This window comes from Achromobacter sp. UMC46 (assembly GCF_014170335.1).
GTDB lineage: Bacteria > Pseudomonadota > Gammaproteobacteria > Burkholderiales > Burkholderiaceae_B > Achromobacter.
Map to the genome: position 1 here is coordinate 509,113 of NZ_LZZS01000003.1, position 44,213 is coordinate 553,325.

The 44,213-nt window shown below is 64.3% G+C and carries 38 protein-coding genes, 2 tRNA genes and 3 rRNA genes (1 of these 43 running past the window's edge); 25 read left to right on the forward strand and 18 right to left on the reverse strand.

Translation table 11 applies throughout. The annotated features are described in order from the left end of the window. Together A9973_RS02795 and A9973_RS02800 are read left to right on the forward strand one after the other, a co-directional pair. Positions 1-622 carry the 3' portion of a CaiB/BaiF CoA-transferase family protein gene (locus A9973_RS02795; protein ID WP_183012233.1) on the forward strand. Its footprint begins 548 nt before the window's first position, so the window shows 622 of its 1,170 coding nt (coding positions 549-1,170); the start codon falls outside the window, past its left edge; its stop codon occupies positions 620-622. Between the two features lie 68 nt (positions 623-690). Further along, entirely contained in the window at positions 691-1,686 is a 996-nt protein-coding gene (locus A9973_RS02800) for a tripartite tricarboxylate transporter substrate binding protein (RefSeq protein WP_183012234.1), read from the forward strand. Positions 1,687-1,729: 43 nt separating this feature from the next. Here the strand turns inward: A9973_RS02800 and A9973_RS02805 are convergent, their stop codons facing one another. The 5 genes from A9973_RS02805 to A9973_RS02825 form a co-directional block, all read right to left on the reverse strand. Continuing rightward, positions 1,730-2,104, reverse strand: a complete 375-nt coding sequence (locus tag A9973_RS02805) for a tautomerase family protein (protein WP_183012235.1) — start codon at positions 2,102-2,104, stop codon at positions 1,730-1,732. A 138-nt stretch (positions 2,105-2,242) separates the two neighbouring features. Further along, positions 2,243-3,499 carry a glycine betaine/L-proline ABC transporter ATP-binding protein gene (locus tag A9973_RS02810; protein ID WP_183012236.1) on the reverse strand — a complete coding sequence of 419 codons (1,257 nt, stop codon included), beginning with the start codon at positions 3,497-3,499 and terminating at the stop codon, positions 2,243-2,245. Beyond that, the gene (locus A9973_RS02815) at positions 3,496-4,353 is read right to left on the reverse strand and encodes a proline/glycine betaine ABC transporter permease (protein ID WP_183012237.1); all 858 of its coding nucleotides are present in this window, start codon (positions 4,351-4,353) and stop codon (positions 3,496-3,498) included. The genes A9973_RS02810 and A9973_RS02815 overlap by 4 nt, the downstream gene beginning before the upstream one ends. Positions 4,354-4,573: 220 nt before the next feature. Next, a complete protein-coding gene (locus tag A9973_RS02820; RefSeq protein ID WP_183012238.1) occupies positions 4,574-5,575 on the reverse strand; it encodes an ABC transporter substrate-binding protein in 1,002 nt (333 codons plus the stop codon). Between the two features lie 468 nt (positions 5,576-6,043). Then, positions 6,044-7,312 (reverse strand): class I SAM-dependent methyltransferase, encoded by a 1,269-nt coding sequence (locus tag A9973_RS02825; protein ID WP_183012239.1) that lies wholly within the window; start codon positions 7,310-7,312, stop codon positions 6,044-6,046. A gap of 206 nt (positions 7,313-7,518) precedes the next feature. Between A9973_RS02825 and A9973_RS02830 the strand changes: the two genes are divergently transcribed. From A9973_RS02830 to A9973_RS02855, 6 genes are all read left to right on the forward strand, one after another. Then, a complete protein-coding gene (locus A9973_RS02830; protein WP_183012296.1) occupies positions 7,519-8,667 on the forward strand; it encodes a Bcr/CflA family multidrug efflux MFS transporter in 1,149 nt (382 codons plus the stop codon). Between the two features lie 348 nt (positions 8,668-9,015). Further along, on the forward strand, positions 9,016-9,252 hold the full coding sequence (rpmB, locus tag A9973_RS02835; protein WP_183012240.1) for a 50S ribosomal protein L28: 237 nt from the start codon (positions 9,016-9,018) through the stop codon (positions 9,250-9,252). A 37-nt stretch (positions 9,253-9,289) separates the two neighbouring features. Next, positions 9,290-9,457 (forward strand): 50S ribosomal protein L33, encoded by a 168-nt coding sequence (gene rpmG / locus A9973_RS02840; protein ID WP_003810296.1) that lies wholly within the window; start codon positions 9,290-9,292, stop codon positions 9,455-9,457. A 201-nt stretch (positions 9,458-9,658) separates the two neighbouring features. Beyond that, positions 9,659-10,888, forward strand: a complete 1,230-nt coding sequence (locus tag A9973_RS02845; RefSeq protein ID WP_183012241.1) for an ABC transporter substrate-binding protein — start codon at positions 9,659-9,661, stop codon at positions 10,886-10,888. Beyond that, positions 10,888-12,765: an ABC transporter permease gene (locus A9973_RS02850; protein WP_183012242.1), complete on the forward strand. Its 1,878-nt coding sequence runs from the start codon at positions 10,888-10,890 to the stop codon at positions 12,763-12,765. Before A9973_RS02845 ends, A9973_RS02850 begins: the two co-directional genes overlap by 1 nt. Next, entirely contained in the window at positions 12,762-13,520 is a 759-nt protein-coding gene (locus A9973_RS02855; protein ID WP_183012243.1) for an ABC transporter ATP-binding protein, read from the forward strand. The genes A9973_RS02850 and A9973_RS02855 overlap by 4 nt, the downstream gene beginning before the upstream one ends. Before the next feature lie 19 nt (positions 13,521-13,539). On the opposite strand, the gene A9973_RS02860 is transcribed toward A9973_RS02855, so the two are convergent. The 4 genes from A9973_RS02860 to A9973_RS02875 all read right to left on the reverse strand — a co-directional run bounded on the left by A9973_RS02860 (position 13,540) and on the right by A9973_RS02875 (position 18,153). Beyond that, entirely contained in the window at positions 13,540-15,324 is a 1,785-nt protein-coding gene (locus A9973_RS02860) for a SulP family inorganic anion transporter (protein WP_370539431.1), read from the reverse strand. Between the two features lie 107 nt (positions 15,325-15,431). After that, the gene (locus tag A9973_RS02865) at positions 15,432-16,304 is read right to left on the reverse strand and encodes a phosphonopyruvate hydrolase (protein WP_183012245.1); all 873 of its coding nucleotides are present in this window, start codon (positions 16,302-16,304) and stop codon (positions 15,432-15,434) included. Positions 16,305-16,385: 81 nt separating this feature from the next. Beyond that, positions 16,386-16,934 (reverse strand): hemerythrin domain-containing protein, encoded by a 549-nt coding sequence (locus A9973_RS02870; RefSeq protein ID WP_183012246.1) that lies wholly within the window; start codon positions 16,932-16,934, stop codon positions 16,386-16,388. Between the two features lie 64 nt (positions 16,935-16,998). Beyond that, complete coding sequence (locus tag A9973_RS02875; RefSeq protein WP_370539432.1) at positions 16,999-18,153, reverse strand: D-alanyl-D-alanine carboxypeptidase family protein; 1,155 nt, start codon at positions 18,151-18,153, stop codon at positions 16,999-17,001. A gap of 359 nt (positions 18,154-18,512) precedes the next feature. Here A9973_RS02875 and A9973_RS02880 point away from each other — a divergent pair, with 359 nt between their 5' ends. The 10 genes from A9973_RS02880 to A9973_RS02925 all read left to right on the forward strand — a co-directional run bounded on the left by A9973_RS02880 (position 18,513) and on the right by A9973_RS02925 (position 28,727). Beyond that, a complete protein-coding gene (locus A9973_RS02880) occupies positions 18,513-18,971 on the forward strand; it encodes an HU family DNA-binding protein (protein WP_183012247.1) in 459 nt (152 codons plus the stop codon). A 151-nt stretch (positions 18,972-19,122) separates the two neighbouring features. Continuing rightward, positions 19,123-19,635 carry a MarR family winged helix-turn-helix transcriptional regulator gene (locus A9973_RS02885; protein ID WP_183012248.1) on the forward strand — a complete coding sequence of 171 codons (513 nt, stop codon included), beginning with the start codon at positions 19,123-19,125 and terminating at the stop codon, positions 19,633-19,635. A gap of 99 nt (positions 19,636-19,734) precedes the next feature. Then, a complete protein-coding gene (locus A9973_RS02890; protein ID WP_183012249.1) occupies positions 19,735-20,967 on the forward strand; it encodes an MFS transporter in 1,233 nt (410 codons plus the stop codon). A gap of 84 nt (positions 20,968-21,051) precedes the next feature. Then, complete coding sequence (gene leuS / locus A9973_RS02895; protein ID WP_183012250.1) at positions 21,052-23,709, forward strand: leucine--tRNA ligase; 2,658 nt, start codon at positions 21,052-21,054, stop codon at positions 23,707-23,709. Between the two features lie 11 nt (positions 23,710-23,720). Next, the gene (gene lptE, locus A9973_RS02900) at positions 23,721-24,383 is read left to right on the forward strand and encodes an LPS assembly lipoprotein LptE (RefSeq protein WP_183012251.1); all 663 of its coding nucleotides are present in this window, start codon (positions 23,721-23,723) and stop codon (positions 24,381-24,383) included. Between the two features lie 3 nt (positions 24,384-24,386). Next, positions 24,387-25,442, forward strand: a complete 1,056-nt coding sequence (holA, locus tag A9973_RS02905; protein WP_183012252.1) for a DNA polymerase III subunit delta — start codon at positions 24,387-24,389, stop codon at positions 25,440-25,442. Between the two features lie 104 nt (positions 25,443-25,546). Beyond that, positions 25,547-26,827: a glutamate-5-semialdehyde dehydrogenase gene (locus A9973_RS02910; RefSeq protein WP_183012253.1), complete on the forward strand. Its 1,281-nt coding sequence runs from the start codon at positions 25,547-25,549 to the stop codon at positions 26,825-26,827. 160 nt (positions 26,828-26,987) lie between these two features. Beyond that, positions 26,988-27,368, forward strand: coding sequence for a hypothetical protein (locus tag A9973_RS02915; RefSeq protein ID WP_183012254.1), 381 nt, complete (start codon positions 26,988-26,990; stop codon positions 27,366-27,368). A 4-nt stretch (positions 27,369-27,372) separates the two neighbouring features. Beyond that, positions 27,373-28,158: a 2-keto-4-pentenoate hydratase gene (locus tag A9973_RS02920; protein ID WP_183012255.1), complete on the forward strand. Its 786-nt coding sequence runs from the start codon at positions 27,373-27,375 to the stop codon at positions 28,156-28,158. 32 nt (positions 28,159-28,190) lie between these two features. Further along, positions 28,191-28,727: a GNAT family N-acetyltransferase gene (locus A9973_RS02925; RefSeq protein WP_183012256.1), complete on the forward strand. Its 537-nt coding sequence runs from the start codon at positions 28,191-28,193 to the stop codon at positions 28,725-28,727. Between the two features lies 1 nt (position 28,728). Here A9973_RS02925 and A9973_RS02930 read toward each other — a convergent pair whose 3' ends face one another. Next, positions 28,729-30,144: an amidase family protein gene (locus A9973_RS02930; protein ID WP_183012257.1), complete on the reverse strand. Its 1,416-nt coding sequence runs from the start codon at positions 30,142-30,144 to the stop codon at positions 28,729-28,731. 134 nt (positions 30,145-30,278) lie between these two features. Next, positions 30,279-31,148, reverse strand: coding sequence for a LysR family transcriptional regulator (locus A9973_RS02935; protein ID WP_183012258.1), 870 nt, complete (start codon positions 31,146-31,148; stop codon positions 30,279-30,281). 135 nt (positions 31,149-31,283) lie between these two features. Between A9973_RS02935 and A9973_RS02940 the strand changes: the two genes are divergently transcribed. Further along, positions 31,284-32,693, forward strand: a complete 1,410-nt coding sequence (locus A9973_RS02940; RefSeq protein ID WP_183012259.1) for an MFS transporter — start codon at positions 31,284-31,286, stop codon at positions 32,691-32,693. A gap of 4 nt (positions 32,694-32,697) precedes the next feature. On the opposite strand, the gene A9973_RS02945 is transcribed toward A9973_RS02940, so the two are convergent. After that, positions 32,698-33,360: a hypothetical protein gene (locus tag A9973_RS02945; RefSeq protein ID WP_183012260.1), complete on the reverse strand. Its 663-nt coding sequence runs from the start codon at positions 33,358-33,360 to the stop codon at positions 32,698-32,700. Positions 33,361-33,446: 86 nt separating this feature from the next. Between A9973_RS02945 and A9973_RS02950 the strand changes: the two genes are divergently transcribed. The 4 genes from A9973_RS02950 to A9973_RS02965 all read left to right on the forward strand — a co-directional run bounded on the left by A9973_RS02950 (position 33,447) and on the right by A9973_RS02965 (position 35,961). Then, a complete protein-coding gene (locus A9973_RS02950) occupies positions 33,447-34,394 on the forward strand; it encodes a 3-hydroxyacyl-CoA dehydrogenase NAD-binding domain-containing protein (protein ID WP_183012261.1) in 948 nt (315 codons plus the stop codon). Positions 34,395-34,408: 14 nt separating this feature from the next. Continuing rightward, positions 34,409-35,179 carry an efflux RND transporter permease subunit gene (locus tag A9973_RS02955; protein ID WP_183012262.1) on the forward strand — a complete coding sequence of 257 codons (771 nt, stop codon included), beginning with the start codon at positions 34,409-34,411 and terminating at the stop codon, positions 35,177-35,179. 90 nt (positions 35,180-35,269) lie between these two features. Next, positions 35,270-35,542, forward strand: a complete 273-nt coding sequence (locus A9973_RS02960) for a GNAT family N-acetyltransferase (RefSeq protein WP_183012263.1) — start codon at positions 35,270-35,272, stop codon at positions 35,540-35,542. A gap of 17 nt (positions 35,543-35,559) precedes the next feature. Next, positions 35,560-35,961 (forward strand): YchJ family metal-binding protein, encoded by a 402-nt coding sequence (locus A9973_RS02965; protein ID WP_183012264.1) that lies wholly within the window; start codon positions 35,560-35,562, stop codon positions 35,959-35,961. On the opposite strand, the gene A9973_RS02970 is transcribed toward A9973_RS02965, so the two are convergent. Then, positions 35,937-36,812: a LysR substrate-binding domain-containing protein gene (locus A9973_RS02970; protein ID WP_183012265.1), complete on the reverse strand. Its 876-nt coding sequence runs from the start codon at positions 36,810-36,812 to the stop codon at positions 35,937-35,939. The two genes, A9973_RS02965 and A9973_RS02970, sit on opposite strands and share 25 nt — an antisense overlap. 304 nt (positions 36,813-37,116) lie before the next feature. Between A9973_RS02970 and A9973_RS02975 the strand changes: the two genes are divergently transcribed. Together A9973_RS02975 and A9973_RS02980 are read left to right on the forward strand one after the other, a co-directional pair. Continuing rightward, on the forward strand, positions 37,117-37,821 hold the full coding sequence (locus A9973_RS02975; protein WP_183012266.1) for a haloacid dehalogenase type II: 705 nt from the start codon (positions 37,117-37,119) through the stop codon (positions 37,819-37,821). 40 nt (positions 37,822-37,861) lie between these two features. Beyond that, complete coding sequence (locus A9973_RS02980) at positions 37,862-38,602, forward strand: aldolase (RefSeq protein WP_183012267.1); 741 nt, start codon at positions 37,862-37,864, stop codon at positions 38,600-38,602. 119 nt (positions 38,603-38,721) lie between these two features. On the opposite strand, the gene rrf is transcribed toward A9973_RS02980, so the two are convergent. From rrf to A9973_RS03005, 5 genes are all read right to left on the reverse strand, one after another. Then, positions 38,722-38,834, reverse strand: a 5S ribosomal RNA gene (gene rrf / locus A9973_RS02985). 202 nt (positions 38,835-39,036) lie between these two features. Further along, positions 39,037-41,759 (reverse strand): 23S ribosomal RNA (locus A9973_RS02990). Positions 41,760-42,053: 294 nt separating this feature from the next. Next, positions 42,054-42,129: transfer RNA gene (locus A9973_RS02995), tRNA-Ala, on the reverse strand. 37 nt (positions 42,130-42,166) lie between these two features. After that, positions 42,167-42,243: transfer RNA gene (locus tag A9973_RS03000), tRNA-Ile, on the reverse strand. 132 nt (positions 42,244-42,375) lie between these two features. Further along, positions 42,376-43,906 (reverse strand): 16S ribosomal RNA (locus A9973_RS03005). Together the 16S, 23S and 5S rRNA genes with 2 tRNA genes alongside form the textbook arrangement of a ribosomal RNA operon. Positions 43,907-44,213: the final 307 nt, after the last annotated feature.

A 44,213-nucleotide genomic window follows, 5' to 3' on the forward strand; every position in this document is an offset into this window, starting at 1 on the left:
GCGCACCGGCCGCGGACGCTATGTGGACGTCGCCATCGCCGACGGCCTGCTGGCCGGGGCCGTCGTGCCACTGGCCACGCTCAACGCTGTGGGCGACACGCGTCCGGCGGGCGCCGACAGCCTCTCCGGCGCGCTGGCCTGCTATCACCCGTACCGCACGCAGGACGGGCGCTATCTGGCGGTGGCCGCGCTGGAATCGAAATTCTGGGACGCCTTGTGCCGGCGGCTGGAACGCCCCGACCTTCTGCCCCTGCATCGCGAAGGCGGGCCGGCGCAGCAGGCCTACGTCAAAGACGAACTGCAGCGCCTGTTCGGTGCTCGGCCGCTGGCGCATTGGCTGGCCTTGCTGGACGGCACCGACTGCTGCGTGTCGCCCGTGCTGAAACTGGCGGAAAGCCTGGCGCATCCGCACTTCACCGCGCGCGGCATGGTGCACCACGCCGTGCATCCGGCCTATGGGCCCGCGGCGCATATCGCCAGCCCCGTGAAGATGTCGGGGTTCACGTTCGCCATTCACCGCCAGGCGCCGCTGCCTGGCGAACACACCGATCAGATCCTGCGCGAGGCCGGTTACGACGATGCCGGCATCGCCAGCCTGACCGGACGCGGCATCGCGCGGTAGGCACATACGGCCGATGCGTCAGGTGCGGCGTCCACGCCGCGCCCATGAAAACCAGGACGGAGACAATCATGATCGATCCTCATCGCAGCACTGCCTTGCCCACCCGCCGCCGCCTGCTCCAGCTGGGGCTGGCCCTGCCCGCCGCCCTGGCGCTTGGCCGCACCGCGCGCGCGGCCACCTTTCCCGCGCGGCCGGTCACGCTGATCGTCCCCTTTCCCGCCGGCGGCGCGACGGATACGCAGATGCGCGCGCTGGCGGTGGCCGCCTCGCGCGAGCTGGGCCAGACCGTGATCATCGCCAACCGTCCCGGCGCGGGCGGCACCTTGGGGCCGGCCGCCATGGCCCAGACCGCCGCCCCCGACGGCTACACCGTGTCGGTGGTGGTGGGCACGCTGTTCCGCTATCCGTTCCTGCAGGCGGTGAACTACGACCCGCTCACGGATTTCACCTATGTGGCCTGCATGACGGCCTACTCCTACGGCATCGTCGTGCGCCAGGACGCGCCCTGGAAAACGCTGGATGAGTTGATCGCGCATGCGCGCGCGAATCCCGAGAAGATCAGCTACGGCGGCACCGGCACGGGCGGCTCCGGCCGCATCGCCATCGAGCGCCTGTCGCGGCTGACGGAAGTGAAGTTCAACTTCATCCCGTACAAGGGCGCCGCCGAAGAGACCACCGCGCTGCTGGGCGGCCATATCCAGATGGTGTCGGACGCGGGCTGGGGGCCGATGATCGATACCGGCAAGGCGCGCCTGCTGGCCGTCATGGGCGATGCGCGCGCCAAGCGCGTGCCCGACGTGCCCACGCTGACCGAGCTGGGCTATCCCATCGTCGCGTCCAATCCCGTCGGCATCGCCGGCCCCAAGGGCATGGATCCCAAGGTGGTGGCCGTGCTGCAACAGGCGTTCCACCGCGCCGCGCGCGATCCCGACTACAACCGTGCGCTAGAGAATGCGGACCAGCCGCACATGCTGATGGACAGCAACGCCTACACCGACTATGCGGTCCGTCAGGTCGCGGAGGAAAAACGGTTCGTGGCCGAGCTGGGCCTGAAGACGGAATAGAGCAAGCCGATGGCGGGCGGGGCCTTGGCCCCGCTGCCCCGGCTCAGCGGCCGGCCGCCTTGGCGCTGATGCCGTTGGCCACGCCCATGTCGACCTTGGGCACGTCGCGGATCAGCACGCGCACGTCTTCGCCCGAAATATCGATACTGGTGCATACCGCCTGGTTCACCGCGGCGATCAGCGCGGCCTTCTTGGCTTCGTCCCGGCCTTCGATCAGCGCCGCGTCCACGCGCACCATACGCTTGCCGATTTCGCCCGCCACGATCACGTTTTCAGCGGGTACTTCCTGCAGCACGATGCGCACGCTGGGCAGCGGCGCGGCGATACTTTCCACCACCGCGCTGGACACGGCCTTCAGCAGCGCGGCCTTCTGGGCGGCCGAGTGGCCTTGCAGGATCTGGACATTCAAAATTGGCATGACGGCTTCCGATTTTTCGAATAGCGGGAATCCGGCCGAAATGACCGGCCAGCCATCATATAGCGACTTTGCCCGCGTGCAAGCGATTGCAGGCGGGCAAAGTCCGGGTGCCGAACGCCCCAGGGGGCGCCGGCAGGGTCAGGCCGCTTCGCCCCGGTGTTCGGGCGCGGGCTGGGCTTCCAGTTCGCTGGCGGCGCTTTCGGGGGACGCCGCGGCTTCGGTCAGCGCCGGGGTCACCAGCTCCACGACCTTCTTGCGCGACAGCATGCCCAGGAACTCGTCGTCCTCGCCCGTGACGGCGACCGGCTGATCGCTGTGCACCAGTTGCGCCAGCACTTCGCCCAGTCCTGCCGTGGCGGGCACCGACGCCAGGTCTTCGACAAAGCGCGACACGTCGCGCGCGCCTTGCTCGATGGCCTGCTCGGCCGCCTTGGCCGTCAGCACGCCAGCCAGGCGCTTGCCGTCCAGCACGGGCGCGTACTGGTAGTCCATCGCCCGCATGCGGTCCAGGGCATGCGCGGGACGCGAACGCATCGTCAGCGTCAGGCGCGCCGGATTCACAGCGTGCGTCGCGTTCAGCACCTTGGTGCGGTTCACGTCCTGCAGGAACGACTGCACATAGTCGTTGGCCGGATTCAGCAGAATGTCCTCCGGCGTGCCTTCCTGCACCAGTTCGCCGTCTTTCAGGATGGCGATCCGATTGCCCAGGCGCAGGGCCTCGTCCAGATCATGCGTGATGAACACGATGGTCTTGTTCAGCTTGGCCTGCAGCTGCAGCAGCTGGTCCTGCATCTCGCGGCGGATCAACGGATCCAGCGCCGAGAACGCTTCGTCCATCAGCAGGATTTCGGCGTCGGTGGCCAGCGCGCGCGCCAGGCCCACGCGTTGCTGCATGCCGCCGGACAGTTGATGCGGATACTGGTTTTCAAAGCCGGCCAGGCCCACTTGCTCCAGCCAGTCGCGGGCACGCTTCTCGCGTTCCGCCTTGCCCACGCCCTGCACGGTCAGGCCGTACGCGGCGTTGTCCAGCACCGTGCGGTGCGGGAACAGGCCGAAGCGCTGGAACACCATGCTCATCTTCTTCTGGCGGAAGACTTCCAGGTCGCGCTTGTTCAGGCTGACCACGTCCACGCCGTCCACCAGGATGTGGCCCGCGCTGGGCTCGATCAGCCGGTTGAAGTGGCGGATCAACGTCGACTTGCCGGAACCCGACAAGCCCATGATGACGTAGATGCTGCCTTCCTCGATCGACAGGCTGATGTCGCGCAGGCCCAGCGTGTGGCCACTTTCGGCCAGCAGTTGTTCCTTGCTCATGCCGTTCTGGGCGGCTTGCAGCCATTTCTTCGGATGCGAACCGAAGACCTTGTAGATGTTCTTGACCTCGATCTTGCTCATCGCTGGCCTCCCATGCGCATGCGCTGTCCATACGATTGCGTGATCCGGTCGAACAGCACGGCCAGCACCACGATACCCAAGCCCGCCAGCAGGCCGCGGCCCACTTCCAGGCGGTTGATCCCCAGCAGCACTTCATAGCCCAGGCCGCGCGCGCCGATCATCGACGCGATCACCACCATCGACAGGGCCATCATCGTGGTCTGGTTGATGCCCGCCATGATGTTGGGCAATGCCAGCGGCAGTTGCACGCCGAACAGTTGCTGGCGCGGATTGGCACCGAAGGCGCGCGACGCTTCCAGCACTTCGCGGTCGACCAGGCGGATGCCCAGATCGGTCAGGCGGATCAGCGGCGGCACGGCGTAAATCACCGTGGCGATGATGGCGGGAATCTTGCCCAGGCCGAACAGCATCACGACCGGAATCAGGTACACGAAGCTGGGCATGGTCTGCATCACGTCCAGCACCGGCAGCATGATGGAGCGCAGCCAGTTCACCCGCGCCATCAGCACGCCCAGCGGGATGCCGATCACCACCGACAGGCCGGCGGCCATGATCATCAGCGCCAGCGTCTGCATGCCGGCGTCCCACAGGCCCAACACGCCGATCACGCACAGCAGCGCGCCCATCGCCAGGCTCAGGCCGATGCGGCGGCTCACGCCCCACGCGATGGCCACGGTCACGGCAACCACCGCCCACCAGGGCGAATTGCGCAGCACTTGCTCCAACCACACCAAGGCGTGCAGGACGGGCTGAGACAGGGTCTCGAGCGTGTCCGCGTAATTGGTGACGAGGTGATCGACAAACCCGTCGATCGCCGCCCTTACCTGACGGGCGGGAATAATTTCAGGAAACATTGTTTCGACTCCATTCTGGGGCGCTTACGGTGGCGTTGAGACCGCCAGCGGCTTGCATCCGGACGCGTGCGTCCGGCAAACAGCCATCCCAGGGGAAAAAGCCCAGGGCAACTTGCCCGCCACGGGGCTTTTTCCCTTGAGGCGGCCCGACAGGCCGGAAGACTTCCGGCAAGCCGGGCCGGCACGCGCCGAAGCGGCGCGAGGCCTGCACCACGATGTATTACAGCGCGCTTTGGACGCGCCCGGCGACGTCGGCGGGGACCCACTTGGTCCAGACGTCGGGCTTGTTCTTCAGGAACCACTTGGCCACGGTGCTGGAATCGTCGCCAGACTCTTCCATGTGGGCCAAGGTTTCATTGATCACCGGCAGCGGCACCGACACCTTGGCCAGGAAGGCGGTCAGCGTGGGCGCTTCTTCGGAGAACTTGGTGTTCACCGCGGTGAAGACGGGATTGTCGGGGTAGGCGCTGGCCTCGGGCTTGGCGCACTTGGACGACGTCAGGCACTTGTGCTTTTCGGCGTCATAGGGCGGCATGTCCAGCTTGACCAGGTCCATCGCGCCGACGAGGGGCGTGGGCGACCAGTAGTAGAACACGACGTTCTGCTTGCGCTTGTAGGCCGACATCAGCGCCGCTTTCTGGGCCGCGCCCGTGCCGGGCGAGTACAGCGTGTAGCTGTCGTCCAGCTTCAAGGCATGGAACAGGTTGTTGCTGGTGACTTCGCAGCCCCAACCCGCCGGGCAGCCGTAGAAGCGGCCCTTGCCGGGCTCTTCGGGGTCTTTGAACTTGTCCTTGAATTTCGGCAGGTCGGCCGCGGCCTTCAATTCGGGCAGGCGTTCCGCGGTGTAGCGGGGGATGTACCAGCCTTCGGCGCCCATGTAGAGGTCGCCGATGCGCTTGACGCGGCCGGTCTTTTCGGCGCGCTCCCAGGGATCGGCCACGCTGTTCAGCCAGATCTCGGTGTTGATATCCAGGTCGCCGCGCTCAAGCGCAGCCAGGGCGGGCAGGGTTTCCGTCGGCAGGGTTTCGGTCTTGCAACCGTAGCCCTTTTCCATGATGAAACGTTCGACATCCACCAGAACCAGGTTGGATTCCCAGTTCATGGCGCCGAAATTGACCGGGCGCTTGATTTCACATTGCGGCGCGTCGGCGGCTTGGGCCGCACCGGCAAACGCAAACAGGACGGCCGTGGCGGCCAGGGTCTTGACAGGGGTAAAACGCATTTGGCTTTTGCCTCCATAGGTTCAGGGACACACGCCGGGTCTGGCCCGGAAGTGCCATGGAGCTAAGGGGGTTGTGCGGAAGACGGGCAGAACCGCCAATACAAACCGACACTAGCGACAAGAGGATCCGCAAAGGGTGCGGAATCTTGCTAAGACAGGAGCTTCAAAAACGGTGTTTTTGAAAACCCACAGAAAGTGAACAAACTGAACGAAGAAGGCAGCATCTTAAACGAAATTGCTGCGGCGCCCAACCCCGAGGCTGAATGAAACAGATACATAAGGGCCAAAAAAGCTACGGGATAACCCCGATCGACCAGAGGTGGATTATTAATTTTCCCTGGGGAATATCGCCTTCCGTGCAGTGACACATTTAGTAAATATATTATTCTTATTAGTACAGTCTAGCGGTTTCAAAGGCGCCGGAAAGCCGGTTTTCCGGCGCCAAAAGGGCATGGATTCAACTGAAATTCAGCTGCCACGGCCCTCGCTATACATATAGTCTCGCCGCCACGGGTATGAAAGGTCCGACGGGTTGTCCAGCTCGTCCGGCCGGCCAGTGGCGGGCGGTTGGCCCAGGATCTGATGCAGGGCGATCCAGCCGTGCTCGAACGCCATGGCGCAACCGGCCAGGTACAGGCGGTACGCCCGCAATGAGCGTGCGCCCTGCTCGCCGCCCAGCACCTGCACCGCCTCGGGCAAGCGGGCTTCCAGCGCGTCGCTCCATGCCCACAGGGTGCGCGCGTAATGGGGCCGCAGGTTCTCGACGTCCACTTCTTCCAGTCCGCCATTGGTCATGGCTTCCATGACGACGCTGATATGGGTGAGTTCGCCCCCGGGGAAGATGTACTTTTCGATGAATTCGCCCATGCCGTTGCCCAGCTCGGGGTTGTAGACCCCTGCCGCGGTGATGCCATGGTTCATGATCAGGCCTCCCGGCTTGAGCAGGCGGCGCAGCTTGGCGAAATAGCCTTCCAGTTGCGCCCGGCCCACGTGCTCGAACATGCCCACCGACGCGATCTTGTCGTACTGCGCGGATTCTTCCAGCTTGCGGTAGTCCAGCAATTCCATGCGGACCCGGCCGCTCAGGCCCTTTTCCTGGATCAGTTTCGTCACATGCGCGTGCTGGTTGCGCGACAGCGTGATGCCCGTGGCGTCCACGCCGTAGTTCTCGGCGGCCCACAGCAGCAATCCGCCCCAGCCCGCCCCCACGTCCAGAAAGCGTTCGCCGGCCTGCAATCGCAGCTTGCGGCAGATGTGGTCAAGCTTGGCTTCCTGCGCCTGGGCCAGCGTCAGGTCCGGCGTGCGGTAATAGGCGCAGGAATAAACGCGGCGCGGATCCAGCCACAGCGCGTAGAAATCGTCGGACAGGTCGTAATGGAATTCGATCTGCTTGGCGTCGCGCTCGATCGAGTGGCGCCACACCGACACCACCTTGCGGACCAGTTCCGTCAACCAGCCGCCACGCGCCGCGTCCACCGGCGAACCCGGCAGCAGCGCCGAGGCCGCGGCCATCACATCGCGCATGTTGCCTTCGATATCGATGCGGCCTTCCACATAGTCCTGCCCCAGCACGCCCACGGCGCCTTCGGCCAGGTGGGCCAGTGCGGTCTTGTCGTGCGTCACAAACCGCACGCGCGGATCGCGCGGCCCCAGTACGGCACCGTCGGGCAGCACCAGCTGGACAGGGACGGGCAAGGCCTCAAGCTTGCGTTCCACAACAGATAACAAAGGATTCACGACTTCTCCTCTGGATACTTTACGGACGCTCACGACTGTATCGGAAAATGGCTGAAATTTGCGTGTCAGGTTACCCGTGATAAAGTCGCTGGCTTGGCGCAAAACCTGCAACAACACGCATGCGCGCCCTGTCTCTGCGTTTTACCGCGACCACCATGCCCCCAACACCCCTTTCCCGCAGCAGCCTGCCCGGTTGGCTCATCCTCATGGGCGCGCTGACGGCGATCGGTCCGTTCGCTATCGACATGTACTTGCCCGCGTTCCCGACCATTGCGGCGAACCTGGGCGTGCCGCGCGGTGACGTCGAACGCACGCTTGCGGCCTATCTGATCGGGCTGGCGCTGGCGCAGGTGTTCTACGGGCCGATGGCCGACCGCTTCGGCCGCAAGCCGCCGCTGATGGTGGGCCTGGCGCTGTTCATGGTGGCGTCGCTGGGCTGCGCCCTGTCGGGCTCGGTCGAGGCCCTGACCGGCTGGCGCGTCGTGCAGGCGATGGGCGGCGCGGCCGGCATCGTGATTCCTCGCGCGGTCATCCGCGACCATTATGAAACCCACGAGGCGGCACGCGCGATGTCGCTGCTGATGCTCATCATGGGTCTGGCCCCGATTCTGGCGCCGCTTGCAGGCGGCCAATTGCTGGCTGTTACCTCGTGGCGCAGCCTGTTCTGGATCATGCTGCTGGGCGGTGCCATGCTGATGGTGGCGGTGGCGAAGATCATGAAGGAATCGCTGGCGCCCGAACGCGTCGTACCGCTGCGCTGGAGCACTATCCTGCGCAACTACCGCGACCTTTTCGCGCATCGCGGCTTCATGGCGCACAGTCTGGCTGGCGGCTTCGGCCAGGCCGGCATGTTCGCCTACATCATCGGATCGCCGCGCGTCTTCATCGAACTCTATGGTGTGCCGCCCCAGTACTACGGCCTGCTGTTCGGCACCAACGCGCTGTCGCTCATCATCTGCTCGCAGATCAGCGCCCGCCTGCTGCGCACGTACAAGCCCCGCCAACTGCAACGCAAGGCCCTGACCTCTCTGGCCATCGCCAGCCTGGCCGCCGTGGCACTGACGCTGGCCGGCTGGATGACGCTGCCCCTCTTGATGCTGTGCCTGATCGGCTACATGGGCAGCCAGGGCTTCGTGAACCCGAACTCGGCAGCGTTGGCGCTGTCGGACCAGGGCAAGCGCCTGGGCGCGGCATCCGCCTTATTGGGGACGCTGCAATTGTCCTGCGGCGCGCTGGCCGGTTTCGCCGTCAGCGCCTGGCAGACAGACAGCGCCCTGCCCCTGACCACCACGCTGGCCACCTGCGCCTGCCTGTCCTGGATATCGGGCCGTGTGGCGCAGACGCACACGGCATAAGCACGGCCGCTTGATTTACTTGGCTTTTTCGTATTAGAATCTAAGTCTTCACATGAAGTTTCCCGTGTTGGACTACTATGCTTTGTAGTGCAGCACTCTGACCCCAACCGCGTAGCGTTGAGAAATCCGGTCCAGGAATTCGACAAGAATTCCAAGCAAGGATTTCAGCGGGTGGCAGGCAGCGGGTATAAGCACGGGCGGATCCCGATCCCCCTCATCCACTAAGACTGGGTGGCCGGCAAAGGCAGCGCAAAGGCAACACATTGCGCTTCCCACACAGCCCGGCGGCTAAAACCCTGTCTACCCCCCAAGCGATGCGCGAAAAGAACGACATAAAGAGGTGCATCCATGGCACGCGTATGCCAAGTGACCGGCAAAGGCCCGATGGTGGGCAACAATGTTTCGCACGCAAACAACAAGACCAAGCGTCGCTTCCTGCCGAACCTGCAATCGCGCCGGTTCTGGGTTGAAAGCGAAAACCGCTGGGTCCGTCTGCGTGTTTCGGCCAAGGCCATCCGCACGATCGACAAGAACGGCATCGACGTCGTCCTGGCCGACATGCGTGCCCGCGGCGAAATCGCCTAATCGGCGCCCCCTACAATCACCATACTAGGAGCACGACATGGCCAAAGGTATCCGCGAAAAGATCAAGCTCGAGTCGACTGCCGGCACGGGTCACTTCTACACGACCACCAAGAACAAGCGCAACATGCCCGAGAAGATGCTGATCAAGAAATTTGATCCGGTCGCTCGCAAGCACGTTGACTACAAGGAAACCAAGCTGAAGTAATTCAGCCGGTATTCTGGTGAGTCCAAAAAAAGCCCTGCCTTGCAGGGCTTTTTTTATTGGCCTGCCATCGCAGGACCTCCGCGGGAGGGGGGAAGCGTCTATTGCGGCACAGCAAAGGCGCGTGTTTCAATTGGCCGCAACCTGCAGCGCCCCGTGCCGCGCGGCGACGCCCGATTCCTCTTGCCTGCGATACCCCCTGCCATGCTTCGTCCCAGCCTTACCCTGCTGCGCCGCGCATTCGCGCCCGCGCTCCTGGCCCTGGCGCTGACTCCGGTCGCCGTTGCCGTCGCCAAAGACAAGGAGCCGCCGATCCGCATCGGCGAGATCAACAGCTACAAGGCCATCCCGGCCTTCCTGGGCCCCTACAAGAAGGGCTGGCAACTGGCGCTGGAACAGGTCAACGCCGAAGGCGGCGTGCTGGGCAGGAAGCTGGAAGTCATCTCGCGCGACGACAACGGCAACCCCGGCGATTCGGTGCGCGCCGCCCAGGAACTGCTGGCGCGCGAAAAAGTCGAGCTGCTGTTCGGCGGTTTCCTGTCCAACACCGGACTGGCCCTGACCGACTTCGCCAAGCAGCAGCAGGTGTTCTTCCTGGCCGCCGAGCCGCTGACCGACAAGATTACCTGGCAGGAAGGCAACCGCTACACCTACCGGCTGCGCCCTTCCACCTGGATGCATGTCGCGGCGCTGGCGCCCAAGGCGCTGGCCTTGCGCAAGAAGCGCTGGGCCATCGTCTACCCCAACTATGAGTATGGGCAATCTGCCGTAGCCACGTTCAAGGCCATGATGAAGTCGTTCCAGTCCGACGTGGAATTCGTGGCCGAACAGGCCGTGCCGCTTGGCAAGGTGGACGCCGGCGCCGTGGTGCAGGCCCTGGCCGACGCCAAGCCGGACGCCATCTTCAACGTGCTCTTCGCCGCCGACCTGACCCGCTTCGTCCGCGAGGGCAACACGCGCGGCCTGTTCGAAAACCGCGCGGTCGTGTCCGTGCTGTCGGGCGAACCGGAATACCTGGAACCGCTGGGCGCCGACACGCCGACGGGCTGGATCGTCACCGGATACCCCTGGTATGCCATCGACACGCCCGCCAACAACGCCTTTGTCGACGCCTACAAGAAGCGCTACAACGAAACGCCCAAAGTGGGCTCGGTGGTGGGCTACGCCTCGCTGATGTCGATCGCCCAGGGCCTGAAGGCTGCCGGCGCGGTCGACACCGAAAAGCTTGTCGACGCGTTCGCCGGCCTGAAGGTGGATACCCCCTACGGGCCGATCCAATACCGCAAGATCGACCACCAGTCGACGATGGGCGTCTACGTGGGCGTGACCGCCGTGGAAGACGGCAAGGGCATCATGAAGGACTTCGCCTACATCGACGGCGCACGCCTGCAACCGCCCGACGAACAGGTCCGCAAGATGCGTCCGGCGCACTGATGAGCCTGTCGGGGCTGCTGTCGCAGCTGCTTAATGGCCTGGCGGACGCCAGCGCGTTGTTCCTGGTTGCCGCGGGCCTGTCGCTGATCTTCGGCGTGACCCGCGTGGTGAACTTCGCGCACGGGTCGTTCTACATGCTGGGCATCTACCTGGCATGGACCTTCACCACGTACTTCGGCGATGGCGCCGGTTATTGGGCCGGCCTGCTGCTGGCCGCGCTGGCCACAGGCCTGATCGGCGCGGCCGCCGAATGGCTGGTGCTCAAACGCCTGTACCAGGCGCCTGAACTGTTCCAGTTGCTGGCCACGTTCGCCCTCGTGCTCATCATCGGCGACGCCGCCCTGGCGGTCTGGGGCCCCGAAGACCTGTTCGCCGCGCGCGCCCCCGGGCTGTCCGGCGCAGTGCAGATCCTGGGCCGCCGTTTTCCGCAATACGACCTGCTGCTGATTGCTGCCGGCCCCGTGGTGCTGGGCCTGCTGTGGCTGCTGCTGATGCGCACGCGCTGGGGCCGGCTGCTGCGCGCGGCTGCTGAGAACCGCAACATGCTGGCCGCGCTGGGCGTGAACCAGGCCTGGCTGTTCACCTCCGCCTTCACGCTGGGGGCGTTTCTGGCCGGCCTGGGCGGCGCCTTGGCCGCCCCCCGCGTGCCCGCCACGCTGGGCCTGGACCTGGAGATCATCGCCAGCGCCTTCGTCGTCGTGGTGGTGGGCGGCCTGGGCTCGATTCCGGGCGCTTTCCTGGCCGCCCTGCTCATCTGCTCCGTCAAAGCCGTGTTCGTCTTCCTGGGCCAGGTGCAGATCGGCCCCTGGATGTTCAACCTGTCCAAGTTGACGCTGCTGGCCGAGTTCGCCGTGATGGCCGTGGTGCTGGTGGTGCGGCCGTGGGGCTTGTTGGGCAAACCGCCCGCGCCCGCCGCGCACGCAGGCCCGCCCGAGCGACCCATCGCCCCCGCCGGCACCCGGCTGCGCCTGGCCTACGGCCTGCTGCTGGTCCTGCTGGCGCTGGTGCCCGTGGCCACGCTGCAATGGCCGTATCTGGGCATCCTGATGACCGAGATCCTGATCGCCGCGCTGTTCGCGGCCAGCCTGCATTTTTTGACCGGGCTGGCGGGCATGACCTCTTTCGGCCATGCCGCCTGGTTCGGCCTGGGCGCCTATGGCGCCGCGCTGCTCCTGAAACTGGCCGCCGTGCCGATGGAAGCCGCGTTGCTGCTGGGCCCCTTCGCCGCCGCTTTCGGCGCGCTGCTGTTCGGCTGGTTCTGCGTGCGCCTGTCCGGCGTGTACCTGGCGATGCTGACCTTGGCCGTCGCGCAGATCCTGTGGGCGCTGGCCTACCAATGGGACGACGTGACTGGCGGCAGCAACGGCCTGATCGGCTTGTGGCCCTCGGCCTGGCTGGCCCAAGGCCCCTGGTTCTACTACGCAACGCTGGTTCTGTGCTCGGCGGGCATCGCCTGGCTGCGCCGCCTGGCGTTTTCGCCGCTGGGCTATGCGTTGCGCGGCGTGCGCGATTCCGCCATGCGGGCCGAAGCCCTGGGCATGGAGGCCCGCCGCGTGCAATGGGCGGGCTTTGTCGCCGCGTCCTTCGCGGCGGGGCTGGCCGGATCGCTCTACGCGTTTTCCAAGGGCAGCATCGCGCCCGACGTGCTTGCCGTCAGCCGCTCGGTGGACGGGCTGGTCATGGTGTTGCTGGGCGGCCTGCAAACGCTGGCCGGCCCGCTGGCGGGCGCCGCCGCCTACACCTGGCTGCAAGACGTGGCGGCGCGCAGCACCGAGTACTGGCACGCCGTGCTGGGGCTGGCCATCCTGGCGCTGGTCCTGGCGTTTCCGGAAGGCCTTGCGGGCGCCGCGGCGCGACTGCGGTGGAGGCGCGCATGACCCCGCCCCCCGCCCTGCTTCAGGTCGATTCGCTGCGCAAATCGTTCGGCGGCATCGAGGCGCTGGCCGGCGTGTCGTTCACGCTGGAAGCCGGCAAGATGCTGGCGCTGATCGGCCCGAACGGCGCGGGCAAGTCCACCTGCTTCAACGTGCTGGGCGGCCAACTGCGCCCCGACGCCGGATCGGTGCGGCTGGATGGCCGCGAACTGGTCGGCTTGTCCGCCGGCAAGATCTGCCGGTTGGGCGTGGGCCGCACCTTCCAGACCGCCGCCACCTTCCGTTCGATGACCGTGCGCGAAAACGTGCAGACCGCCCTGCTGTCGCGCGACCGGCTGCTGTTCAACCCGTGGCGCCGCGCCGCCCGCCACGCCGTCGATGAAGCCATGGCGTTGCTGTCGCAAGTACAGATGGCGGACAAGGGGGACGCCGCCTGCGGCACACTGGCCTACGGGGACGTCAAACGGGTGGAATTGGCAATGGCGCTGGCGCACCAGCCGCGCCTGCTGCTGATGGACGAACCCACGGCCGGCATGGCCACCAACGAACGGCACGCGCTGATGCGGTTGACGCGCCAGCTTGCCGACACGCAACGCATCGCGGTGCTGTTCACCGAGCACAGCCTTGATGTGGTGTTCAAGCATGCCGACCGCATCGCCGTCCTGGTGCGCGGCGCCCTGATGGCGGAAGGCGAACCCGCCGCCATCGCAGCGGATGCGCGGGTCCGCGCGGCCTACCTGGGCACGGAAGCGCCCTGAGGCCCAGGCCGCTGCCGCGTCAGTGTTCGCTTTGCGGGCTCTGCGGCTGGCATTCCCAGAAGATCCGGGCCGTGCATCCCGCGCAGATGGCGGGGTCCAGCTTCGCGTAGATGGTGTGCAGCGCCGTGGCCTTGTCCGGGAAAATGTGGTCCATGCCCAGACGCTCCAGGAATCCCGTGCGCCGCCACATGTCCAGCACTTCCGGCCGCGGCCGGTGGAAATACAGGTCGCCGCCCATCGCGCGCCGCGCGGCCAGTTCGTCTTCCCACACCTGGGCGCCTGCCAGATCGATGAAGTTCATGCTTTTGGCCATCACCAGCAGGTGGCGTGGCGCGTCCGGTGCCGCCCGCAGCTCGTGCAGCCGCTGGGCCACATGCGCCGCCGCGCCGAAATAGATCGAGCCTTCCATGCGCAGCAACTTCAGTTGCGGGCACTCCGGCAGCGCGTCCTGCTGATGCTCCAGCACGACGAAGCGCCGGTCCAGCCCTCGGGAATCGAAGCCCATCGACCGCATCGCCGGCCGCGAGGTGCGGTGCAGATACGCCATCAGCGACAACACCGTCCCCAGCAGAATCGCCACTTCCATGCGGATCGTGACCGTGGCGGCCAGCGTCGCACCCGCAATGGCGCATTCCCCCGGCTGCAGCCGGATCAACTGGCGCCAGCGGGGAACATCCAGCAAGGTCCACGCCACCAGCAGCAGCAGGCCCGAGATCGCAGCATTGGGGATCATCGCCAGCAACGGTGCCGACAAGGCCACCAGCACCACCAGCAGCACGGCGGAAAAGACGGCGGCCAATGGCGTCTTCGCTCCTGCCTCGAAATTGGGCACGGACCGGTTCAGCGACCCGCAGGACAGGTAGCAAGAGAAAAACCCGCCCACGATGTTCGACAGCCCCTGCCCCGTGAATTCGCGGTTGGCGTCGATGCGCTGGCCCGAGCGCGTCGCGACTGCCTTGGCGATGGAAATCGATTGCGCCAGCGCCACGATCGTCAGCGCGAACGCCAGGCTGAGCAGGTCGGGCAGCGTGCGCCAGTCCACGCTGGGCACATGGAACGGGGGCCATGGCTGCGCGATGGCGCCAACGACCGACACCGGCGTTCCGCCCTGCGGCACGGCCCACTTGTTGAACGCGGCCGCCGCCAGCGCCCCCGCCACCAATCCCAGCAGCATGTAGGGCTTGCGCTTGTCCAGCCGGCGCACCAGCAACGCCACGCCCAACGTGACCAGCGTCACCATCAACGCCCCTTTATGCACGTCGCCGATATGCGTGCCCACGCTTACCAGCAAGGCCCCCGCGCCATGCGAATCCGGCGACGGCACGCCCAGCGCGTCCTTCAAGGCGTGCACTGCGATCAGCAGCGCCGCGCCGCTCGTGAAACCGAACAAGGCCGATGGTGAAATGAAGTGCGCCAGCGACCCCAGGCGCAGCACGCCCACCAGCCACTGCATGATGCCGACCAGCACCGTCACCGCCAGCGCCAACTGGATATAGCCCGGGCTGCCTGCGGCGGCCAGCGGCGTCAGCACGGCGAACAGCGCCAGCGAATTCGCGTTGGTCGGACCCGACATGACATGCCGGCTGGACCCGAACAGCGCCGCGACGATACAGGGGATGATCGCGGAGTACAGGCCGTACTCGGCGGGCAACCCCGCCAGCGTGGCGAACGCCACCCCTTGCGGCAACACCAGCAGCGCGCCCAGCAGGCCCGCCGACAGGTCGGCGCGCAGCGTCAGCTTGTTGACGTCGTCCACCCAAGAGCCAAACATGCGGCCCGCCAGATTTCTTGCCCCCTGCGTCATCCTGTCTCTTTCCCCTTTTTGGTTCCTCGCCCGGCCGTCGATGCGCGCGGGTCAAGGTCGCCTAGCGTAATCGCTCGACGGGGCTGGCGCAACGCGCCGCCGGCCGGCTACTTCAGATAGCGGCGCTCAAGGTCGCGCATAGCGGCGTCGCCCTGCAGCGCGATGATCTCCTTGACCGTCGGCAAGCCGGCGTCCACGGTGTGGATGCCACCGTCCTGGCGGATGCGGGCGAATACGTCGCGCATCGCGCCCACGGCTGCGCGGATGGCGTGGTTGCCGTAGATCACAAGCCCCACCTTGCCCAGCGCCTGGATATCCGATTCGCGCAACTGCGGGTATGCGGTCGGCACCAGCACCAACGGCACGCGGCCCGACCAGGCCTGGGCAAAGGACAGGATCTCGTCGGGCGTGGTTTGCTTGGAATGGATCAGGATGGCGTCGGCGCCCGCGGACTCGTAAGCGGTTGCCCGGGCCAGCGCTTCTTGCTGGCCCAGCCCCGCAATCAAGGCTTCGGTGCGGGCAATCACGCAGAAATCCGGATCGCGCCGCGCGGCGCAAGCCGCTTCGATCTTGCCCTGGAATTCCTCCACGCGCACCAACTCCTGCCGGCCGTCCGTGCGCAGGCTGGTGTCTTTCGGGAAGGTCTTGTCTTCCATCACCACGGCCGATACGCCGGCCGCTTCGTATTGGGGCAACATGTACGACACGTTGATGGCGTTGCCGAAGCCCGTGTCGATATCGGCAATGACCGGCACCGCGACCGTGGCCGCGATGGCGCGCATCATGTCCAGATGCTGCGACGCGGAAAGAATGCTGGCATCAGGCACCGCATAGCTTGCCGAGAGCTCGAACCCGCTGCCCCAGATCGCATCGAACCCGGCTTCGGCCGCCAGGCGGGCCGACATCGGGTTGTGCGCCGACATGGCGTGCATCAAGAGGGGGGCCTGCAATTTCTGGCGGAATGCGTGGTGGCGGCTCATGGCGTGAATGCAGAAATCCAGCGCCCGATGCGCCGGCTAGAGGCATCGTAGCGCCATTTTCCGCGCGTCAGGCGCCGCAACTCAGCCCGCGTCGCCGCCGCGCCGCTCCTTCATCGCCTGCCCGATTTCCGCCAGCGCGTCGTCCGGAATCAGCCGCGCCGCCATCGGCAGCAGCTCGTCTTCTTCGCGTCGGATATGCGCCGTATAGGCGTCGGCGAACGCGCCCGCCTGCACGAGCGGTAAGGCCGCGGACCGCCCAGCGGCGATTTCGGACAAAGCCTGCCGCAGCGGCGACCACAAGTCCGCCAAGCGCCGATGTTCAGCCACCAGCCCCTCCACCAACGCGTGCAGGCAACCCGCATCGGACCCCGCCATGGACTCGATCAAGGCCGGGAACAAGTCTTCTTCCTCGTCCTCGTGGTGGTGCGCGGCGGCCGTGTCGAAATAGCGAACGACGGCGGCGGCGGCCGTCTGCGCCGCCGCGTCGCTGCCATGCAAGGGCACGTGCGCCGCCAGCCGCATCAGCGTGGCGCATTGGCGCGCGATCCGACCATGGCAGGCGGACAGCAGCGCCAGCGGATCATCCGCCCCGGGCGCCGGCGCCGGACCTCCTGGAAAGCTCACCGCCATATCACCCCTCCTTGCCGTCGCCCGAACCGCATGCTCGCGCCACATGCCCGATGGCATGCTCAGGTCAACTTGAGCTGCCGCGCCACCACAAGCGCACCGAATCCCAGGCGCGGCCCGCGAAACCCGCTTCCGCCACCGGCTCCAGCGCCACCACCGGGAACTGCATCGACGGCTTGCCGTCCACCAGCACCCGCAGCGCGCCCACCGTATCCTGGGCCGCGATCGGCGCCATCAACGGTTCGTGCGGCGTCCACACGGGTTCGACCTTGGCCCCCGCGGGCACGGTCACATAGGCATCCCGCGCAAAACCAGCCTTCAGGCTGTCGCTTTGGCCCTTCCAGACTTCAGGCGCGGCCACGGCCTGGCCGCGCGCGTACAGCTTGATGGTATTGAATCCCTGAAACCCCCATTCCAGCAACTGCCGGCTTTCCTGGGTGCGCAATTTGTCGGACGCCGTGCCCACCACCACCGTGATCAGCCGGCGCTGGTCCGCGCCATTGGGACGGCGCGCCGTCGCCACGATGCAGTAGCCGGCAGAGTCGGTATGGCCGGTCTTCAGCCCGTCCACGCTGGGATCCAGCCACAACAGCCGGTTCCGGTTGGGCTGCGTGATCTTGTTGAACGTGAACTGCTTGGCCGAATCGTAGGTCTTGTACAGCTGGGGATAATCGCGGATGAAGCGCGTGGCCAGGACGGACAAGTCGCTGACCGTGGAATACGTGCCCGGATCCGGCAAGCCGTGCGGGCTGGCGAAATGCGTCGCGTGCAGCCCCAGCCGCGCGGCCGTGTCGTTCATCCGCGCGACAAAGGCCTCGACGCTGCCCGACACCGCTTCGGCCAGCGCGATGGCCGCGTCATTGCCGGACTGGATCATCAGGCCGCGCAGCAATTCGTCCACCGACACCTTGGAACCCGGCTCCAGGAACATCTTGGAGCTACCCGCCGGCACTTTCCAGGCGCGGGTGGAAATCACGACCAATTGGCCGGGCGTCACTTCCTTCTTATTCAGGGCCTCGAACACGACATAGGCCGTCATGATCTTGGTCAGCGACGCGGGTTCGATCCGCGTGGTGGCCGCATGCGACGCGATCACCTGGCCGCTGGTCTCGTCCAGCAGCAACCAGGCTTTGGCCGACAGCGCGGGCTCGGGCATCGGCTGCGCCATCGCGCCCGACAGGCACGCGGTCGCAACGAGCAGGCCCGCTGCAAACTTTTTCATCAACAACATATAAGAGCTTCAATCCATGCTTGGGTTATTCCCGCGCGGAAACGAGCGCCATTCGGCCTGGCCAGCAGGCCGACGCCAAAAAAACATTCCCGCGCGCCGGACGCAATTGGAACACGCCTGACGCCATTGGTTCATCGACGCGAAGTCCCGCAAAAATAGGCTTCGAATGTCACGACCTATTGCAGAAGCCCTTGCTGCAAGCACTTTCTGCGTCGAAAACAACAAACAGTGGCTGAAATCCCGCTACAAAGCCGCAAGAACTTCAAGTCTTCCGCTATCATCGGGCGCGTAGCGTTAAAAGCCGATACCCGGCGCGCGCTGCTCCATGTCCTCAACTACGGATTTTGACCATGGCCACGAAAGCAAAAGCTCCTGCCAAGAAAGTCACCAAGCCCGCCGTCAAGGCGCCCGCAAAGAAGGCAACCGCCGCCAAACCCGCTGTGAAGCCCGCAGCAAAGAAGGTCGTCGCCGCCAAGAAGGTCGCTGCTGCACCCAAGGCCATCAAGGCTGCCCTGAACAAGACCCAACTGGTTGCTTACATCGTTGAGCAATCCGGCGTTGAAGCCAAGGCCGTCAAGGCCGTCCTGGCCAGCCTGGAAACCTCGGTGCTGGGTTCCGTTGACAAGAAGGGCGCTGGCGAATTCACGCTGCCCGGCCTGTTCAAGGTTGCCGTGCAAAAGGTTCCGGCCAAGGCCAAGCGCTTCGGCAAGGATCCGTTCACTGGCGTCGAGCGCTGGTTCCCCGCCAAGCCGGCTTCGGTCAAGGTGAAGGTTCGCCCGCTCAAGAAGCTGAAGGACGCCGCGCAGTAATTCGCGCGAGTATCCGGTCAAGCCGGAAGGGCCCGCCTCGAAAGAGGCGGGCCCTTCTTTTTTGCCTCGCGCTTTGCGCAGGTGCGGGTCCTGCTGGTAGAATTTATCTCAACGTGAAGAAACTTCACATCAAAGTAAATTCGATTTACCCATGAATGACCTTGTCGATCAGGTGATCTCGCAATGGAGCGCGGAATGTCCCAACCAGGACTTCGCCGCCATGACGGTCGTCACCCGGGTGTTCCGCCTGAACGCCTTTGCCGCCCGCAATGTGAACCGCAGCTTCCGCCGCTACAACCTGCACCAGGGCGAATTCGACGTGCTGGCCACGCTGTACCGCACGGGCGCGCCCCACGCCATGAATCCGCAGCGGCTGGTCGAGGCCCTGCTGCTGACTTCCGGCGCCATGACCAACCGGCTTGACCGCCTTGAACAGGCAGGCCTGCTGGTGCGTAATCCCAACCCCGACGATCGGCGCGGCGTCATCGTGTCGCTGACCGCCGAAGGGCTGCGCGTCATCAAGCTGGTCTTGAAGGACTATCTGAAAGACCTGAACGAACTGCTGGACCCGCTCTCGCCGGCCGAACGCAAGCAAATGGCCACGCTGCTGAAAAAGCTGCTGATCAAACACGATCAGGAGACCCCCGGCGGCATCGGCGCCTGACGCCGGCCTCGCTGTTCCCGCGGCTTTTGCCACCCCCATTTCGCTTTGCCCCGCGTTTCCCCTGTTCGCCGCCCTCGCATCACCTCCCGCCTGCCTTCCATGACGACCGCTTCACCTGCCAAGACCACGCCCCCCGCGACGCCGACGCTGACCGCGCCGATCATCCTGCTGATGTCGGTCGCTACCGGCCTTGCCGTCGCCAGCAACTATTACGCCCAGCCGCTGCTGCACACGATCGGCCAGCAGTTTTCGCTGTCCAACGCGACGGCCGGCGCCATCGTCACCACCGCGCAGCTCAGCTACGCGTTGGGGTTGATGCTGCTGGTGCCGTTGGGCGACATGTTCGAACGCCGCAGCCTGATCGTGCTGATGACGCTGCTGTCGGCGGGCGGCCTGCTGATCTCGTCCTTCGCCACCAGCATCGCGGTGCTGCTGGTGGGCACCGCGCTGACCGGCATGCTGTCCGTCGTCGCCCAGATCCTGGTGCCGTTCGCCGCCACCCTGGCCGCGCCGCACGAACGGGGCAAGGCAGTAGGCACCGTCATGAGCGGCCTGCTGCTGGGCATCCTGCTGGCCCGCACCGTCGCCGGCGCGCTGGCCGACGTGGGCAGCTGGCGCACGGTGTATTGGGTGGCCGCCATCCTGATGACGGTCATGTCGGCGGCCCTGTGGCGCCTGCTGCCCCGCTACCAGAGCCCCACGTCGATGAGCTACCCGCGCCTGCTGGGCTCGATCCTGCGCATGTTCATCGAAGAACCGCTGTTCCGTGCCCGATCACTGCTGGGATTCCTGCTGTTCGCCGCGTTCAGCATGCTGTGGACGCCGCTGACGTTCCTGCTGGCCAGCCCGCCCTATGAATACAGCAACACCACCATCGGGCTGTTCGGCCTGGCGGGGGCGGCGGGCGCCTATGCCGCCAACCGGTTCGGCCGCCTGGCCGATCGCGGCCTGGGCAACCTGGCCACCCGCGTCGGCCTGTTTCTGCTGCTGGGTTCCTGGGGGCTGATGGCCTTCGGCCAGGCCTCGGTGTTCGCGTTGCTGGCCGGCATCCTGATCCAGGATCTGGCCATCCAGGGCGTCCATGTCACCAATAGCAGCGCCCTCTACCGGCTGCGCCCCGAGGCCCGCAGCCGCCTGACTGCCGGCTACATGACCTGCTACTTCATCGGCGGGGCGACCGGTTCACTGGTATCGTCCTGGCTTTACGCCCATTTTGGCTGGCCCGGCGTGGTCACCGCGGGCGCCGTCCTGGGCGTTGTTACCTTGGCATATGGCGTGTTGTCGCCCAGTGCGCGCATCCCCGAAACGGCTCCGTCCCCTGCCCACGCCTAGCACCTCCTATAATCAGGGGTTTTGACCGCCACCGCGTCCGCGCGGCAGGGCGGCTCACCCTTTTTTGCCACCGTGCCCGAGCCCATGCAGGAACGTTACCTCCCCACTACCGTCGAAGCGGCCGCCCATCAAGACTGGCAGGCCCGCGACGCCTATCTGGTCCACGAACACGCGAAGAACGCCGACGGCTCCGAAAAGCCGAAGTTCTACGCCTGCTCGATGCTGCCCTACCCCAGCGGCAAGCTGCATATGGGCCATGTGCGCAACTACACCATCAACGACATGATGGCGCGCCAGTTGCGCATGCGTGGCTATAACGTCCTGATGCCCATGGGCTGGGACGCCTTCGGCATGCCGGCGGAAAACGCCGCCATCAAGTCCAAGGTTCCCCCGGCCAAGTGGACCTACGACAACATCGCCTATATGAAGAAGCAGATGAAGGCGATGGGTCTGGCGATCGACTGGACGCGCGAAATGTGCGCCTGCGATCCGCAGTATTACAAGTGGAACCAGTGGCTGTTCCTGAAAATGCTGGAAAAGGGCGTGGCCTATCGCAAGACCCAGGTCGTGAACTGGGATCCGGTGGACCAGACCGTGCTGGCCAACGAACAAGTCATCGACGGACGCGGCTGGCGCTCCGGCGCGCTGGTTGAAAAGCGCGAGATCCCCGGCTACTACCTGCGCATCACCGACTACGCCGACGAACTGCTGGGCGCCGTCCAGAACGACCTGCCCGGCTGGCCCGAGCGCGTCCGCCTGATGCAGGAAAACTGGATCGGCAAGTCCGAGGGCCTGCGCTTCGCCTTCCCGCACAAGATCGCCGGCCAGGACGGCCAGCTGATCCAGGACGGCAAGCTGTATGTCTTCACCACCCGAGCCGACACCATCATGGGCGTGACCTTCTGCGCCGTGGCGCCGGAACACCCCCTGGCCACGCACGCCGCACGCAACAATCCGCAGCTGTCCTCGTTCATCGAGCAATGCAAATTGGGCGGTACGACCGAGGCCGAAATGGCCACGCGTGAAAAAGAAGGCATGCCCACGGGCCTGTTCGTCACGCACCCGGTCACAGGCGCTGAAGTCGAAGTCTGGGTCGGCAACTACGTGCTGATGACCTACGGCGACGGCGCCGTCATGGGCGTGCCGTCGCACGACGAGCGCGATTTCGCCTTCGCCAAGAAGTACGACCTGCCCATCGTCCAGGTCGTGGACGTGCCCGGCAAGGACTATTCCACCGACGCCTGGCAGGAATGGTACGACGACAAGCAATCCGGCCGCACCATCAATTCGGGCAAGTACGACGGCCTGACCCACAAGGAAGCCGTGGACGCCATCGCCGCCGACCTGGGCGCGCTGGGCCTGGGCGAAAAGCAGACCACGTGGCGCCTGCGCGACTGGGGCATCTCGCGCCAGCGCTACTGGGGCACCCCGATCCCCATCATCCACTGCGCGGACTGCGGCCCCGTCCCGGTCCCCGAAAAAGACCTGCCGGTCGTCCTGCCCGACGACCTGATCCCCGACGGCAGCGGCAACCCGCTGGCCAAGAACGAAGCCTTCCTGTCCTGCGCCTGCCCGAACTGCGGCAAGCCCGCGCGCCGCGAAACGGACACGATGGACACGTTCGTGGACTCGTCCTGGTACTTCATGCGCTACACCTCGCCTGGCAACGACACCGCCATGGTCGACGCGCGCAATGACTACTGGATGCCGATGGACCAGTACATCGGCGGCATCGAGCACGCCGTGCTGCACTTGCTGTACGCCCGTTTCTGGACCAAGGTCATGCGCGACATGGGCTTGCTCAACTTCGACGAGCCCTTCACCAAGCTGCTGTGCCAGGGCATGGTGCTGAACCACATCTATTCGCGCAAGACGCCCCAGGGCGGCATCGAATACTTCTGGCCCGAAGACGTCGAAAACGTCTATGACGACCGCGGCGCCATCACCGGCGCCAAGCTGAAGTCGGACGGTTCCGCCATCACTTACGGCGGCGTGGGCACGATGTCCAAGTCCAAGAACAACGGCGTCGATCCGCAATCGCTGATCGACACGCTGGGCGCCGACACGGCCCGCCTGTTCGTCATGTTCGCCAGCCCGCCCGAGCAGACCCTTGAGTGGTCCGACTCCGGCGTCGAAGGCTCGAACCGCTTCCTGCGCCGCCTCTGGTCGATCAGCTACGCCCGCCGCGACGCGGTGGCGCGTGGCCTGGCCAATGGCGCCGACTGGTCGCAAGCCCAGGCCGCCGTCAAGGACCTGCGCCGCGAGGTCTACACCCTGCTCAAGCAGGCCGACTACGACTACCAGCGCATCCAGTACAACACCGTCGTGTCCGCCTGCATGAAAATGCTGAACGCCATCGACGACGCCAAGCTGTCCGAAGACGCCGCGTCGGATGCCGCCTACGCCGAGACCCTTGGCGTGCTGCTGCGCGTGCTGTATCCGATCGTCCCGCACATCACCTGGCACCTCTGGCAAGACCTCGGTTACGCCAAGGAACTGGGCGACCTGCTGGACGCGCCGTGGCCGCATGTGGACGAAGCCGCGCTGATCGCGGACGAAATCGAGCTGATGCTCCAGGTCAACGGCAAGCTGCGCGGCTCGATCCGCGTGGCCGCCACCGCCGCCCGCGAAGACATCGAGAAGCTCGCCGCCGGCCAGGAAGAAGTCACCCGCTTCCTGGAAGGCCGTCCGCCCAAGCGCGTTATCGTGGTTCCGGGCAAACTGGTCAACGTCGTAGGCTGATGAGGTCAAGCATGTACTTCGCCGGGCAACAAACGCACTCCCCCCGCCAATCCTGGCTGCTGCGCGGCGCCTGCCTGGCGCTGTTCATGCTGCTCTCCGCCTGCGGGTTCGCATTGCGGGGAGTCACTCCGATGCCGTTCGACACCCTGTATGTCGGCATCCCCGACAACACCCAGTTCGGCGCCGACGTGCGCCGTTCGCTGCGCGCGGCCTCGCCGGCCACGAAGATCGTGGATACCCCCAAAGAGGCGCAGGCCATCCTCCAGCAGATCTCCGACACGCGAACGCTGCGCGAGGTGTCGCTGAACGCCCAGGGCCGTGTCGAGGAATACGAACTCGGCATCAACTACACGTTCCGCCTGATCGACAACAAGGGACGCGCGCTGATCCCCGACACCACGCTGTCGATCTACCGCGAAATGCCCTACGACGATCAGGTCGTGCAAGCCAAGCAAGGCCAGATCGACACGCTGTACAAGGCCATGCAACGCGATCTCGTCAGCCGGGTGCTGCGCCGCATGACCGCGCCTGATGTGCGCCGTGCATTCGAGAACATCGAGGAACGCGGCGAAAACGGCGAAATCCCGCTGTACGACCCGAATGCGCCGCAACCGCAGCGCACGCCCACGCCGTGGCAGACGCCATCGACCACTGACCCGGCCATCCTCCGCTAGCCCATGGCACAGTCTATGGACGCGGACCGGCTGGCCGAACATCTGCAGCGGCCGGGCAACCGGCTCGCCCCGATGTACACGGTATCGGGCGACGAGCCCCTGCTGGTGACCGAAGCGGTTGACGCGTTGCGTGCCTCGGCGCGCAACGCCGGGTACACCGAACGGCTGTCCATGGTGATGGACGCCCGCAGCGATTGGAGCGCGGTCACTGCCGCCACCCAAAGCGTCTCGCTGTTCGGTGACCGCCGCATCCTCGAAATCAAGATCCCCACCGGCAAGCCCGGAAAATCCGGTGCCGACACCTTGGCCAAGCTGGCTGAGCAGGCCGAGAAGCAGCCCGACGCCGACACGCTGGTCCTGATCGCCCTGCCCCGCCTGGACAAAGCCACCCGCGAAAGCCGCTGGGTCCAGGCCCTTGCCCGCGGCGGCGTGATGGTCGACATCCCCAACATCGAACGCGGCCGGCTGCCGGCCTGGGTCGGGATGCGCCTGGCCCGCCAGAACCAGCGCGCCGACGGCGCCACGCTGCAGTGGATGGCGGACAAGGTCGAAGGCAACCTGCTGGCGGCGCACCAGGAAATCCAGAAGCTGGGCCTGCTCTATCCCGAAGGCCAACTGGCTTCGGAGGACGTCGAACGCGCCGTGCTGAACGTGGCCCGCTATGACGTCTTCGGCCTGCGCGACGCGATGCTGGCTGGCGACATCTCCCGCACCATCCGCATGATTGACGGGCTGCGCGCCGAAGGCGAAGCGCTGCCGCTGGTGCTGTGGGCGGTCGGCGAAGAAATCCGGCTGCTGGCCCGCGTCGCGGAAGCGCGCGCACTGGGCCACGACGTCAACGGCCTGATGCGCCGGCTGCGCATCTTCGGCGCCCACGAACGGCTGGCGCTGCAAGCCTTGAGCCGGGTGCAGCCCGGCGTCTGGCCGGCGGCTGTCCAGCATGCCCACGAAGTCGACCGGCTCATCAAGGGTCTGTCCGTACCCGGCCGCCTGTCCGACCCCTGGGAAGAAATGACCCGGCTGGCGCTGCGCGTCGCCGCTGCCGGCGGACGACCGTGAAGGCGGCGTTGCCGCCGCCTTCGCCTCGCCCCTGCTCCCTACGCCCGGCCATCCGGCCGGATATACACTGAATCCTCTGACGGCGCCCGCGCCGCCCCCACTCCATGATCGACGCCGCCATGTCCTCGTCCTCCATCGAACACGCCATGCTGACCCTGGGCGAGAACGCCCGCCGCGCTTCGCGCGCGATGATGCGCGCCAATAGCGCCGCCAAGAACAATGCGCTGCTGGCGATGGCCGACGCCCTGGCCGCCAGCCACGACGAGCTGAAAGCCGCCAATGAAAAGGACGTTGCCGCCGCCCGCGCCAATGGACTGGAACCCGCCCTGCTTGACCGCCTGACGCTGTCGGACAAGACCCTTGCCCACATGGCCGAAGGCTTGCGCCAGATCGCCGCCCTGCCCGACCCGATCGGCAGCATCACCGCTACCACCGTGCGCCCCAACGGCATGCGCGTGGCCCAGATGCGCGTGCCGCTTGGCGTCATCGGCATCATTTACGAATCGCGCCCGAACGTGACGATCGACGCCGCCGCGCTCTGCCTGAAATCGGGTAACGCCGCCATCCTGCGCGGCGGCAGCGAAGCGCTGCACTCCAATATCGCCCTGGGCCGTGTGGTGCAGACGGGCCTGGCCGCAACCGGTCTGCCGCAGGACGCCGTGCAGGTGGTGGCCACGGCCGACCGCGCCGCCGTAGGCAAGCTCATCACCATGACCGAGCATATCGACGTCATCGTGCCCCGTGGCGGCAAGGGCTTGATCGCCCGCCTGTCGCAGGAAGCGCGCGTGCCGCTCATCAAGCACCTGGATGGCAATTGCCATATCTATATCGATGCCGCAGCCGATCCGGACAAGGCGCACAGCATTGCGTTCAACGCCAAGACCTACCGCTACGGCATTTGCGGCGCCATGGAAACGCTGCTGGTCGACGCCGTGGCCGCCGTATCCATCCTGCCCACGCTGGCCGCCGCATTCATCGAGCACGGCGTCGAACTGCGCGGCTGCCCGCGCACGCAGGCCCTGCTGCCGCACATCACGCCGGCTACCGAAGAAGACTGGGGCACGGAGTACCTGGGCCCGATCCTGGCCGTGCGCATCGTCGACACGCTGGACGACGCCATCGAGCACATCGCGCGCTGGGGCTCCGGCCACACCGACGCCATCGTCACGGAAGACCTGTCCGCCGCGCAGCGCTTCCAGCGCGAGGTCGATTCCAGCTCGGTCTACGTGAATCTGCCCACCTGCTTCGCCGATGGTTTCGAATATGGGCTGGGCGCCGAGATCGGCATCTCCACGAACCGCCTGCATGCCCGCGGCCCGGTCGGCCTTGAAGGCCTGACCACGCTGAAATGGGTGCTGAACGGCGAAGGCCAGACGCGGGGCTGATCCCGGCCTGTGCCTGCATGGGGACGGTCCCCGCGCCGCGCCCATCGCTGACGCAGCCCTGAACACGGGGCTGCGCCAAGCCTTCTACAATACGGCCAGGATATTCTCCCAGGCTTCTTATCATCCCGACGCGGCCCGCCGCGCACTCTCGAGACCCCCCATGCATTCACCCGTCATGGCCATGGCCTTCAGCCTATTCGTGCTCTGCTTCATCACCTGCTCGATCAGCGGCATCGTGCTGTTCTTTTTCAAAAGCAAGCAAATCAACGCTGCGCTGAAACACCCGTACCTGCAGCACCGCCCGTTCAAGCAGTACCCGTTATCCATCCAGGCCGCCATCATGCTGGATTATTTCTTCCGCCTCATGTTTCCCGGCACCCGCCTCTGGCTGATCGGCAACGCCAATGACCTGCTGGGCCATGTCGATCCAAAAAAGACGCCGCTGGCGTTGAAGTGGCCCATCGTGGGCTTTTGGGGGTCTTGCTGGCTGGGCCTTATCGCCATGATCGTCTTGTGGATCATGCTGTATCTGGGAACCTGAACGCATGCAGATCAGAATTGAAGACTATCCCGGCAGCCTGGATGCGGCCCGTGCGCTGATCGCTGCCCGCGATGCGGGCGTCGCCGGCCCGCGCCTGCCCGCCGCCTGCCGCCCGCAGTCGCTGGGCCAGGCATTCGCCGTGCAACAGCGCACCGCGCAACTGCTGCAAGAAACCCGGCAAGACGGCATCGCGGCTTGGAAAAGCGCACTGCCGTCGCCGGAGAAAACCGTGGTGGCGCCGATCTACGCGTCAAGCACGGCCTACGCTGAAGCCGGCCCTATCCCCAGCCGCACCGCCATCGTGCGGGTCGAACCCGAAATCGCGTTCGAACTGGCCCAGGACCTGCCGGCACGCGACACCCCCTATACCGAGGCAGAGGTCGACGCGGCGGTCGGCAGCGCTCGACTTGCGCTGGAAGTCCTGGGCTGCCGCTACGCATCGCCCGAACACGCCAGCCTGCCTGAACTGCTGGCGGATCACATGCTCAACCAGGGCATCGTGCTGGGCCCGCGCATCGCATCGCCGGACGCGGCGCCCGCCAGCATGAGCCTGACACTGACGATCGACGGCCAGGAAATCGAGCAGCACGCGGGCTTCCATCCGAACGGCCGCCCCAAGGCGGGACTGTACTGGTTGGCCAACTTCCTGCGCGAGCAAGGCTTGGGCCTGCACGCTGGCCAGCACGTCATCACGGGCTCTTATGCCGGCTTCCTGGATGTGCCCGCCAATCAGGACATCGAACTGACGTATGGCGACCTTGGCGTGCTGCGCCTGAGGTTCGGCAAGTAACTCGCCCCCCCCCGGACACCGGAGCCCGTCCCATGCTGACCCTGCGCCCCTTCGCAACCTTGGATTTTCCGCTGCTGGCCAGCTGGTTCTCCACCTTGCCAGAGGTCGTGCAGTGGGGCGGCTCGCATCTGTCGTATCCGCTGACGCAAGCAGACATGGCCGACATGCTGGCGCAGGGGCAGTCCAGCCCGCCCAGCCGCCGCTGCTGGATGGTTTGCCGCGATGGCGCGCCCGTGGGCCATGCGCAGTTGGCGTACGACTGGCGCGACGGCAATGCCCGCTTGGGCCGCGTCGCCATCGCACCCGCCAAACGCGGTCAGGGCCTTGCACGCCCGATGGTCACACTGATGATCGACGAAGCCTTCCAGACGCCCGGCATCGAGCGCCTGGAATTGAACGTCTACCTGTTCAACACGCCCGCGATCCGCACGTACCAGGCACTGGGTTTCACCATGGAAGGCGTCAGGCGATCGTCCACCCGCGCGGGCGCCGAGCGTTGGGATACGGGGATGATGGGGCTGCTGCGCGGCGAGTGGCAAACGCCCACGCCTGCCCCCGCGACCAGTTGACCTAGCGCGGCTCGGGTTCCGCGATGCTGAGGGGATCTCCGGCGGCTTCGATCACTTCGCCGGCAGCCAGGCACAGGTCTTCCCGGTAGCGCCCCGCCACGATCTGCACCCCGACCGGGCTCTGCCCCACGCTGCTCATGGCGCGCCCCATCGCCACCGATAACGCGGGCAAGCCCATGAACGGCACGCCGATCTGGGTCAACTGCGCCCGCCACACCCGGGCGTAGGCCGCATCGCCCTGCAAATCCAGCTTGTCCGGGAACGGCAGCTCGGCCGACACCGGCAGCAGCAGGATGGGATATTCCGCAAAGAACAACTCCCACAAACGCGTCAGCGTCGCACGGCGCGTCAGCACGGCGGAAAAACTGTTCAGATCAGCGCCCGCGGCCTTGTCGCGCTGGCCTCGCAACGCCACCAGCGCGCCCGGGTCACCCTCTTTTTCGGCGGCGGCCACCATGCCGTCATAGCCGTCCGCCATCCACATGCGGATCTGAAGATCAGCGGCCTCTTGCAACGGCGGAACCGAATCCAGCGTATCCACCGTCCAGCCGGCCTCGGTCAGCCTGCGCGCGGCCTCCTGCAGCGCCTTGACGACCGCCGGTTCGGTCTCCATGCCTTCGGGATTCACGCACAGCGCCGCGCGCCGCGGCACATCCGGGCCCACCAAGGGCGCGGGCACCCACCAGGGGTCGCGGGGATCGGCCGCCGCCAGTGCGGCCAGCCCCAATCGCACGTCGGCGATCGTGCGCCCCAAGGGCCCCGACACCGCCGTCAATTGCCCGCCGATCGAACGTTCTGGCAACGCGGCGTTGTAGGCTGGCACGCGGCCCAGCGACGGGCGCAGCCCATGCACGCCGCAGGCGTACGCGGGATAGCGGATGGACCCGGCGATGTCCGTGCCGTGCGCCAGATGCCCGATGCCCGCCGCGACCGCCGACGCGGCGCCACCCGACGAACCACCGGGCGTCAGCGCCGCATTGCGGGGGTTGCGCGTATCACCGTGCACGAGGTTGCTCGTGAACCAGCGCAGCGAAAAGGCGGGCGTATTGGTGCGCCCCAGGATAACGGCGCCGGCCCGCCGCAGATTGTCCACGACAGGGCTGTTCACCGCTGCAACCAGGTCCTTCTGCAGCGTGACGCCATTGGTGGTGGCATAGCCCGCCTGGTCCACGTTGACCTTCACCGTGACGGGCACGCCGGCCAGCATGCCGGGGGCTTCGCCGCGCGCCAACGCGGCATCCACCTCGGCGGCTTGCGCCAGCACGTCTTCTGGGCGATGGTCCACCACCGCGTTGATCGCGGGATTCGCGGCGTTCAGCCGGTCTAGCGCGCTATGCGCGGCGTCCACGGCGGACACGTCGCGATTGCGGATGCGGGCGGCAAGTTCAACTGCGGACAAACGCCAGATATCGGACACGCGTCACTCCTGAGGGGATGGGTTTCCCAGCAACCTTAGCGCCTGCCGCGCCCGCCTACAAGCACGGTTTGCCGCAGTTGCACCGCCTGCTCGCCCGGGCGCCAGCGTCCAGACGTTGATCGCGCATTCATCCCCTATGCGACCGTTTCGAAGACCTCGACGATCGCATCCGCCACGGCTCGCACGCGGGCGGTGCGGTTCAAATCCCCGTGCATCACCAGCCACAGGTCGTAGGGTTCACTGCGGGCCGGCCAGATGCGGACCAGCTCCGGATAGGCCGCCGCCATATGCGTGGGCACCTCGCCGATGCCCAGGCCCGCCGCCACGGCCTCGATGATCATCGTCCCGGAATTCAGCTCGATCGCCACATGGCCGTTGCCGGTGGGTTCCCCGCAGAAGGTGTCCGACCAACCCGGCAGCACCGACTGCTGATAGGTCACCAGCGCATGGCCGGCGAACGCCGTGCCCGGGCGTGGCTCGCCATGCCGGGCAAGATAGCTGCGCGACGCGTACAGCCCGACTTCCTTGCGCGCCAGATGCCGCTGGATCAGGTCCGGGCTGTCCGGCTTGATGTTGCGGATCGCCAGGTCCGCCTCGCGCCGCGTCAGGTTGCTGATCTGGATCGACGCGGACAGCAGCACGCGGATATCCGGATGCTGGGCATGCACCCGGCGCACCGCCTCCATGATGAAGTAGCTGGCCACGGTCTCCGAAGCGGCCACGCGCACCACGCCGGACAGGCGATGGTCCAGGCCCTGCATCTGCCGCTGCAGCTGGTCGGCCGCCTGCTCCATGCGTTCGGCGGCGGCAAACGCCAGTTCGCCCGCCGCGGTCGGCACATAGCCACCCGGCGTGCGCAGGAACAGCCGCGCGTCCAGCGAAGATTCCAGCGCCGCCAGCCGCCTGCCGGCTGTCGCCTGGTCGATCTGCAGCAACGCCGCCGCGCCCCGCAATGTGCCGTTCCGATAGATGGCCAGGAAAATCCTGGCGTTGTCCCAATCCATGACACCTCTTTTACCGCGTCACACGGCTTTTCTTGATGCAATTTCGCATCACTATAAAGCAGTTATACGGCTTTTTTGCATCACCAAAACCTCCTAAGCTTCAGCCCTCGGAATGCCGCCACGCGCCTCGCCATCATGACTACCGCCTGCCCCCAAGCCCCTGTCCCTGCCCCAGCCCCAGCCGTCGACGTCAAGCCCGCCACCGGCTGGCTGCCGCTCGTCACCCTGGCCATCGGTTTCATCATGGCCATGCTGGACGTCACCGTGGTCAACGTGGCGCTGCCCAGTATCGCGCTGCAATTCACCGTCCCGCTCACCGATCTGGTCTGGATCGTGGACGGCTATACGCTCACCTTCGCGGCCCTGCTGCTGGTGGCCGGCGCCCTGGCGGACCGCTACGGCGCCAAGACCATCTACCTGGCCGGCCTGGGCGTCTTCACGCTGGCGTCGCTGCTTTGCGGCCTGGCGCCGGACGCCGATTCGCTGATTGCCGCCCGCATGCTGCAAGGCGTGGGCGCCGCCCTGTTCATGCCCAGTTCGCTCAGCCTGCTGACGCACGCTTATGACGACGAGCACGTGCGCAACCGGATGCTGGCCGCATGGTCGGCCATCGTGGCGGTGGCGGGCGCATCGGGCCCGCTGCTGGGCGGCGTGCTGATCCATCAATTCGGCTGGCGCGGCATCTTCCTGATCAATCTGCCGCTGGGCGTGGCCGGACTATGGCTAGCCCGCCGCCGCATCCAGGCCGCGCCGCGCCGCCCGCGCGCGCTCAATCCCCTGAGCCATCTGCTGGGCGTGGTCGCATTGTCGTCCTTGTGTTTCGTGCTGATCCAGGGCAACGCCTACGGCTGGACGTCCAGCCGGATCGCAGGCGTCGCCGCGCTATGCGCCGTGGCCGTCGTGCTGCTGGTGCGCCGCGAACGCCGCCACGCCGAACCCATCATTCCGCGCGCCCTGTTCAAGACGGCGCAGTTCGCCGCGGCCAACGGCGTCGGTTTCCTGATCAACCTGGCGTCCTACGGCCAACTGTTCCTGCTCAGCCTGTTCCTGCAGCATGCGCGCGGTATGGACGCCTTGCAGACCGGCATCCAACTGGTGCCCATGCTGGCCGTGTTCTCCATCGGCAACATGATTTCGGGCCGCGTTTCGGCGCGCTGGAACGTGTCGGCCTCATTGCTGGGCGGCGTGTCGCTTGCCGCCATCATGAGCGCCGCCGGCATCTATGCGTTCTCGCCGGACATGGCCTATTGGCCGTTCGCCCTCATGGTCGCGCTCGGCAACCTGGGGGTCGGCATCGCCGTGCCCGCAATGACCAGCGTCGTCATGCAAGTCTCCGGCAAGCAGCACGCCAACAGCGCGGCCGCGGCGTTGAACGCCAACCGCCAATCCGGCGCACTGGTGGGCGTCGCGTTGATGGGCACGGTCCTGCATCTGCTGCCTGACTGGCACGCCAGCCTGCCCGCCGCCTACGTGATCATCGCCGCGGGTTACGTGGCTGCGGTCGGGCTGGTCTGGCGGCATCTGCGGCACGGCCGCAATGCCTGACGCTTCAGGGCTTGCCACCCGGCAGGATGGCGATGCCGCGGCCGGCGAAGAACCCGTCGAATACGGTCAGCGGCAACTCCACATCCGCTTGGCTGCCCACTTCGCCCGATGGATTGTGGAACGTCACTGACGTGGCGGTCGCCCGCGTCACCAGCACCAGATGGCCGCCCTTGGTCGCAGGCAGCCGATCGGTCTGGCGGATGTCCGGGTGCACGGACGCCATGAAGTAATCGGCGCGTTCCAGCACCGCCGGCAGCGCGACGGTATCCAGCCCCACATGCACTTGGGCATCCAGGCCGAACTCCTCGGAAACGAAGCGCACAAAGGGCGCGTAGATCAGCCCTTTGATCTCGCCGTCGCGGTCCGTATAGGCGCCGAACGGCACGCTGCGCCGAGCCAGTTCCAGCGTGGGATGGATCTGCCCGCTACGCGCGGCCAGCACCATTTTCAGGCAGGCCATGCCACAGACATGATTCGCCCACCGGGCATATTCCTCGACCTCGCGCGCCCCGGACGTCCGCCACGCGGGGTCGTCGGCCAGAGGCATTTCTTTCCGGATGAACGACCCGGCCAAGTGGGCCGACTCCCATTGGCAAAAATACGGCACGGCCGGTTGGCCGGAAGGCAAGGCATCCACGTCGCGCGCTCCGCATGTGTTCAGCAACATCCGCTATCTTGCCGTCTGACCTGTCTCATGGCAACGGTCCGGCGTTTGCTTCACAATGTGGCAATCCCCCCAATCCGGAGAGCCGCATGTCCAGCACCGCCCCGTCCAGCCCGCCCATCCGCCGCGTCGCCGTCGTCGGCGCGGGCACCATCGGCGCCAGTTGGGCCGCCCTGTTCCTGGCGCACGGCTTGGACGTCGTCGTCAGCGATCCCGCCGCCGACGCCGAATCGCTGACCCGTGCGCGCGTGCAGGCGGCATGGCCCGTGCTGACGGAACTGGGCCGCGTGGTCGAAGGCGCCTCGCCCGATGCGCTGCGCTTCGAAACCGAGCTGACCACGGCCTTGGCCGGCGTGGACTTCGTGCAAGAAAACGCGCCCGAACGCGAAGATTTCAAAATCGATCTCTTCGCGCGCATGGACGCGATCCTGCCGCCGCACGTGATCGTGGCGTCCAGTTCCTCGGGCCTCATCATGAGCCGCCTGCAATTGCGTTGCCGCCATGCCGGACGCTTCGTCATCGGCCATCCGTTCAACCCGCCGCACCTGATCCCGCTGGTCGAAGTGGTGGGCGGGGACCAGACATCCGCCGACACCATCGACCGCAGCATCGCCTTCTACCAGGCGATGGGCAAATACCCCATCCGTCTGAACAAGGAAGTGCCCGGCCACATCGCGAACCGCCTGCAAGCGGCGTTGTGGCGCGAAGCCATCCACCTGGCCGCGGAGAACGTCGCCAGCGTGGCCGACATCGATGCCGCCGTCTCCCAAGGCCCGGGCCTGCGCTGGGCGCTGTTCGGCCCCCACATGACTTTCAACTTGGGCGGCGGCGCGGGTGGTCTGGCCAACTTCATGGACCACCTGCTGGGGCCCGTGCAGACCTGGTGGGACGACCTGGGCGCACCCGAGGTCACCCCCGAATTGCAACGGCGCCTGATCGACGGCGTCAATGCCGAAGCCGGCCAGCGCAGCATCGCGGACCTCGTGGAAAAACGCGACGCCCAGCTCACGGCGTTGCTCAAGGCCTTGGGCAGTTGACCCCGATGCCTCTCATGACACCGAAGCGCCGGCGCCCTTTGCCGCGAGCCGGCCGCGGCAGGCTGGCCGCTCGGGGCGCTCTGGCCGCACTGGTCTTCTGCGCCGCCCTTCCTGCAGGCGCTACGCAGGCCAGCGCCACAGACGACGTCCAGCCCCCCGCCCTCGTGTGGGGTGCAGTTCCCAACGGGGATCTCTATCTGCTCGTCGCCAGCCCACGGCTCGGCAAGTCCGAACTGCAACAACTGGCCGCGAAGACAATCGGGCCTGGCATCGGCGACAACCAGTACCTCACCCAGGTCTGGAGCAACCGGCCGGAACCTATCCAGCTTTGGCTCTCGATCGATCCCGCACGGCTTCGCGAAGCCGGCCTGTCCAGAGATCAGGCACTGGAGGCGGCAGGCGCGAAGCTCGGCGTCTCCGCCCAGCCGAATTCTGGAATCGGCGTCCCGTCCTCGTGGCGCTATCCGGGCGCGACGCGCGAAAAATTCCAAGCCTGGACGGATACGCCTCCCCGTCTGGCGAATGGCAGCGTCGTCGACCTCTCGGCGTTGGCAACGCTCACGTATCGGCAGGCGCCGGACTCCTGGGAAGCCTGGAACAAGGTCACGCTCAGTCTGTCGATCGCCGCAGAGACAAACCGCGACTCGCTGGAAGGCGTCGTCAGCGGGCGCTTGAAAGCACTTGCCTCCAAGCTGCCCGAAGACGTCTCGATCTTGATCCTGCCCGCAGGCCACGGCCTGGGTGAAGCCGACGGCATCTTTGTCACCTTCGGGCCGGACGAATAGGCAATCGCCTGGCCACGCCTGCGTCGGCCCCGCCATGCTGGTAACCTGAACGCTTGGCTTCGTATCGCGACCCGACCAAGGAATATCCGAATGACCGTTGTCACCCAAGACCCCGGGCAGTCCCGCTTCACCGCCACCGTCGACGGCGTCCTGTGCGTGCTGGACTATCAATTGCAAGGCGATGTCATGGCCATCGTGCATACCGGCGTGCCCAGCCAGGTAGGCGGCCGCGGCATCGCGGCGGAACTCACCAAATTCGCGCTGGACACCGCGCGGGCCAACGGTTGGAAAGTCCGCCCCTTGTGCTCCTACGCCGAGGTCTACATGCGCCGCCACCCCGACTACAACGACCTGCGCGCCTGAGCGCCCAACGCCGAATCGTGACGAAGAAATCCCCGTCCCCGGCCGCATCCTGCCCCTGTGGCGGCGCGGCCTATTCAAGCTGCTGCGGGCGTTGGCATGAAGGCCCCTTGGCCATGCAGGCCCCAACGGCCGAAGCACTGATGCGCTCGCGCTACAGCGCTTTCGTGCTGGACAAGCTGTCCTACCTGCTGGCCAGTTGGCATCCCAGCACCCGCCCTGCGTCCCTGGAGCCGAATCCGCCAGATCTCAAGTGGCTCGGACTGGCCATCAAGCAAGCCCGCGATCAAGACGCCCACCACGCCACTGTGGAATTCGTCGCCCGCAGCCGCCAAGCCGGCCGCGCGCATCGCCTCCATGAAATCAGCCGCTTTGTCAGAGAAGACGGCCGCTGGTACTACGTGGACGGCGACCTGAATTGACTGTCCGTCTCGACGGCCTGCTTTAACGCCTCTACCAGCTGCTGTTCCATTCCGCTTGCCGCGCGCGCGTTCCCCACGATCGCCAGCTCGGTCGGCGGCACCGCCGCAAACCCTTCTTGCGCACCCAGCAGCGCATGCGTCTCCAACGTTGCGAACGCGGGCAGCAGGCTCACGCCCAGCCCCGCCGCCACGGCAGCTTGAACGCCCGCCAGGCTGTGGCTGTGATACGCGACATGCCAGGGCCGCCCCGCGCTTTCCAACGCGTAGATCATGCGCTTGCGATAGATGCAGCCATGTGGAAACAGTACCAGCGGCACGGCCGCGGATCCCGACAGGTGACGCTTGTCGCCCACCCACACCAGCCGCTCCGGCCAGGCCGCAAGGCAGGCGCCGTCGCCCGGTTCGCGCTTGATCAGCGCCAGATCCAGGTCGCCCGAGGCCAGCCGGCCGCGCAGATCCGTGCTCATGCCGCTCACCGTCTCCAAACGCGCCTCGGGGTGCCGGGCGACAAACCCCGCCAGCAACACCGTCAGCCGCGACACATCGAAGTCTTCGGGGATCCCCAACCGCAACACCCGCGCCGCGCGCGGGGCCGCCACGACATGCTCCGCCTCGTCGGCCATGGCCAGCAAACGGCGCGCGTACACCAGCATCAACTCGCCGTCCTCCGTCGCCACGACATCGCTGCCAGCGCGATCGCGCAGCAAAAGCGTCTTGCCCACGGTCTGCTCCAGCTTGCGCACCTGCTGGCTCACCGTGGACTGCGTGCGATGCACCCGGCTGGCCGCCCGCGTGAAGCTGCCTTCGTCCACGACGCACACCAGGGTTCTAAGGAGTTCAAGATCCAACATGATCGGTTTGATATCCGTCTATCGGCTGAAGGGAGGCAAGGGGCTTGGTATCGGCCTGTCGCCCAAGCCGAGGCTAGGGGTGTCCGGTATCAGCCTATCGTCCCAGCTGAGATAAGGGGTTTGGTATCGGCCTATCGCCCAAGCTGAGACAAGGGGTCTGATGGCACCCTATCGGCTGAGCGGAGATAAGGGAATCGATATCGATTTATCGACTGAGTCGAGTTCAATTATTAATTTTACGACTTTACCAGGCGGACGATAAGCTGATCCCACCCCCACTCCCTTCATTCCTGAGGAAACCGACATGCCGCTGGATCACCTTCCCCGTCCCCAATGGCTCACCTTCGACTGCTACGGCACGCTGATCCAATGGGACGAAGGCTTGCAAGCCACCGTCTCTCGCATTCTGGCGGCCAGCACCGACGCGCCGACGCCGGCGCAGTTCCTGCAGGTGTACGACGAACACGAACACCGGTTGGAACGCACGCCGCCGCACCGCAGCTTTGCGGACATCACGCGGGAATCGCTGCGCCTGACGATGCAGGACCTGGGCCTTGCGTATCGTCCAGAAGACGCCGACTTGCTGACCCGCGGGATCTCCGCCATGCCTCCCTTCCCCGAGGTCGTGGACACGTTGGCCGCCTTGAAGCAGGCCGGCTTCCGCCTATGCATCATCTCCAATACCGACGACCAGATCATCGCCGGCAACGTCGCGCAGCTGGGTGGTCATGTCGACCGCGTCATCACCGCCGAGCAGGCAGGCGCCTACAAGCCTTCACGCAAAATCTTCGCCCATGCCCACGACGGCCTGGGCGTCACCCCGGACGAGGTGGTGCATATCTGCGCCAGCCCCCATCTGGACCATGCCGCCGCCCGGGACATCGGCTTTCGCTGCGTATGGATAGACCGCGGCACAGGCCGCAAGCTCTTGCCGGACTACCGCCCGGACGCTACCGTACCCACTTTGGACCGCGTGCCTGGCCTGTTCCGCGACGCCGGCTGGCTCTGACCGGGGCGCGCCTCCCCTCTCTTAACCTTTGTAGGCAGTCATGAATCAAGAACCCCGCTTCGCCGACGCTCTTTTTCACGCCGAACCCGTTGCCGCGCTTCGCGCAGATCTCGCGCTTGCCCTGCGGGCGGCTGCCGCGCACGGCTTGGGCGAAGGCGTTTGCAACCATTTCAGCGTGGCGCTGCCTGGGGATCCGGACCACTTCCTGCTCAACCCGCGTGGCCTGATGTGGAATGAAGTGCAGGCGGACGACATTGTGCTGATCGACGCGCATGGCAATAAATTGGCCGGGCGCCACGAAGTGGAACCCACCGCCATGTTCATCCATGCCGCCATCCACCGCATCGCCGGCAAGGCCTGTGTCCTGCACACGCACATGCCCTATGCCACGGCATTGACGCTGACATCCGACCGTGGACTGGACACGACCTTGTCGCAGAACGCCATGCGCTTCCACGGACGGCTGGCGATCGACGAAAACTACAACGGCCTGGCGCTGGACGTGAGCGAAGGGGAACGCATCGCCCATGCGATGCAGGGCGCGGATATCGTTTTCCTGGGCAACCACGGTGTCGTCGTCTGCGGAGAACGCCTGGACTACGCCTACGACGATCTCTTTTTCCTCGAACGCGCCTGCAACGCGCAGGTCCTGGCGCAATCCACGGGATGCCCGCTTAAACCCGTAGATACCGCAATCGCCAGCAAGGTCGCCGCCCAGATTCAAAGCGAACGCCTGCAATCCGAACTGTTTTTCGCTGCATTGCGCCGCCAACTGCCCTGACGCCACCAGGCCCAAAACAAAAACCCCCTCGTGGCGTCAGCCACGAGGGGGTTTTCTTCAATCCGATCGCCCAAAGACAAAACCCCACAGGATCACCTGTGGGGTTTTGCGGAATAAAAGCCTGACGATGACCTACTTTCACAGACGTCCGTCCACTATCATCGGCGCGAAGGCGTTTCACTGTCCTGTTCGGGATGGGAAGGAGTGGTACCACCTTGCTATGGTCATCAGGCGTAACTTGTTGAGCTGCTGCGTATGAACGCAACCGCTCCAATCTTGGAAGAAACACAACGTGTGGGTGATCAGAGACTAGCTCGATGATCACGCACAGGGGGGTGTAATTGGTGTTGGCTGGCTGCCGACGGTGCAGCCAGATTTTGTATTGAACGACACTTGGAACGCTATATCACCAGGTCAATAACCATCAGTGTTATAGGATCAAGCCTCACGAGCAATTAGTATCGGTTAGCTTAACGCATTACTGCGCTTCCACACCCGACCTATCAACGTCCTGGTCTCGAACGACTCTTTAGGGGGATCAAGTCCAACGCCCACGGCAGATAGGGACCAAACTGTCTCACGACGTTTTAAACCCAGCTCACGTACCTCTTTAAATGGCGAACAGCCATACCCTTGGGACCGGCTACAGCCCCAGGATGAGATGAGCCGACATCGAGGTGCCAAACACCGCCGTCGATATGAACTCTTGGGCGGTATCAGCCTGTTATCCCCAGAGTACCTTTTATCCGTTGAGCGATGGCCCTTCCATTCAGAACCACCGGATCACTATGTCCTGCTTTCGCACCTGTTCGACTTGTCAGTCTCACAGTCAAGCACGCTTATGCCATTGCACTATCAGCACGATTTCCGACCGTACCTAGCGTACCTTCGAACTCCTCCGTTACACTTTGGGAGGAGACCGCCCCAGTCAAACTGCCCACCATGCACTGTCCCCGATCCGGATAACGGACCAAGGTTAGAACCGCAAACAAACCAGGGTGGTATTTCAAGGTTGGCTCCACGTGATCTAGCGACCACGCTTCAAAGCCTCCCACCTATCCTACACAGGCCGGTTCACAGATCAATGCAAAGCTACAGTAAAGGTTCATGGGGTCTTTCCGTCTAGCCGCGGGTAGATTGCATCATCACAAACACTTCAACTTCGCTGAGTCTCAGGAGGAGACAGTGTGGCCATCGTTACGCCATTCGTGCAGGTCGGAACTTACCCGACAAGGAATTTCGCTACCTTAGGACCGTTATAGTTACGGCCGCCGTTTACCGGGGCTTCGATCAAGAGCTTGCACCCCATCACTTAACCTTCCGGCACCGGGCAGGCGTCACACCCTATACGTCGACTTTCGTCTTTGCAGAGTGCTGTGTTTTTAATAAACAGTCGCAGCCACCGATTCTCTGCGACCCCATCATGCTAAGCGCGCAGGCGCTTCACACTACCGGGGTATACCTTCTCCCGAAGTTACGGTATCAATTTGCCGAGTTCCTTCTCCTGAGTTCTCTCAAGCGCCTTGGAATATTCATCCCGTCCACCTGTGTCGGTTTGCGGTACGGTCTCGTACAGCTGAAGCTTAGAGGCTTTTCTTGGAACCACTTCCAATCACTTCGCAAGCAATGCTCGCTCGTGCCACACCCTTGATTTACGCGCCCGGATTTGCCTAAGCGCCATCTTCGATGCAGCAACAGGGACATCCAACACCCTGATGATCTTCCGCGATCCGTCCCCCCATCGCACTGTACGACGGTACTGGAATATTAACCAGTTTCCCATCAGCTACGCATCTCTGCCTCGCCTTAGGGGCCGACTCACCCTGCGCCGATGAACGTTGCGCAGGAAACCTTGGACTTACGGCGAGGGGGCTTTTCACCCCCTTTATCGCTACTCATGTCAGCATTCGCACTTCTGATACCTCCAGCAGCCTTTACAAGCCACCTTCGCAGGCTTACAGAACGCTCTCCTACCGCGTGCACTAAAAGTGCACACCCGCAGCTTCGGTTTATCGCTTAGCCCCGTTACATCTTCCGCGCAGGACGACTCGATCAGTGAGCTATTACGCTTTCTTTAAAGGATGGCTGCTTCTAAGCCAACCTCCTGACTGTCTATGCCTTCCCACTTCGTTTCCCACTTAGCGATAATTCGGGACCTTAGCTGGCGGTCTGGGTTGTTTCCCTCTTGAGTCCGGACGTTAGCACCCGGTGCTCTGTCTCCCAAGCTGTACTTGCGGGTATTCGGAGTTTGCCATAGTTTGGTAAGTCGCCATGACCCCCTAGCTATAACAGTGCTCTACCCCCCGCAGTAATACTTGAGGCACTACCTAAATAGTTTTCGGAGAGAACCAGCTATTTCCAGATTTGTTTAGCCTTTCACCCCTATCCACAGCTCATCCCCTAATTTTTCAACATTAGTGGGTTCGGTCCTCCAGCACGTGTTACCGTGCCTTCAACCTGGCCATGGATAGATCATCTGGTTTCGGGTCTACACCCAGCGACTGAATCGCCCTATTCGGACTCGCTTTCGCTACGGCTTCCCTATTCGGTTAACCTTGCCACTGAATGTAAGTCGCTGACCCATTATACAAAAGGTACGCAGTCACCCCACAAGGAGGCTCCTACTGTTTGTATGCATACGGTTTCAGGATCTATTTCACTCCCCTTCCGGGGTTCTTTTCGCCTTTCCCTCACGGTACTGGTTCACTATCGGTCGATCACGAGTATTTAGCCTTGGAGGATGGTCCCCCCATCTTCAAACAGGATTTCACGTGTCCCGCCCTACTTGTCTTACGCTTAGTTCCACACACAAGATTTCGCCTACAGGGCTATCACCTGCTACGGCCGGACTTTCCATTCCGTTCGACTATCTTGCGTGCTAAAACGTAAAGGCTCTTCCGATTTCGCTCGCCACTACTTTCGGAATCTCGGTTGATTTCTTTTCCTCGAGCTACTGAGATGTTTCAGTTCACCCGGTTCGCTTCCACTAGCCTATGTATTCAGCTAGGGATACTGCATTGCTGCAGTGGGTTTCCCCATTCGGACATCTACGGATCAAAGCTTGTTTGCCAGCTCCCCGTAGCTTTTCGCAGGCTACTACGTCCTTCATCGCCTGTGATCGCCAAGGCATCCACCATATGCACTTAGTCGCTTGATCCTATAACGCTGTAGGCTATAGGACCTGAGTATTAGCGTTTGTGCCGTTCATAAGTTTCAAAGCAGTCTGAGGTTATTCACCTCAGTCTTGAGAACTTGGAACAAAATAATGCAATCACAACCCGTACTTATCTTCTTCGACTTGCGTCGAGTACTTGATAAGTACATTTCGTTGTGCTTCTTCCAGATTGTTAAAGAACGAATATAGCTGTTAGGTAAAACCTAACTCATAACGCTGCAAGCAGCGCTATGAGTTAGCCTCTACATCACCACCAGGTGAGTATTTGAGAATCAATGGTGGAGGTGAACGGGATCGAACCGATGACATCCTGCTTGCAAAGCAGGCGCTCTCCCAGCTGAGCTACACCCCCATATCCCACACAGCGACCAGCACTACGCGAAATACTTTGGTGGGTCTGGTTGGATTCGAACCAACGACCCCCGCCTTATCAAGACGGTGCTCTAACCAACTGAGCTACAGACCCAAAACCTTCTCGGATCAGTAGTCAGGTAGCTGAAGACCCAGGGAAGATTCCCTCGACCCAAGCCTACAACTGATCCCAGCTATATCAAACAACCGATAAGAGTGGACACTTAACACGAGCACTTAAGCTCTGAAAGGAGGTGATCCAGCCGCACCTTCCGATACGGCTACCTTGTTACGACTTCACCCCAGTCATGAATCCTACCGTGGTAATCGCCCCCCTTGCGGTTAGGCTAACTACTTCTGGTAAAACCCACTCCCATGGTGTGACGGGCGGTGTGTACAAGACCCGGGAACGTATTCACCGCGACATGCTGATCCGCGATTACTAGCGATTCCGACTTCACGCAGTCGAGTTGCAGACTGCGATCCGGACTACGATCGGGTTTCTGGGATTGGCTCCCCCTCGCGGGTTGGCGACCCTCTGTCCCGACCATTGTATGACGTGTGAAGCCCTACCCATAAGGGCCATGAGGACTTGACGTCATCCCCACCTTCCTCCGGTTTGTCACCGGCAGTCTCATTAGAGTGCCCTTTCGTAGCAACTAATGACAAGGGTTGCGCTCGTTGCGGGACTTAACCCAACATCTCACGACACGAGCTGACGACAGCCATGCAGCACCTGTGTTCCGGTTCTCTTGCGAGCACTTCCAAATCTCTTCGGAATTCCAGACATGTCAAGGGTAGGTAAGGTTTTTCGCGTTGCATCGAATTAATCCACATCATCCACCGCTTGTGCGGGTCCCCGTCAATTCCTTTGAGTTTTAATCTTGCGACCGTACTCCCCAGGCGGTCAACTTCACGCGTTAGCTGCGCTACTAAGGCCCGAAGGCCCCAACAGCTAGTTGACATCGTTTAGGGCGTGGACTACCAGGGTATCTAATCCTGTTTGCTCCCCACGCTTTCGTGCATGAGCGTCAGTGTTATCCCAGGAGGCTGCCTTCGCCATCGGTGTTCCTCCGCATATCTACGCATTTCACTGCTACACGCGGAATTCCACCTCCCTCTGACACACTCTAGCTCGGTAGTTAAAAATGCAGTTCCAAAGTTAAGCTCTGGGATTTCACATCTTTCTTTCCGAACCGCCTGCGCACGCTTTACGCCCAGTAATTCCGATTAACGCTTGCACCCTACGTATTACCGCGGCTGCTGGCACGTAGTTAGCCGGTGCTTATTCTGCAGGTACCGTCAGTTTCACGGGGTATTAGCCCATGACGTTTCTTTCCTGCCAAAAGTGCTTTACAACCCGAAGGCCTTCATCGCACACGCGGGATGGCTGGATCAGGGTTTCCCCCATTGTCCAAAATTCCCCACTGCTGCCTCCCGTAGGAGTCTGGGCCGTGTCTCAGTCCCAGTGTGGCTGGTCGTCCTCTCAAACCAGCTACGGATCGTCGCCTTGGTGAGCCGTTACCCCACCAACTAGCTAATCCGATATCGGCCGCTCTAATAGTGCAAGGTCTTGCGATCCCCTGCTTTCCCCCGTAGGGCGTATGCGGTATTAGCTACGCTTTCGCGTAGTTATCCCCCGCTACTAGGCACGTTCCGATACATTACTCACCCGTTCGCCACTCGCCACCAGACCGAAGTCCGTGCTGCCGTTCGACTTGCATGTGTAAGGCATCCCGCTAGCGTTCAATCTGAGCCAGGATCAAACTCTTCAGTTTAATCTCTGTATTTGTTTCGTATTCTTGGTCCGAATAAATCCGAACCAGGTCATACGTCGCTACTCAAAGGAAGTGAGGTATGTTCTTAAACTTGACGTCTAAGGTACTTCACTTCTAGTGAGCACTTGATTTCATTGTGCTTGTGAAGAGGCCAGGGTTTAACGCCTAACCTAATCACAGTGCATCGCATCAAGCGCCCACACTTATCGGTTGTTTAATTGTTAAAGAGCGGTACTGCTAAATTCTTCACTGCCATTTCGCTGAACCCGCCAGCTTCGCGCTGCTTTCGCTTTGCGTCGCTTGCTGT

What these genes read in the sequence shown, in the direction of transcription:
- A9973_RS02800 (WP_183012234.1), top strand. Translation starts at nt 691, where the DNA reads ATGATCGATCCTCATCGCAGCACTGCCTTGCCCACCCGCCGCCGCCTG.
- A9973_RS02805 (WP_183012235.1), bottom strand. Translation starts at nt 2,104, where the DNA reads ATGCCAATTTTGAATGTCCAGATCCTGCAAGGCCACTCGGCCGCCCAG.
- A9973_RS02810 (WP_183012236.1), bottom strand. Translation starts at nt 3,499, where the DNA reads ATGAGCAAGATCGAGGTCAAGAACATCTACAAGGTCTTCGGTTCGCAT.
- A9973_RS02815 (WP_183012237.1), bottom strand. Translation starts at nt 4,353, where the DNA reads ATGTTTCCTGAAATTATTCCCGCCCGTCAGGTAAGGGCGGCGATCGAC.
- A9973_RS02820 (WP_183012238.1), bottom strand. Translation starts at nt 5,575, where the DNA reads ATGCGTTTTACCCCTGTCAAGACCCTGGCCGCCACGGCCGTCCTGTTT.
- A9973_RS02830 (WP_183012296.1), top strand. Translation starts at nt 7,519, where the DNA reads ATGGGCGCGCTGACGGCGATCGGTCCGTTCGCTATCGACATGTACTTG.
- rpmB (WP_183012240.1), top strand. Translation starts at nt 9,016, where the DNA reads ATGGCACGCGTATGCCAAGTGACCGGCAAAGGCCCGATGGTGGGCAAC.
- rpmG (WP_003810296.1), top strand. Translation starts at nt 9,290, where the DNA reads ATGGCCAAAGGTATCCGCGAAAAGATCAAGCTCGAGTCGACTGCCGGC.
- A9973_RS02845 (WP_183012241.1), top strand. Translation starts at nt 9,659, where the DNA reads ATGCTTCGTCCCAGCCTTACCCTGCTGCGCCGCGCATTCGCGCCCGCG.
- A9973_RS02850 (WP_183012242.1), top strand. Translation starts at nt 10,888, where the DNA reads ATGAGCCTGTCGGGGCTGCTGTCGCAGCTGCTTAATGGCCTGGCGGAC.
- A9973_RS02855 (WP_183012243.1), top strand. Translation starts at nt 12,762, where the DNA reads ATGACCCCGCCCCCCGCCCTGCTTCAGGTCGATTCGCTGCGCAAATCG.
- A9973_RS02860 (WP_370539431.1), bottom strand. Translation starts at nt 15,324, where the DNA reads ATGACGCAGGGGGCAAGAAATCTGGCGGGCCGCATGTTTGGCTCTTGG.
- A9973_RS02865 (WP_183012245.1), bottom strand. Translation starts at nt 16,304, where the DNA reads ATGAGCCGCCACCACGCATTCCGCCAGAAATTGCAGGCCCCCCTCTTG.
- A9973_RS02870 (WP_183012246.1), bottom strand. Translation starts at nt 16,934, where the DNA reads ATGGCGGTGAGCTTTCCAGGAGGTCCGGCGCCGGCGCCCGGGGCGGAT.
- A9973_RS02875 (WP_370539432.1), bottom strand. Translation starts at nt 18,153, where the DNA reads ATGAAAAAGTTTGCAGCGGGCCTGCTCGTTGCGACCGCGTGCCTGTCG.
- A9973_RS02880 (WP_183012247.1), top strand. Translation starts at nt 18,513, where the DNA reads ATGGCCACGAAAGCAAAAGCTCCTGCCAAGAAAGTCACCAAGCCCGCC.
- A9973_RS02885 (WP_183012248.1), top strand. Translation starts at nt 19,123, where the DNA reads ATGAATGACCTTGTCGATCAGGTGATCTCGCAATGGAGCGCGGAATGT.
- A9973_RS02890 (WP_183012249.1), top strand. Translation starts at nt 19,735, where the DNA reads ATGACGACCGCTTCACCTGCCAAGACCACGCCCCCCGCGACGCCGACG.
- leuS (WP_183012250.1), top strand. Translation starts at nt 21,052, where the DNA reads ATGCAGGAACGTTACCTCCCCACTACCGTCGAAGCGGCCGCCCATCAA.
- lptE (WP_183012251.1), top strand. Translation starts at nt 23,721, where the DNA reads ATGTACTTCGCCGGGCAACAAACGCACTCCCCCCGCCAATCCTGGCTG.
- holA (WP_183012252.1), top strand. Translation starts at nt 24,387, where the DNA reads ATGGCACAGTCTATGGACGCGGACCGGCTGGCCGAACATCTGCAGCGG.
- A9973_RS02910 (WP_183012253.1), top strand. Translation starts at nt 25,547, where the DNA reads ATGATCGACGCCGCCATGTCCTCGTCCTCCATCGAACACGCCATGCTG.
- A9973_RS02915 (WP_183012254.1), top strand. Translation starts at nt 26,988, where the DNA reads ATGCATTCACCCGTCATGGCCATGGCCTTCAGCCTATTCGTGCTCTGC.
- A9973_RS02920 (WP_183012255.1), top strand. Translation starts at nt 27,373, where the DNA reads ATGCAGATCAGAATTGAAGACTATCCCGGCAGCCTGGATGCGGCCCGT.
- A9973_RS02925 (WP_183012256.1), top strand. Translation starts at nt 28,191, where the DNA reads ATGCTGACCCTGCGCCCCTTCGCAACCTTGGATTTTCCGCTGCTGGCC.
- A9973_RS02935 (WP_183012258.1), bottom strand. Translation starts at nt 31,148, where the DNA reads ATGGATTGGGACAACGCCAGGATTTTCCTGGCCATCTATCGGAACGGC.
- A9973_RS02940 (WP_183012259.1), top strand. Translation starts at nt 31,284, where the DNA reads ATGACTACCGCCTGCCCCCAAGCCCCTGTCCCTGCCCCAGCCCCAGCC.
- A9973_RS02945 (WP_183012260.1), bottom strand. Translation starts at nt 33,360, where the DNA reads ATGTTGCTGAACACATGCGGAGCGCGCGACGTGGATGCCTTGCCTTCC.
- A9973_RS02950 (WP_183012261.1), top strand. Translation starts at nt 33,447, where the DNA reads ATGTCCAGCACCGCCCCGTCCAGCCCGCCCATCCGCCGCGTCGCCGTC.
- A9973_RS02955 (WP_183012262.1), top strand. Translation starts at nt 34,409, where the DNA reads ATGACACCGAAGCGCCGGCGCCCTTTGCCGCGAGCCGGCCGCGGCAGG.
- A9973_RS02960 (WP_183012263.1), top strand. Translation starts at nt 35,270, where the DNA reads ATGACCGTTGTCACCCAAGACCCCGGGCAGTCCCGCTTCACCGCCACC.
- A9973_RS02970 (WP_183012265.1), bottom strand. Translation starts at nt 36,812, where the DNA reads ATGTTGGATCTTGAACTCCTTAGAACCCTGGTGTGCGTCGTGGACGAA.
- A9973_RS02975 (WP_183012266.1), top strand. Translation starts at nt 37,117, where the DNA reads ATGCCGCTGGATCACCTTCCCCGTCCCCAATGGCTCACCTTCGACTGC.
- A9973_RS02980 (WP_183012267.1), top strand. Translation starts at nt 37,862, where the DNA reads ATGAATCAAGAACCCCGCTTCGCCGACGCTCTTTTTCACGCCGAACCC.